Source organism: Paenibacillus sp. DP01, from assembly GCF_044784315.1.
GTDB classification, from domain to species: Bacteria; Bacillota; Bacilli; order Paenibacillales; family Paenibacillaceae; genus Paenibacillus; species Paenibacillus polymyxa.
In genome coordinates this window covers 945,001-1,002,671 of record NZ_CP173059.1, presented here as the reverse complement: position 1 = coordinate 1,002,671, position 57,671 = coordinate 945,001, and the positions used below count along the sequence as shown (strand labels likewise).

Annotated in this window: 55 protein-coding genes, 2 rRNA genes, 1 pseudogene and 1 riboswitch (1 of these 59 running past the window's edge); of the genes and pseudogenes, 14 read left to right on the top strand and 44 right to left on the bottom strand. The window is 47.4% G+C overall.

Going from position 1 to position 57,671, the window contains the following annotated elements:
• Positions 1-140: 140 nt before the first annotated feature.
• From ACH59B_RS04535 to ACH59B_RS04525, 3 genes are all read right to left on the bottom strand, one after another.
• Entirely contained in the window at positions 141-1,130 is a 990-nt protein-coding gene (locus ACH59B_RS04535) for an inorganic phosphate transporter (RefSeq protein WP_016819805.1), read from the bottom strand.
• 14 nt (positions 1,131-1,144) lie between these two features.
• Positions 1,145-1,759, bottom strand: a complete 615-nt coding sequence (locus ACH59B_RS04530; RefSeq protein WP_007428879.1) for a DUF47 domain-containing protein — start codon at positions 1,757-1,759, stop codon at positions 1,145-1,147.
• Between the two features lie 188 nt (positions 1,760-1,947).
• The gene (locus ACH59B_RS04525; RefSeq protein ID WP_045244203.1) at positions 1,948-3,042 is read right to left on the bottom strand and encodes a DUF3048 domain-containing protein; all 1,095 of its coding nucleotides are present in this window, start codon (positions 3,040-3,042) and stop codon (positions 1,948-1,950) included.
• Positions 3,043-3,293: 251 nt separating this feature from the next.
• Between ACH59B_RS04525 and ACH59B_RS04520 the strand changes: the two genes are divergently transcribed.
• The gene (locus ACH59B_RS04520; RefSeq protein ID WP_013369513.1) at positions 3,294-3,812 is read left to right on the top strand and encodes a DoxX family membrane protein; all 519 of its coding nucleotides are present in this window, start codon (positions 3,294-3,296) and stop codon (positions 3,810-3,812) included.
• A 353-nt stretch (positions 3,813-4,165) separates the two neighbouring features.
• Complete coding sequence (locus tag ACH59B_RS04515; RefSeq protein ID WP_404303398.1) at positions 4,166-5,089, top strand: hypothetical protein; 924 nt, start codon at positions 4,166-4,168, stop codon at positions 5,087-5,089.
• Positions 5,090-5,161: 72 nt separating this feature from the next.
• On the opposite strand, the gene ACH59B_RS04510 is transcribed toward ACH59B_RS04515, so the two are convergent.
• From ACH59B_RS04510 to ACH59B_RS04500, 3 genes are all read right to left on the bottom strand, one after another.
• The gene (locus ACH59B_RS04510; protein ID WP_045244204.1) at positions 5,162-5,953 is read right to left on the bottom strand and encodes a dioxygenase; all 792 of its coding nucleotides are present in this window, start codon (positions 5,951-5,953) and stop codon (positions 5,162-5,164) included.
• Between the two features lie 92 nt (positions 5,954-6,045).
• Positions 6,046-6,870 (bottom strand): alpha/beta hydrolase, encoded by an 825-nt coding sequence (locus ACH59B_RS04505; protein WP_016819801.1) that lies wholly within the window; start codon positions 6,868-6,870, stop codon positions 6,046-6,048.
• A gap of 274 nt (positions 6,871-7,144) precedes the next feature.
• Complete coding sequence (locus ACH59B_RS04500) at positions 7,145-7,444, bottom strand: hypothetical protein (RefSeq protein ID WP_025364061.1); 300 nt, start codon at positions 7,442-7,444, stop codon at positions 7,145-7,147.
• Positions 7,445-7,639: 195 nt separating this feature from the next.
• Here ACH59B_RS04500 and ACH59B_RS04495 point away from each other — a divergent pair, with 195 nt between their 5' ends.
• Positions 7,640-8,071, top strand: coding sequence for a hypothetical protein (locus ACH59B_RS04495; protein WP_017426198.1), 432 nt, complete (start codon positions 7,640-7,642; stop codon positions 8,069-8,071).
• A gap of 162 nt (positions 8,072-8,233) precedes the next feature.
• On the opposite strand, the gene ACH59B_RS04490 is transcribed toward ACH59B_RS04495, so the two are convergent.
• From ACH59B_RS04490 to ACH59B_RS04470, 5 genes are all read right to left on the bottom strand, one after another.
• Positions 8,234-9,181: an ABC transporter substrate-binding protein gene (locus ACH59B_RS04490; RefSeq protein WP_016819799.1), complete on the bottom strand. Its 948-nt coding sequence runs from the start codon at positions 9,179-9,181 to the stop codon at positions 8,234-8,236.
• Between the two features lie 128 nt (positions 9,182-9,309).
• Positions 9,310-10,335: an iron ABC transporter permease gene (locus ACH59B_RS04485; RefSeq protein ID WP_016819798.1), complete on the bottom strand. Its 1,026-nt coding sequence runs from the start codon at positions 10,333-10,335 to the stop codon at positions 9,310-9,312.
• Complete coding sequence (locus tag ACH59B_RS04480) at positions 10,335-11,402, bottom strand: iron chelate uptake ABC transporter family permease subunit (protein WP_390911743.1); 1,068 nt, start codon at positions 11,400-11,402, stop codon at positions 10,335-10,337. The genes ACH59B_RS04485 and ACH59B_RS04480 overlap by 1 nt, the downstream gene beginning before the upstream one ends.
• 217 nt (positions 11,403-11,619) lie before the next feature.
• On the bottom strand, positions 11,620-12,594 hold the full coding sequence (locus ACH59B_RS04475) for a glycoside hydrolase family 43 protein (RefSeq protein WP_017426194.1): 975 nt from the start codon (positions 12,592-12,594) through the stop codon (positions 11,620-11,622).
• A 233-nt stretch (positions 12,595-12,827) separates the two neighbouring features.
• Positions 12,828-13,994, bottom strand: a complete 1,167-nt coding sequence (locus ACH59B_RS04470; protein WP_103042192.1) for a serine hydrolase — start codon at positions 13,992-13,994, stop codon at positions 12,828-12,830.
• A 170-nt stretch (positions 13,995-14,164) separates the two neighbouring features.
• Between ACH59B_RS04470 and ACH59B_RS04465 the strand changes: the two genes are divergently transcribed.
• On the top strand, positions 14,165-14,608 hold the full coding sequence (locus tag ACH59B_RS04465; RefSeq protein ID WP_017426192.1) for an Lrp/AsnC family transcriptional regulator: 444 nt from the start codon (positions 14,165-14,167) through the stop codon (positions 14,606-14,608).
• An 86-nt stretch (positions 14,609-14,694) separates the two neighbouring features.
• On the opposite strand, the gene ACH59B_RS04460 is transcribed toward ACH59B_RS04465, so the two are convergent.
• The 7 genes from ACH59B_RS04460 to ACH59B_RS04430 all read right to left on the bottom strand — a co-directional run bounded on the left by ACH59B_RS04460 (position 14,695) and on the right by ACH59B_RS04430 (position 22,143).
• Positions 14,695-15,894: an MFS transporter gene (locus ACH59B_RS04460; protein ID WP_031462903.1), complete on the bottom strand. Its 1,200-nt coding sequence runs from the start codon at positions 15,892-15,894 to the stop codon at positions 14,695-14,697.
• 357 nt (positions 15,895-16,251) lie between these two features.
• Positions 16,252-17,538: a threonine ammonia-lyase IlvA gene (gene ilvA, locus ACH59B_RS04455; RefSeq protein WP_103042191.1), complete on the bottom strand. Its 1,287-nt coding sequence runs from the start codon at positions 17,536-17,538 to the stop codon at positions 16,252-16,254.
• Positions 17,539-17,870: 332 nt separating this feature from the next.
• Positions 17,871-18,710 (bottom strand): carbohydrate ABC transporter permease, encoded by an 840-nt coding sequence (locus ACH59B_RS04450; RefSeq protein ID WP_013369500.1) that lies wholly within the window; start codon positions 18,708-18,710, stop codon positions 17,871-17,873.
• Between the two features lie 3 nt (positions 18,711-18,713).
• Positions 18,714-19,676 (bottom strand): carbohydrate ABC transporter permease, encoded by a 963-nt coding sequence (locus ACH59B_RS04445; protein ID WP_016819793.1) that lies wholly within the window; start codon positions 19,674-19,676, stop codon positions 18,714-18,716.
• Between the two features lie 27 nt (positions 19,677-19,703).
• Positions 19,704-20,996, bottom strand: coding sequence for an ABC transporter substrate-binding protein (locus ACH59B_RS04440; RefSeq protein WP_102998759.1), 1,293 nt, complete (start codon positions 20,994-20,996; stop codon positions 19,704-19,706).
• A 237-nt stretch (positions 20,997-21,233) separates the two neighbouring features.
• On the bottom strand, positions 21,234-21,458 hold the full coding sequence (gene tlp, locus ACH59B_RS04435; protein ID WP_016819791.1) for a small acid-soluble spore protein Tlp: 225 nt from the start codon (positions 21,456-21,458) through the stop codon (positions 21,234-21,236).
• 73 nt (positions 21,459-21,531) lie between these two features.
• Positions 21,532-22,143 (bottom strand): alpha/beta hydrolase, encoded by a 612-nt coding sequence (locus ACH59B_RS04430; protein ID WP_016819790.1) that lies wholly within the window; start codon positions 22,141-22,143, stop codon positions 21,532-21,534.
• Positions 22,144-22,355: 212 nt separating this feature from the next.
• Between ACH59B_RS04430 and ACH59B_RS04425 the strand changes: the two genes are divergently transcribed.
• Entirely contained in the window at positions 22,356-22,667 is a 312-nt protein-coding gene (locus tag ACH59B_RS04425; RefSeq protein WP_016819789.1) for an autorepressor SdpR family transcription factor, read from the top strand.
• Positions 22,664-23,320, top strand: coding sequence for an SdpI family protein (locus ACH59B_RS04420; RefSeq protein ID WP_031462900.1), 657 nt, complete (start codon positions 22,664-22,666; stop codon positions 23,318-23,320). The genes ACH59B_RS04425 and ACH59B_RS04420 overlap by 4 nt, the downstream gene beginning before the upstream one ends.
• Positions 23,321-23,391: 71 nt before the next feature.
• On the opposite strand, the gene ACH59B_RS04415 is transcribed toward ACH59B_RS04420, so the two are convergent.
• A complete protein-coding gene (locus ACH59B_RS04415) occupies positions 23,392-24,216 on the bottom strand; it encodes an aldo/keto reductase (RefSeq protein ID WP_016819787.1) in 825 nt (274 codons plus the stop codon).
• Between the two features lie 45 nt (positions 24,217-24,261).
• On the bottom strand, positions 24,262-24,555 hold the full coding sequence (locus ACH59B_RS04410; RefSeq protein ID WP_017426184.1) for a putative quinol monooxygenase: 294 nt from the start codon (positions 24,553-24,555) through the stop codon (positions 24,262-24,264).
• Between the two features lie 161 nt (positions 24,556-24,716).
• Between ACH59B_RS04410 and ACH59B_RS04405 the strand changes: the two are divergent.
• From ACH59B_RS04405 to ACH59B_RS04385, 5 genes and pseudogenes are all read left to right on the top strand, one after another.
• Positions 24,717-26,390, top strand: a pseudogene (locus ACH59B_RS04405) (ATP-binding protein).
• Positions 26,383-27,111 carry a response regulator gene (locus ACH59B_RS04400; RefSeq protein WP_016819784.1) on the top strand — a complete coding sequence of 243 codons (729 nt, stop codon included), beginning with the start codon at positions 26,383-26,385 and terminating at the stop codon, positions 27,109-27,111. The pseudogene ACH59B_RS04405 and the gene ACH59B_RS04400 overlap by 8 nt, the downstream one beginning before the upstream one ends.
• A 204-nt stretch (positions 27,112-27,315) precedes the next feature.
• Positions 27,316-28,296: a helical backbone metal receptor gene (locus ACH59B_RS04395; RefSeq protein ID WP_404303392.1), complete on the top strand. Its 981-nt coding sequence runs from the start codon at positions 27,316-27,318 to the stop codon at positions 28,294-28,296.
• A complete protein-coding gene (locus ACH59B_RS04390) occupies positions 28,293-29,297 on the top strand; it encodes a FecCD family ABC transporter permease (RefSeq protein ID WP_404303391.1) in 1,005 nt (334 codons plus the stop codon). Before ACH59B_RS04395 ends, ACH59B_RS04390 begins: the two co-directional genes overlap by 4 nt.
• Positions 29,294-30,271, top strand: coding sequence for an iron ABC transporter permease (locus ACH59B_RS04385; RefSeq protein ID WP_045244212.1), 978 nt, complete (start codon positions 29,294-29,296; stop codon positions 30,269-30,271). Before ACH59B_RS04390 ends, ACH59B_RS04385 begins: the two co-directional genes overlap by 4 nt.
• Before the next feature lie 174 nt (positions 30,272-30,445).
• Here the strand turns inward: ACH59B_RS04385 and ACH59B_RS04380 are convergent, their stop codons facing one another.
• From ACH59B_RS04380 to ACH59B_RS04315, 14 genes are all read right to left on the bottom strand, one after another.
• Positions 30,446-30,871 (bottom strand): OsmC family protein, encoded by a 426-nt coding sequence (locus tag ACH59B_RS04380; RefSeq protein ID WP_013369486.1) that lies wholly within the window; start codon positions 30,869-30,871, stop codon positions 30,446-30,448.
• 49 nt (positions 30,872-30,920) lie between these two features.
• Complete coding sequence (locus ACH59B_RS04375) at positions 30,921-31,670, bottom strand: amino acid ABC transporter ATP-binding protein (protein WP_090888528.1); 750 nt, start codon at positions 31,668-31,670, stop codon at positions 30,921-30,923.
• Between the two features lie 14 nt (positions 31,671-31,684).
• On the bottom strand, positions 31,685-32,332 hold the full coding sequence (locus ACH59B_RS04370; RefSeq protein WP_016819779.1) for an amino acid ABC transporter permease: 648 nt from the start codon (positions 32,330-32,332) through the stop codon (positions 31,685-31,687).
• A gap of 85 nt (positions 32,333-32,417) precedes the next feature.
• Positions 32,418-33,275: a transporter substrate-binding domain-containing protein gene (locus tag ACH59B_RS04365; protein ID WP_017426177.1), complete on the bottom strand. Its 858-nt coding sequence runs from the start codon at positions 33,273-33,275 to the stop codon at positions 32,418-32,420.
• Between the two features lie 99 nt (positions 33,276-33,374).
• Positions 33,375-34,052, bottom strand: coding sequence for a TetR/AcrR family transcriptional regulator (locus ACH59B_RS04360; RefSeq protein ID WP_102998766.1), 678 nt, complete (start codon positions 34,050-34,052; stop codon positions 33,375-33,377).
• A gap of 124 nt (positions 34,053-34,176) precedes the next feature.
• Positions 34,177-35,442: a phosphoribosylamine--glycine ligase gene (gene purD, locus ACH59B_RS04355; RefSeq protein ID WP_404303389.1), complete on the bottom strand. Its 1,266-nt coding sequence runs from the start codon at positions 35,440-35,442 to the stop codon at positions 34,177-34,179.
• 63 nt (positions 35,443-35,505) lie between these two features.
• Entirely contained in the window at positions 35,506-37,050 is a 1,545-nt protein-coding gene (purH, locus tag ACH59B_RS04350; RefSeq protein WP_016819773.1) for a bifunctional phosphoribosylaminoimidazolecarboxamide formyltransferase/IMP cyclohydrolase, read from the bottom strand.
• Positions 37,051-37,180: 130 nt separating this feature from the next.
• Positions 37,181-37,795 (bottom strand): phosphoribosylglycinamide formyltransferase, encoded by a 615-nt coding sequence (gene purN / locus ACH59B_RS04345; protein WP_017426174.1) that lies wholly within the window; start codon positions 37,793-37,795, stop codon positions 37,181-37,183.
• The gene (purM, locus tag ACH59B_RS04340) at positions 37,795-38,835 is read right to left on the bottom strand and encodes a phosphoribosylformylglycinamidine cyclo-ligase (protein WP_404303387.1); all 1,041 of its coding nucleotides are present in this window, start codon (positions 38,833-38,835) and stop codon (positions 37,795-37,797) included. The genes purN and purM overlap by 1 nt, the downstream gene beginning before the upstream one ends.
• 716 nt (positions 38,836-39,551) lie before the next feature.
• Positions 39,552-41,033: an amidophosphoribosyltransferase gene (gene purF / locus ACH59B_RS04335; protein WP_017426172.1), complete on the bottom strand. Its 1,482-nt coding sequence runs from the start codon at positions 41,031-41,033 to the stop codon at positions 39,552-39,554.
• Positions 41,018-43,261 carry a phosphoribosylformylglycinamidine synthase subunit PurL gene (gene purL / locus ACH59B_RS04330; RefSeq protein WP_404303385.1) on the bottom strand — a complete coding sequence of 748 codons (2,244 nt, stop codon included), beginning with the start codon at positions 43,259-43,261 and terminating at the stop codon, positions 41,018-41,020. Before purL ends, purF begins: the two co-directional genes overlap by 16 nt.
• Entirely contained in the window at positions 43,239-43,928 is a 690-nt protein-coding gene (gene purQ / locus ACH59B_RS04325) for a phosphoribosylformylglycinamidine synthase subunit PurQ (RefSeq protein ID WP_016819768.1), read from the bottom strand. The genes purL and purQ overlap by 23 nt, the downstream gene beginning before the upstream one ends.
• A gap of 4 nt (positions 43,929-43,932) precedes the next feature.
• A complete protein-coding gene (gene purS, locus ACH59B_RS04320; protein ID WP_007428837.1) occupies positions 43,933-44,178 on the bottom strand; it encodes a phosphoribosylformylglycinamidine synthase subunit PurS in 246 nt (81 codons plus the stop codon).
• 58 nt (positions 44,179-44,236) lie between these two features.
• A complete protein-coding gene (locus ACH59B_RS04315; protein WP_017426169.1) occupies positions 44,237-45,118 on the bottom strand; it encodes a phosphoribosylaminoimidazolesuccinocarboxamide synthase in 882 nt (293 codons plus the stop codon).
• Positions 45,119-45,307: 189 nt separating this feature from the next.
• On the opposite strand from ACH59B_RS04315, the gene ACH59B_RS04310 reads away from it, so the two are divergent.
• Complete coding sequence (locus ACH59B_RS04310; RefSeq protein WP_257126682.1) at positions 45,308-45,457, top strand: hypothetical protein; 150 nt, start codon at positions 45,308-45,310, stop codon at positions 45,455-45,457.
• Positions 45,458-45,735: 278 nt separating this feature from the next.
• On the opposite strand, the gene purB is transcribed toward ACH59B_RS04310, so the two are convergent.
• The 5 genes from purB to ACH59B_RS04285 form a co-directional block, all read right to left on the bottom strand.
• Positions 45,736-47,034: an adenylosuccinate lyase gene (purB, locus tag ACH59B_RS04305; protein WP_031462891.1), complete on the bottom strand. Its 1,299-nt coding sequence runs from the start codon at positions 47,032-47,034 to the stop codon at positions 45,736-45,738.
• A 2-nt stretch (positions 47,035-47,036) separates the two neighbouring features.
• Positions 47,037-48,212, bottom strand: a complete 1,176-nt coding sequence (gene purK / locus ACH59B_RS04300) for a 5-(carboxyamino)imidazole ribonucleotide synthase (RefSeq protein WP_090888537.1) — start codon at positions 48,210-48,212, stop codon at positions 47,037-47,039.
• Positions 48,209-48,694: a 5-(carboxyamino)imidazole ribonucleotide mutase gene (gene purE / locus ACH59B_RS04295; protein WP_404303382.1), complete on the bottom strand. Its 486-nt coding sequence runs from the start codon at positions 48,692-48,694 to the stop codon at positions 48,209-48,211. The genes purK and purE overlap by 4 nt, the downstream gene beginning before the upstream one ends.
• Positions 48,695-48,843: 149 nt before the next feature.
• Positions 48,844-48,945, bottom strand: a riboswitch (purine riboswitch).
• Positions 48,946-49,294: 349 nt separating this feature from the next.
• Entirely contained in the window at positions 49,295-49,729 is a 435-nt protein-coding gene (locus tag ACH59B_RS04290) for a universal stress protein (protein ID WP_013369465.1), read from the bottom strand.
• A gap of 148 nt (positions 49,730-49,877) precedes the next feature.
• Complete coding sequence (locus ACH59B_RS04285; protein ID WP_013369464.1) at positions 49,878-50,141, bottom strand: DUF1294 domain-containing protein; 264 nt, start codon at positions 50,139-50,141, stop codon at positions 49,878-49,880.
• A 194-nt stretch (positions 50,142-50,335) separates the two neighbouring features.
• Between ACH59B_RS04285 and ACH59B_RS04280 the strand changes: the two genes are divergently transcribed.
• A complete protein-coding gene (locus tag ACH59B_RS04280; protein ID WP_013369463.1) occupies positions 50,336-50,464 on the top strand; it encodes a DUF4023 family protein in 129 nt (42 codons plus the stop codon).
• A 309-nt stretch (positions 50,465-50,773) separates the two neighbouring features.
• Positions 50,774-51,934 carry a type II asparaginase gene (locus ACH59B_RS04275; protein ID WP_404303379.1) on the top strand — a complete coding sequence of 387 codons (1,161 nt, stop codon included), beginning with the start codon at positions 50,774-50,776 and terminating at the stop codon, positions 51,932-51,934.
• Between the two features lie 182 nt (positions 51,935-52,116).
• Here the strand turns inward: ACH59B_RS04275 and ACH59B_RS04270 are convergent, their stop codons facing one another.
• The 5 genes from ACH59B_RS04270 to ACH59B_RS04250 all read right to left on the bottom strand — a co-directional run.
• A complete protein-coding gene (locus tag ACH59B_RS04270; RefSeq protein WP_016819760.1) occupies positions 52,117-52,254 on the bottom strand; it encodes a hypothetical protein in 138 nt (45 codons plus the stop codon).
• A gap of 98 nt (positions 52,255-52,352) precedes the next feature.
• Positions 52,353-54,488, bottom strand: coding sequence for a DNA topoisomerase III (locus ACH59B_RS04265; RefSeq protein ID WP_340864252.1), 2,136 nt, complete (start codon positions 54,486-54,488; stop codon positions 52,353-52,355).
• Positions 54,489-54,620: 132 nt separating this feature from the next.
• Positions 54,621-55,613 (bottom strand): ketoacyl-ACP synthase III, encoded by a 993-nt coding sequence (locus ACH59B_RS04260; protein ID WP_017426163.1) that lies wholly within the window; start codon positions 55,611-55,613, stop codon positions 54,621-54,623.
• 215 nt (positions 55,614-55,828) lie between these two features.
• Positions 55,829-55,945 (bottom strand): 5S ribosomal RNA (gene rrf, locus ACH59B_RS04255).
• 149 nt (positions 55,946-56,094) lie between these two features.
• Positions 56,095-57,671 (bottom strand): 23S ribosomal RNA (locus tag ACH59B_RS04250) (it continues 1,349 nt past the right edge of the window).

Genomic DNA, 57,671 nt, shown 5'->3' with positions numbered 1-57,671 from the left:
TCATGGAACTATCTGGATGTGTAAACTTTAGAGATGCATTTTTGCCCGAGAATGCCAATAAGCCCCTGCCGCAAAAAGCGGACGGAAGCTTATTGTGTATCCTATATTGTATGTTCTTTTTCTAGAAACCATGAAGAAAACTAGAAAAGAATTTTGAATATCAAACCTGACAATAGCGCAGAAATTGGAATCGTTATTACCCAGGTTATTACAATACGGCCAGCTAGTGACCAGCGAACCGCACTAAAACGCTTCGCAGACCCTACACCCAGAATCGCCGAAGTAATAGCATGAGTGGTACTTACTGGCAAATGAAGCAAAGTAGCTGTGAATATAACGGAAGCCCCCGAAACGTCGGCTGCAAATCCATTGATTGGGTCAATTTTAAAAATCTTAGTTCCCATCGTCTTGATGATCTTCCAGCCCCCAATAGACGTACCAAGCGCCATGGCTGTTGCAGCTGAAATTTTCACCCACATAGGTACTTCCAAATGGTCTTGATACCCTGCCGAGACGAGTGCGAACGTGATAATCCCCATCGCCTTCTGAGCATCATTCGTACCATGCGTAAACGACTGAATAGCTGCCGTAATCACCTGCATGGTACGGAAACCCTTGTTCACCGTATGCGGACTGCGATAAGCAAAGATGTATTTCAAAATCATCATCACAATGTAACCGACAACAAAAGCAATCAACGGGGAGAAAATAAGACCCTCAACAATCCCGATAAAGCCGCTCCAATTTAATTTATCCTGTCCTGCACCTACATACACCGCTCCGGCCAACGCACCAATCAATGCATGGGAAGAGGATGAAGGAATACCGAACCACCAAGTCAAGAGATTCCAGATAATAGCGGCGATCAACGTCGCAATGACGATATCAATTCCGTTCGTAAGCTTGGTTGGATCAGCGACACTTCCACCAATGGTCTTGGCAACCCCGGTAAACAAGATCGCTCCGAGAAAGTTCATAACCGCAGCCATAATAATCGCACGTCGCGGCGTCAATGCACGGGTCGAGACCGAAGTAGCAATTGCGTTCGCCGTATCATGAAATCCATTAATAAAATCAAATGCCAGAGCAAGAAAAATAACAATACCTAGTACCAGTAAACTTGTATCCATGTAAAAGGACTCCCTTACGAGTTACGCATAATGATGGATTCCAGCATATTTGCAACATCCTCGCATGAATCCGTTGTCGTTTCAAGGCGTTCGTACAATTCTTTGCGTTTAATCAGCTCAATAGGATCAGTTACAGTTGCAAACAGGTTTTTGATGCAAATACGCAGTAATTCATCCCCCTGATTTTCCAAATCATTCAGGCGAATGGTGTATTCACGAATAGCCAGCAATTTTTTCTGTGAAAGCAAATGTACAGCCTTTTGAATTTCGTAAGCTGATTGACGCAAAATATCAGCGAACTGCACAATATACTCGTCCGGCTCTGTAATGTTGTACATATAAAAACGAGAGGCTGTCGCTTCAAGACCGTCCAGCACATCATCCATGGTCGTTGTCAGTTCCATGATGTCGTCGCGTTCGAGCGGCGTAATGAAGGTCTTGTTCAACTCAGTAATAATCGTGTGTGTGTAATCATCACACTTATTTTCATACTTCTTCATCTCATTGGTAAACAAAGTCACATCTTGAAGATTTGAAGTATGTTGGGCAAAATAATCGGCTGCTTGCACGATCGTATCTGCCATATTTTCCAACGTCTCGAAGAATATATCCTTTTTCTTCAATCTCATAACGATTACCCCTTTACGAAAATATCCGCAACCTGTTTCGACTGCAATAGACAACCTTTGCTATCTTATCACACTCATCAATGTTTTTGTAATGTTTGTAAAAGCAAATTTCTAGATATACGTATACAATGCCCGACATGGAAGGTCATTATCCGACAATTTTTCCCTAAAAAGGAGTATTACGTTTTCTAATTTGCTTCTGTTGTTACATGTTCCGCTAGTGAAGTATCTTCAGGTACCACATGTATATAGGATGTACCTGGCGTTAACGGGATTTCAACCCCATTTTTCATAAACCGAATCGCATCGCCAGATATATGCTGCCATTCAGCACGTATTAGCTTTCCTTGTTGAAACACCATGGCTTCTCCGCTACCGTCCAGCTCAACACTTAGTCTACCTACATCATCCAACGTTCGATGCCTCGTGCTCATCACAATCACATTGGCCGCTGAGAGCTGTTGATTATTATTTTGATCTAGATGTGACTTTTCGTTCACAAAACGCTTATATCGTTGATCAGCTGGATCATAGGTATAAGATACACGATAGCTTTTTAACAAAAATCGGATGTGCAAAGAGGCGGCACTCTCGTCCACCATAACTGGAGTTTCGCCAGTTTTAAGATAACGATATACTGGAACCTCCGTCTGCTTGGCATACCCTTTGCTATCGCTTCCTTTACGCAGTCTGCTCACATCTGTGTATAAATTATGTGGAGGACGACGGTCTTTGCTTCGCCAGAAGTAAGCCCCTCCATTTGAAATCTCGTCCAGATGCTCCTTCCGCTGCTGCTGTAAAATCGCATAGGCATCTGTACTTCCCCCTGCATGTATCGGCAACGCACCATAGGTTTCGCCCAGTTCAATCAAATACGGTCGGATGCTTCGGACCGGACCGATCTTCACATCACCACCATGACTTTGGAAAAAAGCTACCAAACGGGTAATTCCGCCTTCTGCAAGAACTTCATATACCATGTCTGCCTGGCTAAGCCCCGCCTGTGGACGCGCAGCCGGAGCATTGTTAATCATGACAGCCAGCGGCCGCTCTATAACAGGCTGCTCCACCGGAAGCCCGGTAAGCGGAGCTGTAAATGCCGGAACAGATGGCTCCTTAGGTGGTTCAAGCACCTTTTTCTCTGTTTCTTGCTGGGTTGGTTTGGGAACGGATTCAGATTCACCCGTATTGGACAAAGCAGAACAAGACATCATTGTCATGCATAACAGAGCTGAGGTCATCACACGCAGCCAATGATTTCGTTGAGACATGGGCCCGGACAAGTTCATCCCTCCACATAGTTATTTTTCTCATTATAAGCTTTATTTCCTGTTTTTGTCTTGATTGAGGCATTACCTCTCTATAGAATACTTATCTGAAGACATTAAAATTTAAAAAAATATTTAGACTTTGTGATTTTTATCACAAATAACTGTAACTGAACCTAATACAATAAAGGTGTAGCAAAGATGATCATCCCAAACAAAATGAAATACAACCCATCATTATAGATTAAGAAAGAGGAGTGGTTTAAATGTTTAACAACTGGTTACGTGAGAACAAAGTAGCAATGTGGCTGCTGACTGTAGTACGGGTTTATCTAGGTTATGAATGGATGACCCACGGACTTGAGAAGCTGACTGGCGGATTCGATGCAGGTGGATTTATCTCGGGGGCCATTGCTAAAACAGGTGGAGATCATCCCGCTGTACAAGGCTGGTGGGGATCGTTCCTTGAAGCCTTTGCCCTGCCGAATGTCGGTTTATTCAACGTCCTGATCCCATTGGGTGAGTTCTTGGTCGGGGTTGGCCTACTGCTTGGTACATTGACTACGCTGGCTACTTTGATGGCTATGGTTATGAACTTCTCGTTCCTGTTCTCGGGTACAGTAAGCACCAATGCAATCTACCTGTTGGTTGAAATCTTCCTTATCGTTGCTGGTGCAAATGCCGGAAGAATCGGCTTTGACCGTTGGGTACTGCCCTTCCTGCGTGGACTGTTTGGTAAAAATAAAGATACTTATCAAACGGACCCCAATCGAAAAATAGCTTAACTACCCAAAAAACAACCGTTATCCTCTGGCTAATGGTTGTTTTTTTGTGCAGCTATGCTGCTTCTCTTTGGTGTTTTTTGCAGCTATGCTCCTTCTCTTCGGTGTTTTTTGCCAGCTATGCTCCTTCTCTTCGGTGTTTTTGTGCAGCTATGCTGCTTGTATGTGTGACCATGCTGCCCCTCCTCTATTTAAATGAACAAAGGAGTCCTCAAGTCCACTCTGACTTGGAGACTCCTTTTTCGGATTCATCTTCCCCCACAAACGTTTACAAGTTGGATACAACATGGAATGTTCACGATACATTTACCCTGTACACTACAGTTACATCAAAGAACGCAATGGAGGGTTATATCATGAAAAAAATCACCAAAGCCTACCTCATGCTCGCAGCAGTAACTTTCACAGTACAGACGATCGGATTGGGATCTACGACATCAGCCATAGCAGCGACATCTTCTACAATATCTCAAGCAGAAGGTGTGCAACATATTTCGAAAACCTTCGAGCAGCTACTACGCCAACCAGGCAAGCTACCTCAGGCATTCACTTATTTACAAAAGCATATCCAATCCATTCCGGCCTCTCAAGCTACCATCCTAGTACTACACTTGGAAAATGCACAGAAACAGCAATTGGATTCATATGCACAGGCCTTATATCCGACCTCTATTCAAACTAAGATTAATCAAGTCTATAAACCTGGTGATTCGTTCACTAATGTAATGAGCCGGACAAGTGATACAAAGCTGAAAAAGCTACTCACTCAATCAAGAGATGCCGGCTACAAACTTGAAACCGCAGAAGGCATGTTTTACCCAGTCATCAATTATGAGAAATATAAAGTATTCGGAAATAACATTACCGCAGATATCCGCGACTATATTGACATCATGGCGACGGAATCTGGACAGCCGGCTACCAAGGATGCAGCATTACACATCGGTTATCAACAGTTAGCCGGAAGAGTGCTGGCGCAAGAGTCGTTTATAACCCAATATCCACATTCCAATCGTACACAAGCAGTCAAATCATTACATGATCTCTATTTCTTCTATACTTTTTATGGTACGAACAATACACCATTATTCGATGATGACACCAACAAGATTCGCCCCAATGCCAAAAAAGGATATCAGCTCGTCGTTCAGCGCAACAGGGATTCGAAGAGTCCCTACATTCAAAAGCTAAAGGCATTTATGACACTACTAGATCAAAATGAAGATAAGCGAACTACGCAAGTATCCGCCTGGCTAAAAAAGAACGTGCCTGCTAATTAATCAAAGAGGAACAGACCAAAAGAACTTCCAACCCCACACATCATGTGGTTTCGGAAGTTCTTATTCTTACATTTACAGATCACTTTCTTGACCAAAAGCCCAACAATTGAGACTCAATGAGCCAAGGACATACGACTGAAAAAGCTTACGCGCGGAGCGATCATGATCGGCAGCTCCCATCACGTAAAACAAAGGTGAAAAATGCTCTATTCCATACGAAGGAACCGCCTGCTTGGCATACGGAGCCTTCTTGTCATATTGGAACAGATGACGCAAATTCCAGTCTTGAAGCTGCTGTGCGATCCAGTCATCATATTGAACGGCCCAATCGGCTGGCTCACTCGTCTGCTTGAGTGTCCGCAAGTTGTGGACCAAGCCTCCACTACCGAGGATCAAAATCCCTTGATCACGCAGTGGCGCCAGCATCCGTCCAATCTCGTATTGCTCCTGAGGATCGCGCCGTGAATCAATGGATAAGGGTACGACCGGTATGTCCGCATCAGGATATATATGTCGCAAAACCACCCATGCTCCATGATCCAGTCCCCGGTTCCGAACCGGCTGGTGGAACAGGTTATGCTGACTGAACAGATGCCCTATCTCCTCATACAGCTTTGGATCGCCTGGTGCAGGGTAATCAAGAGTGTACATTTCTTCAGGAAAGCCGTAGAAATCGTGCAACGCTGCATGCTGATCATCCGCGCCGATACATTGATCGGGGCTATCCCAATGCGCGGAAAAAATGACAATTCCTTTGGGTCGGGGCAGGCTCGCGCCCAGCTTTGCAAGAAAACTGGTATATGCGTTATTTTCTACAGCCAGTGTCGGTGAACCATGCGCAACAAAAATTGAGGGTAATGTCATCGCTGCCAACCTCCACACGCCAGTATAGTGTTACTCTTTCATTTTACTCCGGCGGAGGCACAATTTCCAATACAAACCGTTACACCCTGAAATCAGATCATCCAGTGCTGCCAATCCCGTTGAATATTTTCTTGTTCATCCAGCCATTCCAGTGTGCGGTCAATCAGCTGTTGCCGCTCTTTACCTGATGAGAAAGTGTGATCTCCCTGAAAAATAATTTCCTTATCACAGCGTCCTTCTGGTCGCATCCAGAATACCTTTTGAAACAGAAACGCATAATCCACAGGAATGATATCATCCGAGGTGCCATGAATAACGAGCACATCACCGTTAAATTTAACGGCCTCCTGGAACGGTTGGAATTGAGCTAATGACTCAAAATAAGCTGGTGTGAACTTATAGCCCAGGTAGTCTGCATGACCGGTTTTAACAGATTCGTCGTATACGCTTCGCTCCGTAATTTTGACAATGTCGTTGAACGGATAGCCGACAGCTGACCAAAGGACCAGGTTCTGTACTCTCTTGTCCCGAACAGCTGTGAGAAGGGCAACTGCGCCCCCCAAACTGTGACCGATCAGCGTCACCTTAGTCGGGTCAATGTCCGCGCAATTCACGGCGTAATCCAACACGGTGCGTGTCTGATTGATCATGGATTCGAGCCCCTGCTTGCCGTATTCACCAGTGCTTTCTCCACAACCGGCAAAATCAAAGCGCAGTACAAAATACCCCCCTTCAGCCAGTTCACGCGCAGTCTTGACAAATAATCGATCGACTCCGATTCGATTGCCCACAAAACCGTGGCAAATAACAACGAGTGGAACACGTCTTTGACGCTCTCCCTCATTTGTACGGTTTGGATAATGAATTGTAGCGGCCAGTTCCTCATTTTCAAAACGAATTCCAATTTGCCGTTCCATCCTGATTCCCCCTGTTTCAAGCTTCATTACAGCATTTCATCATTCAAGCTCATATAGTAACGTGGAATATCCATCCAGAATATTCATTCACTTTAATTCCGATAAGTTTAATAAGTTTTATAGTAAAGTCAGTCTATCATCGCCCTGCTTCCTTGTCAACCTGTCAGTTCATACCGATATGGAAGTAAAGAAATGGCGCTCCCCAATGCTTGTCGGAGAACGCCATACTACTCGCTTATTAGAGTGCAATCTCTACATTAAAGTAGACGACTTGCTATTCGTAGCTGTGCCTGAACATTTGGTGGGTTTCGACTCGTCCCTCCCACTCCAGTTTACAAGAGGCGCCGTTATTTTGATCCTCATGCCACAGGCTGCGGTAGCTCTGTTCACCCAGTTCACCTGCAAATTCTGTGTCCTCAGCCAATTCAGTATCGTCCAATATACGGTACGTTGGAGATGTCCCTTGAACGCTCCGGTGACTCACGTTTGCAAGCAAGGCTCCCCCACTGTTCCCGTTCGGAGCACCTGTCAGTCGTTTTTGGACCGAATAATCTGCCTGGTTCTCCAGTTCCATGATGCCACATCCTCTCAACGTTTTATATTCAGGTTGCTCCATGCGCTCACCCTGTATCCAGTTTGAGGAGAATGCGGCGGTAATATACATAATGGATAAGCCTTTTGCCATCCGGCGTTTCCTCACGTATACTGTCTTTGTTACAAAATGGCGATTCCATCAGTTTGGAATACGATCATAAAGCAGGAGGAAGCAATGAATAAAGCAAAAAATTATACGCTTATTGCATGGGTTGCCTTGTCCATGTTTTTCTTGACACAGGCGATTATCGGTTGGTTTATCACATTTACAGGCGGGGATATCAAACCTTTTGAAAAAATTAGCCTTTCCACCCTCATCATCATCGCCGCAGGTGCCATTCTGCTGGTTGAAGCATTGATGAATTTCATGGATCGTCCTGAAGAAGGCGAGGAGACACAACAACCAGACCATGCTCCCGTGAAGCCCCAAATGAATTTTAAATCCATCTTGATGTATGTAGTACTGGTTGTTGTCATTCTTGTCGCCGGACTTGCGCTGCGTAGTGTGCTGCCGGTATTCAAAATCTCACCATGGATGAATTTAGTGTTTGCGGCTATTGGCTTTATTGGACTCAAACCGATTTTTTTGCGTAAAAAACATTCATAAACTCGCAATTCTCACAGTGCTGGAGCTGCCTCATAACGGAATCGTAGCAGCTCCTTTTTATTTGCAATCAGCTATCTCACTTGAAGCTTGGGATCGTCAGAAAAACCGTATCCCCACCTGCAAGAAGATGCATGGGAAATACGGCTTGCTGTACTTTAGCATTTATTTGTAAAATAGTTGTTCTGCATTATCCAATGCAATTTTGTGCCCCATCGCGGAATAGTCCAGCCAAGGCTGTCCGTCCAGCATGTAGACATGACCTTGCTTCAAAGCCTTAAGTCCTTGCCATACTGTATTCCCCTCCAGCTGCTTGTATACCTTTTGCGCATCCGTACCTTTACTAATAATAACCAGGATGGCATCGGCATTATAATCCGGCAAAACCTCTTGGGATACAACCTGGTAGGCCTTGTTGATCTTTTCCACACCTTTGGCTGGCTTCAAGCCTAAGTCCTGATACAATAACGGTCCTACTGGACGCTTCATCCCCATGACACGAACTTCTTTCGCTGTGACACGTACAGCCATGACAGTCCCGTCTCCGATTTTGGAATGAATGAGCTTTTTGACCCGTTCCCTCTGTGTATCATAATCTTTTAGAAAAGTGTCTGCCTGTGCTTCATGTTTAACCATAGCAGCTATTTTTTTCAATTGATCTTTCCATGTACCTTCATCCAAATCAAAAACCTCGGTTGGTGCAATTTTTTCAAACTTGGCCACATCAGTTCCCGAATATTTTTTGTCGAGGAAGATATGATCAGGTTGAAGCTCCAGTACCGCTTCCATATCAGGGTCTGTGACAACTCCCAGCTTACGAGTATTTTGAAGACGATCTTTTACATGGGGCAGAAAATCCTTCACATCTCCACCAATAACTGAACCTGCTGGAGTAATGCCCAATGCCAGAAGATTATTTGTCAAATGAATAGACATTGAGGCAATACGCGAATCCGCACTAATGGTGGTTTGGGCACTATCGTCCGCTTTCGTATCGCTAGCCTGTTTGTCTGCTGCTTGTCCACAAGCGGACAGCATGATCATGCATGCCACAAGAGACAGGGCTACCCATGAACGTTTAAGCCCTGAACCCTCAAATCTATTTTTTCTCATGAATATTCTCTCCTATACTATAGAAGCTCTATTTTATAATGTTAAATCGTCAAAACTTCTACTTCGTTGTTGTTCCGCACGCTGCATCATGTGCAGCTTTAGATTTCATATGTAACCTAATCCTATTGTCATTTGGTTCGGGACAACAAGAATAAAAAATACGGAGCTCCTACCACAGCAACCACTACACCTGCTGGAATCGCATTCGGCTGAAATACCGAACGACCAATCGTATCTGCTGTGACCAGAATAACGACCCCGACCAAAGCGGCTACTGGCAGCAAATGCTGATACATCGGTCCAACCAGACGGCGAGCCAGATGAGGCGCAATCAGCCCAATAAAACCGATGCCTCCGGCCATGGATACGCTGGCGCTCGATAGAGCCACTGCTGCGCCAAGCAATATCAAGCGCTGGCGCTTCACACTTGTACCAATTCCAGCTGCGGTCTCATCACCCAGCGACAGATTATTTAGGCTACGTGTCTGAGATAGAACGTAGGGCAGCATAATGACAATCCACGGCAGTAAAGCCACTGCATGTATCCAATCCCGTCCCCATAAGCTGCCAGCCAACCAACGTGCGGTAAATGCGTACGTATCCTCATCCAGCCGCAACGACCAATACAGCGTTATGGCGCTGAGCCCTGAGGCTACACCGATACCGGACAGAATCAATCGCACAGGCACGATTCCTCTGCTGCCACTATAGGACAACATAACAATCAGTACCGCCGCAACGACACCTCCTGCAAAGGTAAACAAGGGAATGAACAAGGCTACTGATCCTTCCAGATCGCGAAAAAAGCTAACATACATCACCAGGCCCAACGCAGCCCCCGCATGAAGGCCCAGCACTCCCGGATCTGCTAGTGCGTTTCGCGATAAGCCCTGCATGACTGCCCCGGCTGCACCCAGTCCCGCTCCAGCTAGCACTGTTACAACAATCCGCGGCAGACGGTATTCAAACAGGACCATGTGATCACGTCCGCTCCCGCCGCCAAACAGTGTATCTAGCACGCGTAGCGGTGGAATACGAATCGTTCCGGTATTCAAACCCAGCACAAGAACAGCAAAGCTGATTCCAGCCAATACGAAGCAAACGAGCCAAGCCTTGATCGTTCTTGTATCCCCTGTCCCTAGAGAGCGACTCACTATAATTCCCTCCTTTCCTTACGAGCGAGAAAGAGGAAAAAAGGTACTCCGATAAAAGACACCATAATTCCAATAGCTAGCTCCTCCGGTGGATTCGCCATTCTCGCTCCCAAATCAGCCAGCACTAGCAGCACGGCTCCCAATATTGCAGACAATGGTACGATCTGGCGATAATCCACACCGATCAGCTTGCGAGCAATATGTGGAACGACCAAGCCTACAAAGCCGATGGCCCCGGCAGCCGATACAGATAGCCCAGCCAGGACCACCACAGTCAGCAGCCCCAACAGCCGGATACGCCTGAGATTTAGTCCCAGGTTCAATGCTACCTCATCGCCCATTGAAATCAATGACATGGAGCGTGCGAGCCCCATAGACCAAGCGATCACAATAAGCAAAATCGGCGCAAGAATCTTAAGCTGCGACCATTTGATTCCGGCAACACCACCCGCATACCAGAAGGCTAGATCCTGACTTAGATCAAAATAAATCGCAATTCCCGAAGTCATGGAACCTAACAAGGCTGCTGTCACAGCTCCAGACACCGTTAGTCTCATGGGTGTCAGTCCTCCCGGCGCGGATGCTCCCAGCCCGAATACCAGTAAGGTACTCATCAGTGCCCCCAGGAACGACAATATAATTAACGTCCCATAAGGTAGATCGGGGAAAAAAGCAAAACTCACTGCAACTACAAACATCGCTCCTGCGTTAATGCCCAACACACCTGTATCCCCCAACGGATTGCGTGTAATGCCTTGTATCAGAGAGCCTGCAACCGCCAGCGCAGCCCCAATGATAGCTGCACCGAGCACACGCGGCAATCGCAGCTCATGAATGATCCTGTGTGTCATCAGCGAACGATCATAGTGAAATACTGCCGACCATACCGTGCTTACGGTCAGGTCTTTGGCTCCAAAAGAAATGGCAGCGAATATGGCCAAGGCCAACAATACAGCAGAAGCTGTAAACAACAACGCCTGCCGAATCCTACCCGCTCGGAGCACCGGACGGGCTACAGAGGCTACTTCAGGAGCGGTCCTCTCTGTCGAAGCTGTATGTTTGTCCATGCTGTCTTTAGACTGCATTCGGTGAGGTCACTCCCTCCATACCTGAAAGCCATCATGGCTCTCATTACGATAACGTCAATGATAATGATTATCAACTTGATACATAATAGCATGTTTCTATGACATTGCAAGCCAAAAACTGTTCCCCCATTAGGAGGAACAGTTTTTAGATATACCTATGTGAGATCGCTGTGAATGATTTCAAGTAATCCGCTATTTAATACGTAGGCCAGCCTGCGGAATCCCATTTCAAATCACTAATCAGCAGCTTTGGATTTCCGCCATCGGTGGCATCATAGGCATGACGCGCAATCACACTGTTGTTATAGACAGATTGTCCGCCCGGCCCCTTCCAGCGATCATTCCCCGCATCCAATATCGTTCCACCGCCGTCCATCATGCTTTTTCCGCTCTTGTCCACATACGGCCCGGTAATACTGGTGGAGCGACCATAAACGATTTTGTAATTACTATTTACGCCTTTGCAGCAGTTATCAATGGAAGCAAACAGATAATAATAGCCGTTGCGGTATGTAACATGCGGTGCTTCCAAACCTCCAGCCGTACGTCTAGCAATAGAATAAATCTGGCCCGTAGGCTTCATCGTATTTTTATCCAGTCGAGTCACTTTCAAGCCCGTATTCCATGAACCGAAGGAAAGCCACGGGTTTCCGGAAGCGTCAATGACCAGATTCGGGTCAATCGCATTATAATCGTCAGAATCCGTCGTGCGCAGCACTAGTCCATCATCTCTCCAGCTTCCTGCACCAATGCTTGTTGCTGAAGTCAAGCCAATGGCCGAAGTGCGCGACCCGAAAGTAGAAATGGAATAGTACACCCACACACGTCCATTGTACTTTTGAGCATCCGGTGCCCACACATCATTTGGGGTTTGTTTAGGTACATACGATTTCCACCATGATGGCGGCGACAAGAAGATTTGCGGCAATCTGTAAAAATTGCGTCCGTCATCCGATCTTTGAACCTGTATCCCCTGCCCTGTCGAGAAAATATACCATGCATTGCCTTCCTTCGTGATGGACGGATCATGTACTGCCACATCGCCTGTTAACGCCCAATGCTCGGCCGATGTGGACGGCACCACGGACAGCAACAAAGCAGCCGAAGTTACGGCAGCAAACGCTGTTCGGGCGAATTTACCCTGTACTGATTTTTTCCATGCTTTCAACATTCTTTCGCACCTCCGAATAAGTATCTTATAATGAGAAATCTGGTGATACGTCTATTACGTTAGCGTTTTCGCTTATGAAGTTACACATATATTAACCTATTAACTTCAGTTTTGTAAACGCTTTATTTCGAATAAAAAGAAATTCATAAACTACGCATAACTGTATGAAGAAAATATAGTTCTAGCTGGAATTGTTGATTCCGAATATTTGTTCAAGATAACGTTTTTACTCTTTACTTAACTCCTCGAATACCCTTGTAGACAGATTCGCACAGCTCCGTTGTAAACCTGCCTGACATTCCTTCAAGTGCTGTATTGGTGAACGCTACAACACTAAGCTCCTCACTCGGATCAACAAACCAGGAGTGACCATAGGTACCGCCCATCCGCCATGTTCCCGGCGATTCCGGTGTATTGGCATCCGCTGGGTCTTTAAGCAGCGTGAAACCAAGTCCAAAGCCTCTCCCCGGCCAATAGGGCATCACAAGGTTACCAATTTGATTGGTTGTCATTTCTGCGACAAGAGCCTGAGGCAGAATCGGATTTCCTCCCTGCCGCAAAGCTTCCAGCAGTTTAAGAAAGTCTCCTGCGCTGCCAATCATGCCGGCTCCTCCGGAAGGATAAGCTGTCTTATCGGTAAATCTGTTAGGCGAAAGGAGGAATCCTGCCGTCCCCTCCACGAAAGGAACGGTATCAAAATCCTGCAAGCGCCGGGGCTCTCCAGCGCTGTCTGCGTAAGCCGTGGTCAATCTGTCCGTATCCACGGCCTTGAAATCCGTGTCCATCATGGAAAGCGGATGAGTTACAAGCAACCGTACAGCTTCACTTAGCGGCATTCCTGTAACCTTTTCGATGACCGCTCCGAGCACGTCTGTTGCTATGGAATACCTCCACATTTTCCCCGGCTCATATAGAAGTGGGACAGAAGCGAGTCTTTGCAGATTCTCTTCAAGTGTAATTCCCGCCAGATCCATGCCGTCCGATACCCCGGCAAGCTCATAAGTTCCCTTTTCTTCCTGGAAGAAACGGTAGGTTAAGCCGGCGGTATGGGTCATCAGATGGTGAACGGTCATGGAGGCATATTTTCCGTTTGGCAGTTTGGGACGAAAGGCGGGCAACCATTTTTCCACCAGATCGTTTAACTGCAATCTCCCTTGCGAAATTAATACTAAGGCTGCCGTTGACACGATCGGCTTGGTTACCGAAGCATATCTAAACAAAGCATTCTCCTGCATCGGTCGTTTCTGCTCACGGTTGGCCCAACCAGCAGGTCTGTTGTAAACAAGGTTTCCGCCTAATGCAATTTGGACAACGGTACCCACAATCCTTTTTTCCTCAAGTGTGTGGTCAATTACCTCATTGACGCTTTTATGCAGCAATTCCAGATCTATTTTTCTCATGCTTCTCATCCTCTCCTGCTGTAATTTACTTGATTATTTATAGCAAGTGTGTTTATTATATAAATAATTTCTTCCGTCTTGCATAAAACAAACAAGTTAAATAAAGAAATTTTCGATGATTCTAAAGGTATTTGAAAGAAATAACTTTTAAAACAAAGGAGTCGATTTTTTTGGACGAAATCGATAAAAATATCCTGCTCCATTTGCAGAACCAAGCGAGATTATCAATGACAGATTTAGGAAAGCTGGTGGGACTGTCTCAGCCAGCCGTAACGGAACGTGTAAAACGCATGGAAGAAAAGGGGGTTATCGAGGAATACCGAACCGTCATTTCTTCGCAAAAAGTGGGTAAGCAATGCACAGCCTATATGCTTGTTCGGACCCGGAATTGCTATCCTTTCCTTGATTTTTGTCGTTCATCACCGGAGGTAACGGAATGTTACCGGATAAGCGGAGAGCATAATTATTTATTGAAGGTCCTTACGGAAACAACCCAGGAGCTGGAAGAGTTTGAAAACCGGTGCGATCAATACGGAACCTATACGACTCTGATCGTAATGTCTTCACCGATCGCTTATAAAAATTTCATTGGAGAAACGAATTTGCTTGCATAAGATGTAATTCTCTAATCCCAAAAAAATGAATCCGCCATGCAGCGGATTCATTTTTTTGCTTATGTTACACATACTCATGGATTTCTTTAGGAAGGAAAGCCATGCTTTTTAGCTAGCCAAACTGCAAGCAAAGAGGGAAGCAGCAGGATGATTAATGAGCCCGGAAGAAATCCGGCTCCAAGCAGTTCGAGAAGAAGCCCGCCGATAATGCCTCCTCCGCCGATTGCCACATTCCATGCAGTAACCAGCATCGATTGGGCTATATCTGCGCTTTTTCCCCCAGCTTGTGCTATTGCTGTTTGTAGTAAAGTGGCTGCCCCGCCAAACGTAAGCCCCCACGCTGTAACACCAAGAATGATGATTTCAGGTTGATTTATTCCTATTCCTAAGGCTGCAGAAGCCACAGCAAATCCTGTGATGCTGATTAAAACCAGCATTCTTAGAAAACGGTCAATCAGCATGCCTATCACCCAAATGCCGACTACCGAGGTAATTCCGAAAATAAGAAGAACCAAATCCACTCGCTGAGCAAACGCGGTTTCCGCAAGATACGGTGCAATATAAGTGTACAAAATATTATGAGCTAGTACCCATGCCAAAACGACAAACAGAATCGTCCGTACACCGGGAATCAGGAAAACCTTGTGAAAAGGGAGTTGATCACCGGCAGGCTCACCTGCATAATCCGGCACCTTCCAGAGCACCCAGCCAATAAGGGCTGCAGTCAGTAATGATACAGCTCCGAAAATGAGACGCCACCCAGTATATGTTCCGAAAAAAGTACCAAGTGGAACGCCCAGCGCCAATGCCAGCGGGGTGCCGACCATGGCTACGGCCATCGCTCTTCCTTTCAGCGAATCAGGCACCATGCGCCGCGCATAACCGGCCGTCATCCCCCACAGAACACCTGCTGAGATACCTGCGAAGAAACGCGCGACAAGCGTCAGCACATAAACGGAAGATAACGCGGTGATGGTGTTAAATACAAGAAAGCCGATGATGCACAGCAGCAGAAGCGGTCGGCGCCTCCACCCACGGGTAGCCGTTGTCAAAGGAATGGCGGCTAGAAGAGATCCAACCGCATAGAGAGTAACCAATTGTCCGGCAAGAGCTTCTGTGACCCCTAGATCCTGTGCAATTTGCGGCAGTAATCCAGCAGGCAAGCTTTCCGTAAGAATGCAGATGAATCCCGCCATGGCTAAAGCCAGCAACCCGACCCATGGGAGACGTTTGGAAGACGACACATTTGCACCGCCTTTTCTTATAAGAGCAGTGTTTAAGTTCACGAAAAAAATCTCCTTTATTTATTTTTTGCCGCTTAAAAAAGCTTTCGCTTCCGTATAAGCTTATATAAATAAAACACTTTTTTACATGGATGATTAAAGGGGGATGAAGTGAATTAAGAGGAAAATACTTTTATTTTCACGAAAATTCCATGATTTTAAAAGCAAAAATGTAATACAGTAGTTTTCCTTACCCTAGATTAAAAATAGGCGTACCTTATTGCGCCTAACAGTAGTCATTATTATTTTTCGCGAACCAGCTATCCTGCCCGGTAGCTTAATGCCGTTCCCAGTCTAATGGTTTATTTTCTTTTTACAATAACATTGCACATACAAAAAAAAGAGCCCATAGGCTCCTTTTTAGATTAGCATATTAAACAGATTCTCATTTTTGTTCAATTCCGTATATTGAATCCCCTTGCGATTCATTCGTTCAATTAAAGGAAGATAGTCCTCCTTGTGGAACAACTCAATGCCGACCAGCGCCGGGCCGTTTTCCTTATCATTCTTTTTCGTATACTCAAACCTTGTGATGTCATCGTCCGGTCCAAGCACATCCTGAAGAAACTCACGCAGTGCCCCTGCTCTTTGCGGGAAATTAACCATGAAATAATGTTTTAGTCCTTCATAAATCAGGGAGCGTTCCTTAATCTCCTGCATACGATCAATGTCGTTATTGCCACCACTAACGATACAGACTACTGTTTTGCCTTGAATCTGCTCACGATACAGATCAAGTGCTGCTACAGGCAGCGAACCCGCGGGCTCCACAACAATCGCATTTTCATTATACAGCGCCAGAATCGCTGTACATGCCTTGCCTTCCGGTACCTTCACAATATCATCCAAGGTATGTTTACAAATGTCATATGTTAACTGACCTACTCGCTTCACCGCAGCCCCGTCAACAAACTTGTCTATGTGCTCCAGTGTAACGACCTTGTTCAAACGCATCGCTTCCGTCATCGATGCTGCGCCCAGGGGTTCTACACCGATTACTTTGGTGGTCGGATTCACAGTTTTAACATATGTGCCTACGCCTGCCGCCAAACCGCCGCCGCCAATCGTCACGAACATATAGTCCGCAGGTGTATCCAGGCTCTCCATCACTTCCATCGCAATCGTGCCATTGCCCGCAATAATTTTCGGTTGATCGAACGGATGGATAAAGGTCATTTCCTGTTCGTTGCATACCTTCATGGCCTCGTCATAAGCATCGTCAAACGTATCTCCGGTCAAAATGACCTCTACACTGTCTCCGCCAAAGCGACGTACCTGCTTCACCTTCTGATTGGGCGTTGTGCTCGGCATAAATATTTTACCGTGGATGCCAAGCGCATTACATGAAAAAGCCACACCTTGCGCATGATTACCCGCACTCGCGCACACGATCCCTTTTTCCATTTGCTCAGGAGTTAGGCTGCGGATCATGTTGTAAGCTCCACGGATTTTAAAGGACCGCACAACTTGGAGATCCTCTCGTTTCAGATACACATTACAGTTATATTTGGCCGATAGGACGGCATCCCTCTGTAAAGGTGTACGAACAATCACCTCACGCAGCATATGATGCGCCCGTACAATATCCTCCATGCCAACGGTTGACGCTGTGGCCGGCTCAGTTTTCTGGGTTTCTGTTGGTTCCATAGGTTCTCCACGCTCCGCCTGAATATTTCTGTATTGAGCATTTTGCATAAATCCCAAGAGCGATTTCAAATCAGTAATATATAGATCGAATCGGTTTAGTTCGTCTATATATTAAACTTTTGAGCGTTAGGAATCGAATTATGCAAAGTGCTGTATTTGAAATCTTTCAAACATCATACCACGTTTACCTATAGCTTGTGCAGTTGATAGTCATGAAAATGAGAATGAAAATCATTGAGTTCATAAAAAAACAGGCCGAGACAATGCCCGACCCGCCTTTCCTGACTCTATATATTTCTTGTCTTCAGTCGACTCATTCAGCACCGCAATGATTATCCTTTCACCCCGCCTGCAGTCATCCCTTCAATAAAGTAACGCTGGAAGAACAGAAACACGACGAGAATCGGCAAAATAGCCAGGACTGAACCGGCAATCAACACATCATAATTGTTGCCATATGGCGTCAGCAGGCTGGACAGACCGATTGGCAGTGTCAGCATGTCGTTAGTACGCAATACGATCATCGGCCACAGGAAGTTATTCCAACTGTTCATAGCTTGTAAAATAGCCATTGCCGCAAAGGCAGGTGCCATCAGAGGCATCATAATCCGCACAAAAATACCATACTCTGAACAGCCGTCAACCCGTGCAGCATCCATAAAGTCCTTGGGTACTCCGCTTAAATATTGACGGAAGAAAAAGATCGGAATCGGTGCGACGACAAATGGCAAAATCACACCCCATACCGTATTGATCAGCTTCATACCGATCATGAGTTTGTAAAGTGGCAGCATAATAATTTCTACCGGGATCATCATCACGACCAGCACCAGTGTAAAAATCACATTTTTCAGTCTAAAACGATACATCTCCAGGCCATACCCGACCATCGCGGACAATATTAGACATAACACCGTAAACAAGACGGTAATGACAAGGCTATTCCAGTACCATTGAAAATAATCCGTCGTCCCCTGAAAGATGAACGCATAGTTTTTTAAGGACATGATGGCCCACTCCAGCTTGAGATTCAAGCCGTAGCGCAGCAACTCCGTTGATGGCTTGAATGAGGCAAGCGTCACGGCAAATAGCGGAAACAGGGCGAACCCGGCAAACAGAATGAACAGGACAACGAGAAATGCGGATAACGGGCCTTTTTGTTTCTGAGCCATCGCTTAATCCTCCTTCCGAAACATGCCAAAAAATTTGAGCTGGATCAGGTTCAGTACTAATGTGAATACGAGCAATACAATACCCACCGCTGCTCCAAAGCCCATGCTGTTCTGTTCCAGACCTTGGCGATAGAGATAGCCAACAATCGTTAGCCCAATATCATTCGGAGAGTTGTTTCCGTTCCACAGCATATAGCTCTCGGTGAACATGGATAACCCGGCATAAATACTGATCGTAAATACGTAGATTGTCACGGGTTTTAGCATGGGAATCGTAATCCGCCAAAATGAATCAAAGCGGCTGGCCCCATCGATCTGAGCAGCTTCATACAACTCGGGAGGAATGTTCTGTAACCCCGACATGTAGTACAGCATGTTTACCCCCAGCCATCTCCATAAGGCCAGCACGATCAACGCTAAAAAGCCGGTGTTCGCATTCATTAGCCATTTGTAAGGCTCAAGACCGAATATCCCCAACAGGGAGTTCATCAGCGAGCCGTCCAATTCCCCGAACATGAGTCGGAAGATTGTTCCTGCTACCACCACTGAGGTAAGTGCGGGTATGAACATTACGGAACGAAACAGCCCTCTACCCGGCATTTTAGGCGAATTTAGCAATACCGCCAGTACCAGTGGCAGAGGAATCAACACGACCAGTGTAAGCAGCGTGTACAGGACACTGTTCAATATTGCTTTTCCAAATGTAGGATTCATTAAATCCTTATAATTTTCCAGGCCAACATAAGTTGTTATCCCTGGCAAGACTTCCTGAAAGCTCATAATGACCGTCGAGATGACCGGATACGCAAAAAACAGCGCAAAGGACAGTAAAAATGGAAGGACAAATACATACGGTGCCGTACGACTGGAATGAATAAAGCGGCTCCATTGGCTTCTGGTCGGACGCTGAGTTTTTGGCGGCTGACCTGTCGGTACATTAGCGTTCGTATGAACGGGCGTTGCCATGAATCTCACTCCCTTTCCTGTTGGGGTCTATCTCAGTTCATCTGCTAGCTCATGCAGCACCGTGGCTGGATCTTCGCCACTCTGTAGTGTCCGATAAAGTATTTTATTACGTACAGCACTGGCGATGTCAGGCGTTTTCGGTCCAATATGCACCGCATTGATTTCATCTTTTACTTCGATCAGCGTATCAAAAATATTCGTTCCGAAATAATCCGTAAATTTATTTTTGGCTTTGGCTTCCGGCATAGTCCACACTTCACTGCGGATGGGATCAAACCCTAGTTGCTTCCAAATCTCCACATTCCCTTGCTTGGACAGCTTGGCAAAGGCTAGAAAACGCATCGCCAAATCCTGGTGCTTCGATTGGTTCGTGACTACCGTTCCGGTCCCGCCCATACCTGCTGAGCGATAGCCGCCTTTTTCCCACGCCGGCATCGGTCTAATGATGATTTTTCCTTTCAAGTCAGGCATGTAATCCGTAAAACGTCCCATATACCACATCGGCATCCACACTGAAGCGGCTCCGCCTTTGTTCATAAACCCGTAGTATTCCTCCATATGATGCCCGCCGCCCGGTGCGGGAATAGCGATCTTGTCTTTTATCATCTGTTGGAGAAACTCAAGTGTTTTAATATTGGTTTCGTTATCCAGTGTCAATTCGCCCTTGTCATTCAAAAAATCTGAATTTTGCTGGGAGATCATCGGCCAGTAGCTCCACAGGTCATTGGTCTCCAAGGTCGCCATCGGCTTGCCCGTTTTGGCCAGCACTTGCTTGCCAGCAGCAGCGTAGTCTGCCCAAGTAACGATGGAATCCGGGTCTACCCCCGCCTGATCCATAATCTCTTTATTGTAATACATCACTTCGGCTCCAACGTGAAAGTCAATGCCGTAATACTTACCGTCTTTGCCATAAATCTGTACTCTGGAAGGCACAATGTTATTGATCTCAGGGTCAATCACCGGATTGAGCGGGACCAATTGCGGTATTCCTTTGAGGAAATTACCAATTTTGTTGACCTCAATATCCGCGATATCCGGCGCTCCCACCCCTGATTGCAACGCAATCGAGAGCTTGCTGTGGTGGTTGTCATAAGGAAATGTATTCGCTTTCAAATTAATCAATTCATCAGGGTGCTGTTGGTTCCATTGGTCAGCCATTTGCAGAAAAAACTTCTCATGCAGTTCATTGAATGTCCATAATACAAGTTCTGTTCCCGGCCCATCCTTTTCATCAGTCTTGAAAGAACAACCTTGCAGCAGTCCAGCCATCAAAACCACCGCCATAAGCATCAAAGCCATGCTTTTTCTTCGCAGCAGCATATCCTTCCCCCTTCGCATGATGAAATCCTAATTCGTAAATGATTGCGCTTTCTTTTATTATTTAACATCAATACAAATTAGTTTACAACAACATTATTCAAAAAAAATTCGTTTTTGTGTAAAACAGATCTCATTGCATTATAGGGGGAAAATGAATTGGATGGGAATATGATGATTTCTGCATAAAAAAACGACCCAACTCCAATTGAAACTCGGAGTTGGGTCGCGCTATGTTAACTACTCTTGCGAATGTGCTGCTTCGTCTTTCACTTCTTCTCGAAATGATCTAATACTTTGTTTACGACGATTATTTTTTTCTTCGATTTGCTGACGCTCCTCATTGCTGATTTCAGAGGAAAATTCGTTTAGATATCCTTCAGCCTCGTGAAGATTCTGCAATGTATTCTGAATATTTTGTTGCAAATGCTCCACATTATCTGCTCGATTATCCGGTTTTGCCATCGGTTTGACGCCTCCTAATCATAGAATCGCTCACTAGAGCGCTAAACCGTAGCTTGATCGTTATCGAGTTATTTTATACATTAAAATGCTTTCCAAACCATCGGCCTGCGGCTTCGGCTTCAGTGCGAGTCAATTGATGACCATTGCGTTCCAAGTAGGCTTCTACCTGTGCTCCGGCCCCTTCCAGCAGGGCTTGCAGCTCCTGAGATTCCACCGCTGGAACAATCGGGTCATTTTCACCGGAAGACAGAAATACAGGGACACCGTTCAAGTCCGGCAGTTCCAGCCCTCGCAATGGCACCATAGCATGATGGAGAATGGCCCCACGTAGCGCTTTTGCATCATGGAAGAGCATACTGGCTGCTATGTTGGCTCCATTGGAATAGCCCAGAGCCACCACGTTGTTACGGTCAAAATCATATTGCTCTGCAGCTGAATCAACAAATTCGCTTAGTTCTTTGGTACGGAATACGAGATCCTCAATGTCGAACACACCCTCTGCCAAACGGCGAAAGAAGCGCGGCATTCCATTTTCCAGCACATTACCTCTCACGCCTAACACAGATGCGCCTGGTGCAACCAAATCAGCCAATGGTAGCAAGTCTTGTTCATTCCCACCGGTACCGTGCAACAGCAAAATAACCGGAGCTTGCGGATCATTTCCTTTACGAAAGACGTGTTTCATATCTATTCCCTCCTCTAATTAACTTTAAATTAAGAATCTTATTTTTGTATAATTTGATTATAGCCCATTTCACTGCTTTATACAAACATAATTGACCTCGTTAATTTTTTCTAAAATGATGTCTTGTTCCATTGACATGTAGTATAGCTTTATTTTACTATGTGATTAGATATTTAGAAAATTATCTAAATATCTAAAGGAGTGAGCAAACTTTGAATGATGCCTTCAAAGCCTTGGCTGATCCGACCCGGCGCAAAATATTGCAGCTTTTGAAAGAGAAAAGCATGAGCGCGGGCGACGTCGCTGAGCATTTTCAAATCAGCAAGCCCAGCATATCGCACCATCTGAATTTGCTGAAGCAGGCGGGGCTTGTGCTGGATGAGCGACAGGGGCAAAGCATTATTTACACCTTGCATACAACAGTTGTGGCGGATGTCATCGGCTGGATGTTCAGTATCGCCCAATCGGATGCCCCTGTAAAACCAACTTCGAATGATATTAAGGATACGGAGGGGTCTGAATGAAGTTCCGAACACGTTGGAGCTTGACGGATGTTTTGACGACTTTGCTTGCCTTATCACCTGCTATAGGCGCTTTACTAATGTATAACCGGCTTCCCGATGTGCTGGCCTCTCATTTTAGCATGGACAATACCGCAGACGGGTATATGAGTAAAAACAGTTCTATTCTCATGCTGGTGCTGTTGGGGCTGGTGCCTTTGCTCCTTCGGCTATCCCGCTACATGGACCCCAACAGAGCAAATTTCAAGAAATTTACTAAAGCCTATGAGGTTACGCGTGTAGGCACTTCGCTCATTCTCGCTATAGCCGGTTGGGGAATGCTGCTGTATAACCTGAATTATCGGCTACAGATGCTTACGATCCTTTATGGAGTGCTGGGTCTGATGCTGCTGGTGCTGGGTAATTATATGACTCAGGTACAGCCAAACTATACCTTCGGTATCCGCACGCCATGGACTCTGTCCAATCCGGAGGTATGGCGTAAAACGCACCGTTTGGGCGGACCTATGATGATGCTCGGTGGTGCTTCGGGCTTGGTAGCGGCATGGGTCGATGGAGTGGCGGGCACCGTCATTTTTCTCACCGGGCTGTTTATATCCGTCGTCATTCCTGTACTCTACTCCTTCCTACTGCATCGCAAAATAAATCATCAGTAGGGATAAACAAGGAACCTCCCAAACCACGATAAACGCAGAATGGGAGGTTCTTTGTACATCTACAAATTCCATTAGAACAACAGCTTATCGGGATGAGTACCCACACGCTCATCCAGATGAAGACCATTAATTCGGTCAATATCCTCAGTCGTCAGTTCAAAATCGAACAAATCGGCATTTTCGCGGATACGATGCGCGGTAACCGATTTGGGAATCGTTACAATTCCCCGATCCAGATGCCAACGCAAAATAACCTGAGAAGTCGTTTTGCCGTATTTGGCAGCAATCTCAACGATATCTGGCTGCTCCGTCAGTTTCCCCTTCATCAGAGGACTCCACGATTCAAGCTGGATCTGGTGTTCCCGGCAGTATTGATGCAGCTCCTGCTGAGTCAGACGCGGGTGAAGCTCAACCTGATTGATGACAGGTACAATATTACTGTCTTTCAGGAGGTCTTCGAGATGGTGAATTTGGAAGTTGCTTACTCCAATCGCGCGTACGCTTCCTTCTTCATACAGCCGTTCGAACGCCTTCCAAGTTTCCTTGTACTTGTCCTTGCCAGGCCAATGGATAAGGTACAGATCAATGATATCCAGGCCCAACCGCTTGCGGCTTTCCTCGAAAGCACGCAGTGTTGAATCGTAGCCCTGATCTTGATTCCATAGCTTAGTGGTCACAAACAGATTGTCTCTGTCCGCTCCACTGTCACGAATGGCTTGTCCAACCAGTTCCTCATTGCCGTAGATCGCCGCGGTATCAATGTGACGGTAACCGACCTTAATAGCTGTTTTGACTGCTTCGTAAACCTCATTGCCTTCCGCCTTGTACGTACCAAAACCAAGCCAAGGCATCTGAACTCCGTTATTTAGTAAAGCTGTATCCGCAATATTCCCCATGTCTATCTCCTCCTATTCCTAGTTATAAATTATCCAACGGGATAATTACAGTTTAGTCGCATCCTGAAAAGCATTCACTTCAAGCGGAGCAGCCAACAATTCTTTAGCTGCAGCAACAAATGCCTGGAAATGGGCAGACTTGTTATGGAAATCTACAGCAGCAGCATCCTTCCACTCTTCAACCATCGTAAATGCGTTGGGATCATTCAAATCCTGCATTAACGTATAGCGTACATTGCCTTCTTCAGCTTGTGATGCGCTGATCAACCCTTGGGTTTGTTGCAAAAAGGTCTCTCTCTTTTCTGGTAAAACTTTCATATCTGCATGAATAATAATCATAATATTTCCCTCCTCGTATTATGTAACTATTTCTATTATAGACCATTCTTTCGATAGATTAAAAGTGCGGCCGTTTCTGGAATACAGTAAAATGATTCATATTGGGGTGTTTATCCGCTGATCAACTGCTCCTATATTTTGTTTAATGGCGGTGAAGGCATGTGCGTTTTCAGACAAAATTAATGGTATTCATATCCCTTTTAGTGCTAGTCGTTACCGGGCTGTTGGGATTATCCTTGCGTTATATGATTACCTCCGCCTTGTACGAAGAGATTGGGAAAAGGGCACTGACTGTGGCCAATACGCTTGCGGTAGATGCACAGGTCAGGGATGCTCTAGAACAGACCGACACGACGCAATTACGTGTTCGGATCAACGAAGCAGTGAAACCTGTCCAAGCCAGCACCGGCGCTGATTTTATTACGATTGCAGATCGTCATCTCATTCGGCAATGGCATGTTAACCCGGAACGCATCGGGCAGCCTATGATGGACCCGCTGAATAATAAGGTGCTGCAAGGACAGTCCTTTATTACGGAATCCACCGGCTCTCTCGGACCGTCACTGCGAGCCAAAACCGCAGTCTATGATGAACAAGGCCGAGCTATCGGACTCGTTTCTGTAGGTTTCCTGATGACAGATGTGGCGCAAAATATTCGTACATACACATATACATGGCTGTGGTTCATGGTAGGCGCGCTAATGATCGGCATATTAGGAAGTCTGGCTATAGCACGACGGGTAAGGTACGAACTGCATGGGCTGGAGCCAGTGGAGATTGGACGTTTGTATCAGGAAAAGCAAGCCATTCTCGAATCCATAGGTGAAGGGATTATCGCGGTTAATAGCAGTGGACAAGTCACACTTGCCAATCCACAAGCCGTTCGTTTGCTTGGTCTTCCTCCGGAAACTAGCCTCTATGGATGCGAGCTTCGTCACTTGGCGGGCGCCGCATATCAGCTGGCAGATGTACTTGCTACAGATTTTATCGAAAAGAATCCTAGCATGAAGCCGGATCAGGAACAAAACGTATTCAATGAGGAAATTGAGATCCAACAACGAGCCGTAGTCGTCAGCCGTGTACCGATCAAGGATCGATTCGGACGAATGCTAGGCACCGTTGCCAGCCTGCGTGACAAAACAGAGCTGCTTCGCATGACGCGGCAGTTGACAGAGGTCAAGGATTATGCGGACGTGTTACGATCACAAACACATGAATATACCAATCGGCTATATCTCATATCCGGCCTGATTCAGTTGGAGTGTTATGACGAAGCAGTGGACTTTATTACTCAGGAATCGGAAGAGTATCGTGTACATAGTTCCGTTTCGTCTTCTCTTTCACCCGATTCAATCATCGCCAGCCTGCTGATCAGCAAGAAAAAACAGGCGTTGGAAAAAGGGATTGTACTCCATTCATATATAAAAGGAGCATTTTCAACCCCGTCTCCTGCGTTGGAGTGGTCGCTTCTTGCTACCATTGCCGGAAACCTGCTGGACAATGCTATGTAAGCAGTTGCAATAGGCTCTATACCTGACGGACAGGTCTGGTTCCGGCTTGAAGAAATGACTGAAGCCATCGTCGTCGAAGTTATGGATAATGGATCGGGTATTTCGGAGGATATCCAGGAAAAACTGTTCGTTAAGGGAGCATCAACTAAAGCAGAGGCAGGACACGGATATGGCCTTGCTCTCGTGCAGGAGTACACCGAACGAATGAGTGGCTCCATAAAAGTACATGAACGGCCTGGTGGAGGTAGCATTTTTGAAGTATACATTCCTTTAATTAGAACAGACACGAATCATGATGTAAAAGGAGGTTACGGCCATGAATGAGCGGGTTTTATCGGACATTGAGGTTCTTATTATTGAAGATGATCCGCGAATTGCGGAGATTAACCGACGATTTATTGAAAAGGTGGATGGATTCACCGTATGTGCAATAGCAACGAACGAATTTGAGGCAAAGCTTCAACTAGATGTTCTGCGTCCGTCTTTAGCCGTGCTGGATGTTTATTTTCCCGATACGAATGGTCTAACCCTGCTATCGTTCATCAAACAGCACTATCCAAGTACAGATGTCATTATGCTGACTGCCGCCAAAGAAGCTGAAACTGTGGTACAAGCGGTTCGAGCAGGAGTATTTGATTTTATCGTAAAGCCGCTCGTATTCGAGAGATTGCGGGCGACCTTAGAGGAATATGCTCGTTTTCGCCGCCAAGTCACAACATGGCAAGAAGAACAATCTACGGTGGAGCAATCGGAAATTGACCGTCTGCTTCAAAGCGCGGGCACGGGTCGGATGACGGGTAACGGAGTAGGAGAGCTATGGGCCAAAGGCATTGATAAAGTCACTTGCGAAAAGGTGCTTGATCTCCTGAACCGACGAGGTGAGGTAACTACGGGTACAGTGGGAATTGAGCTAGGTATGAGCCGATCTACCGCCAGAAGGTATCTGGAATATTTAGTGGAAAGTGGCGATGCTCACCACGATCAGGTATACGGAACTGTCGGCAGACCGGAGCGTATCTATCGCAGACGGCAGGAAAATGCATAAACCACCAATTCATACGTCTGGTCTCTTCCATCCTCTCATCTCGCTCATGATTTTAATGAACTTAATTCTCATAATAGGCTAAAACGGTTTAAATGATCACATTATTTACGTCCCCTTTCCCGGTTGCTAGAATGGTCAACAGTTAGTTAATTGATAATGATTATCAGTTTCTCTGGTAAGCATATTTGGAACGGGGGACAACATATGGCAACACCGAAACAGCCACTACGCACAGGCGTGCTGCTTGCAGCGATTCTGGTACTACTGACAGCCGTTATGGCGGGATGTGGAGGCCAGTCACAAAATAATAACGCAGCAGCACCTCAAACCACAGGCGACACTCGAACGATCAAACATGAGATGGGAAAAACCAAAGTTACAGGCAAACCCAAAAGAATTGTGACGTTGGAATTCTCTTTTGTCGATGCTGCTACCCAACTGGGCGTGATGCCTGTCGGCATAGCTCAGGAAAATGATGATGATATCGATGGGCTGCGTGGCAAAAGAATCGACTTTACACCTGTCGGCACACGCAAACAGCCGAACCTGGAAACGATCAGCTCTTTGAAGCCCGATTTGATTATTGCTGATCTGAACCGTCATAAGAGCATTTACAAAGAACTAAGTGAGATTGCTCCTACCATTGTTCTAAAGAGCCGCAATTCCTCTTATGAGCAAAACCTGGCATCCTTCGGCGTTATCGCTGACGCGTTGGGTGAGAAGGAAAAGGGTGAGCAAATTCTCGCAGCACATAAAGCTACAATGGCAAAGCTGAAAGAAGGCATCCAAGCTGGTGAGTCACGTAGCGTATTGCTTGGGGTATTTCGTTCTGATTCACTATCGGCTCACGGCGCTTCATCTTTTGATGGACAACTGCTGGAGCAAGCAGGCATCCACAATGCCCTTCAAAATACAAGCGAGCCTACAGTCAAGCTGACACTGGAGCAGATTGCACAAGCTGATCCGGACGTGATCTTCTTAGTGGAAGCCGATGAGAAGCTGCTTGCAGAATGGAAGCAAAATCCGTTATGGCAAAACATTACGGCCGTGAAAAAAGGGGAAGTTTACGAAGTAAACCGGGCACTGTGGACCCGGTACCGTGGACTCGGCTCTGCCGAGAAAATACTGGAGCAAGCGATTTCGCTTCTGTATCCCGCGCAAACTAAAGGAGACGGCTCCCGTTGATCGGACAAGCCTTACGCGACCGGCTAAATAAGCCGGTCTTCTTTGCACTTCTATTCGCGCTACTGGCTGGACTATTGCTGAGCGTGGCGATTGGCCCAGTCAGGATGGACATCCCCACCATGCTGACTGCGCTATTCACCGAGCATCCGTCCAAGGATCAGCTCATTATCTTGACGATACGCCTGCCACGTGCCGTCATTGGTCTGATCGTCGGCGCCGGGCTTGCCGTGGCCGGAGCGCTGATGCAGGCCATCACACGCAACCCGCTGGCTTCGCCACAGGTATTTGGGGTCAGCTCTGGCGCTTCGCTGGCTGTCGTCCTGTCGGTCGTGCTGCTGCCTAATATCGGGTCGTCCGGCAGCATTTATTTTGCTTTTGCCGGAGCGATCGCAGGTGGCTCCTTCGTATATGCGCTGGCCGGAACGGCGGGCATGACGCCAGTCAAGCTGGCTCTTGCCGGGATGGCTGTGCATCTGCTGCTGGCCTCTGTCACTCAGGGACTGCTCGTGTTCAACGAGCAAATATCCGATGTACTGTATTGGCTCGCCGGAGCCATCGACGGGTCTACTTGGGCCGACACGCGTCTGGTGCTGCCATGGTTCGCCGTCGGTATGATCCTTGCACTGGCGCTGGCCCCCTCGCTATCTGTGCTTAGCCTCGGTACAGAGGTCGCACAAGGACTGGGGCAAAACGTACGGCTTGTCCGCTTGCTAGCCTCGGTTTCAGTTATTATGCTGGCAGGCTCTGCTGTAGCGGTAGCCGGGGCCATCGGCTTTGTGGGTCTGATGGTGCCGAATATCATTAAGGTATTTACAGGCAACAATTACAAACGGGTCATCCCCCTGTCTGCAATCTGCGGAGCTCTGCTGCTGACATATGCGGACGTGCTTGGACGATTTATTGCCTTTCCTTATGAATCGCCCGTTGGTATCGTAACTGCGCTGGTGGGCGCGCCCTTCTTTTTATACCTGGCGCACAAGAACGGGAGGGCTTCACGATGAAAAAACTGTGGATTTTACTCGTGATAATGATGGGTGTTTCCTTTATAGCTATCGGCGTGGGCGGCACCTACATTACGCCCGCTGAGCTGATCACGGCGCTGACTAACCGAAATGCCTCTTCCTGGTTCATCGTTCACCATTATCGACTGCCTCGTGACCTGCTGGCCATCATGGCCGGTGCTGGTCTTGCTGTAGCCGGCGTGCTACTGCAAGGCATGATTCGCAACCCACTGGCTTCGCCGGATGTGGTGGGTGTATCCAAGGGAGCCGGCTTTTCTGCGGTTCTCGTCATCGTGCTGCTCCCCTCATCCCCGGTGGCGCTGCTGCCTGTCGCTGCCTTTGTCGGTGCCGGGTTAGCTGCACTACTGCTCGTACAGCTTTCGATGAGGGGAGGCATGCGTCCTAATATGCTAGCCTTAACCGGGCTGGCGGTAGGTGCTATCTTCCAGGCTGCGACCGATTATATTCTGGTCAAATATCCACTCGAAGCCAGCGATACGCTGACTTGGCTAGCTGGAAGCTTGTGGGGCAAAGGCTGGGATGAAGTATATGGGCTTTTGCCATGGTTAATTGTATTGCTGCCTCTCGCCTATACACTACAGCACAAGCTGGATATTATGAGTCTGGATGAGGAAAGCTCCGCTGGTTTGGGACTTAGCGTGAAGCGTATGCGCACAGGACTGCTGGCCGTATCTGTGGCCTTAGCTGCTGCCTGTGTCGCTGCCATCGGTTCCATCGGCTTTATAGGGCTGCTGGCACCACATCTGGCACGGCGATTGTTTGGTAATCGCCACCGCTATCTATTGCCCGGCGCAGCCATGATCGGTGCCCTGATCCTCGTCCTTGCCGATGCGCTCGGACGGGGGCTGAAGCCGCCGCTCGAAATCCCCGCCGGCATCGTGACAGCCGTAATTGGCGCGCCCTATTTCCTGTATCTCTTGCTGCGGGAACGCAAACAAAAAAGCAGCGGATAAGGAAACCTGTACACCGATCCGCTGATTGGTTTCTTTTCTAAACGATTCATCGTACAGTAACTTCGATATGCATTCCACACACAAGATTTCATTATGCGTCATATTGTCAGACAACATAAAAAAAGAGAGTCAGCCTGTATATGACACAAGCTGGCTCTCTTCACCCCTCAACACTTACGCTGGATAGGGTACTTCTGTTCCATTCAAAATGAGGTGCATCCGAATTTCCGCTTTTAGGGAATCAGATACTGCACAATATTTTTCCTTACCCATCTGAATCGCTTTCCATACGCGGTAATCTGGAATATCTCCATCTACGTGGAATGTCAGATCAATCGCTGTAAATCCTGTTGGCATTTGCTCCTTGCGTGTACCTTCTGCATCAATATCAATTCGCTGAATGTCTGACAAAAAACGATCCAAAATCATCGTAATATCAATACCGATACATCCCGCCAGACCTGCAAGCAGCAGTTCCATCGGTGTCATCCCTTTACCATCGCCGCCATAAGCCGCCGTAGCATCCATCCCTACGGAATAACCGGATGGTCCTTCCGATGTAAATGCGCGTTTGCCGTGCCAAGTAGTAGATACTTTCATAATCAATTGCCTTCTTTCCATCTTAATAATCTATGATTCATCCTCTAACTTAAAACTCGCTAAGTTGACGCAAAAACTTTTGTGTCCTCTCATGCTGGGGAGCATCAAAAAAAGCCTGTGGTGCAGCTTCTTCCACAATGATACCGTCCGCCATAAATACAACCTTGTCTGCCACCTCGCGGGCAAATTTCATCTCATGCGTCACGACGACCATCGTCATTCCATCTTGAGCCAACTCCCGCATAACCCCCAGCACCTCACCCACGAGTTCGGGATCAAGCGCCGATGTCGGTTCATCGAACAGCATAATCGCCGGGTCCATCGCCAGTGCACGTGCAATAGCTACCCGTTGCTGCTGTCCACCGGACAGACGAGATGGATGTACATCCTGCTTATCCAGTAACCCCACCCGCTTCAGCAGCTGTTGTCCGATAGACATAGCCTTGTCGCGCGGCATTTTCTTAACTGTCAGCAGTCCTTCAATGACATTGCCGATAGCTGTTTTGTGCGGATACAGATTGAATTGCTGGAACACCATCCCCGTCTGCTTGCGAATATCACGAATGGCTGCTTGGCGGGCACGAACAGGAGCCATAGCATTAACCTCAATCCCGTTCACCTCAAACTTGCCAGAAGACAACTCTTCCAGTCCGTTCAGGCAACGCAGCAGGGTACTTTTACCTGAACCGCTGGGACCGAGCAATACGACGATTTCACGAGCGGCAACCTGAAAATCTATGCTTTTCAGAACCTCTACCTGTCCGAATCGTTTACCTAATCCGTTTGTCGTTATCATCATCTATCATCTCCACCTTAATAAGCTCGAGCCAGACGCTTTTCCACCCGCTCCAGTATAGCGGAGAATCCAATGCTCATAATCCAGTACATCAGGGCAATTTCGAGCAGAAACGGCATGTAGCGCAAATACTGCGCCTGTAAAAGCTGTGCCTGTCGCATCAATTCACTAACCCCGATAACCGACACAAGCGACGTTTCTTTAAGCATACCCACGAACGTATTCCCCATCGGTGCAATTGCAATGCGCAACGCCTGTGGAAGAATGATACGCCACATCGTTTGACCAGGCGACATTCCCGTCGCATAAGCAGCCTCGGTCTGTCCCTGTGGTACGGCTAAAATAGCTCCACGGAACGTCTCCGATAAGTACGCCCCTGTATTAATACTAAGCGCGAGACAAGCAGCCGTTAACGATCCGAAAGATATTCCGTAATCATCCAGACCATAATAAATGACCGCAATCTGCACCAAAACCGGCGTTCCCCGGATGATTGATACATACATACGAGCCAGCCACCGAACAGGTCGATTCCCCTTCAAGCGCGCTACAGCAACAATCAAACCAATAATTAAACCAAACAGCATAGAAACAATCGTTATATACAGCGTATAATAAGCGCCCTTCAATAAAAAAGGGACGTTCTCCCACATTAATTCTAGCATCAATTATATTCCCTTCTTTCAGACGAGTGGCCCCATGTCAGCATAAAAGCCAAGACTGGAGCCAGACGCCTGTAACAGGCTTACGTTATTCTTTTGGCTCCTCGCCAAACCATTTTTTGAAAATTGTTTTGTAAGTGCCGTCTTCCTTCATTTCCTTCAGAGCCTTGTTCAAGGCTTCCTTGAGCTCAGGAGTTTTCTGGTTAATGGCTACAGCTGCTAGGTCTGATTTAATCGGCTCGCCTACGGCTTTAATTTGGAACCCGTTTTTGTCGATAATGGGTTTGAGAGCATATAGATTGTTAATGGTTGCATCAATACGACCAGAGTTTAGATCTTTCAATGAAGTAATGACATCATCATATGTTTTGATCTCAAAATCGCCTACCTTTGGCAGCACTTCGTTGCGCAGATAAGATTCATCATTTGTCCCCAAGCCGACACCAATGGTTTTGCCTTTAAAGTCTTCCAACTTCGTAATGTCATTTGTTTTGCTATTCACGATAATATTCACATTATTGGTGATATAGGGATCTGTGAAGTCAATGGCCTTCTTGCGATCCTCTGTAATCGCCACCTGGCTAACCACTGCATCGAATTTTTTCTTTTGCAGACTTGGAATCAATCCCGAAAATTCTTGGGCCGTGAATTCCGCTTTTACTCCAATCCGTTTCGCCAACTCTTTGGCAATATCCACATCAAACCCGTCCAACTCCTTGTTGTCGTTCAAGAAATTGTACGGTGGGTAAGTGCCCATCATGCCTACCTTCATTACACCGGCCTTCTTGATGGCTTCGAGCTGATTGGCGGCTGCTTCATTATTGCTGCCCGTTCCAGTTCCGGTATTGGAAGCTTCCTGTTTGGTACCGCAAGCGCTCAGCACAAGGCTGAACAATGCCAGAGCCATGAGTGTGGTCACCAAGAATCCTTTTTTACGTGTTTTCATGTATTGTTCTCTCCTGTCTAGATGTAAATGTTTAAGTTTGTATGTGTAATTTGGCTATATTATTTGTTGCCCACTACTCATTCATGCGATGTTGACCGTCTAGCATTGACCTAATAGTCCGTAAAATTCAAAATTAGCAGCCTCTTCTGCCAATCTTGTAGCGGATACCTGCTTGATGTGGTCATGTGTTCCCTCTGAACCGAATAACCAGCGTATAATGATCCCTTCGATCATGCTCATGAGTAGTGCTGCCCTTAATTCGACATCTAATTCGGCAGGCAACATGTTCAGCTCGATCGCTCTCTCCATATTGCGCCTGAATGCAAGCTCCATTGCAGTCCTGGTCTCACGGATACTCTGCCGCACGGGTTCATCGACACCACTGCCGATCAGCAGCAAACCCATCAGATAACGGTTCTCCAATGCAAAATGAAATAGCCGAACAAACAGCGCTTCCGATGCCTTGACCATATCAGCCAGCGTTCCTGCATCACGGCGATACCCCTGCCCGATCGCTGACAAAAGCTGTTCACGGCCTGTAGCGATAATCTCCAGCGCCAGAGCCTCTTTACTTTTAAAATGCCAATAAAATGTGCCTTGAGCTACTCCTGCCTCCACCACAATATCTGAAATCTTCGTTTGGTGGTAACCCTGCTCAGCAAACCGCTTTAACGCAATGTGAAGAAGCTGAGTCCTGCGGTCTGTTTCTTCTCCCCCGTGATCAACAGGTGAGTCATTCGAAAGGGTTTTGGATTGCTTCGCCTTGCGTGGCTGCATGGGTTTCCTCCTCCCGATTGATCAGTCAGTCAGTTTTGTATTTTTAATCCTATAGGATAAGTATACTTTTGTCAAACGAAAAAAGAGAACCTCCGCAGAGGTTCTCTTATCCTATATATTGCTGTTATTGCAATGCTTTTGCTGCAATATCTGTACGGTTTTGCTTACCTTCAAAGGTAATACGAGCCGCCTGCTCGTAAGCTTTGTCCCGTGCCTCGGCAATGTCACGTCCCAAACCAACCACGCCTAATACGCGTCCGCCGTTCGTTACCCACTCACCCTGTTCGTTGATATCTGTGCCGGCATGGAACACGATGGCTTCGTCAGCCTGATCCAGTCCATGGATAGGTACCCCTTTGGCGTAAGCTGCGGGATAACCTCCGGATGCCAGAACGACACAGACCGCAGCTTCATCCTTCCACTCGATCTCCACCTGATCCAGTGTGCCGTTCACAGCAGCGAGAAAAATATCGAGCAAGTCGGATTCTAGGCGAGGCAATACGACTTGTGTTTCTGGATCACCAAAACGTGCATTAAACTCAATGGTCTTCGGCTTGCCGTCCGGCGAAATCATCAGTCCAGCAAATAAAACACCACGGAACGGGCGTCCTTCAGCAACCATAGCCTTGGCCGTCGGCTTAATAATCGTCTCAATGGCTTCCTCAATAATGGAATTGGCTATGTGAGGCAACGGGGAATACGTTCCCATGCCACCTGTGTTCGGTCCTTTGTCACCGTCAAAAACCGGCTTGTGATCTTGGGCCGCTGCCATTGGACGAACCGTTTCACCATCCACAAAGGAGAGAATCGACATTTCCTGTCCAGCAAGGAACTCCTCAATCACGACCTGTGCACCCGCTTCTCCAAAAACCTTCGCTACCATAATATCGGACAGCGCCTTTTCCGCTTCCTCCATCGAGTAAGCAACTGTCACGCCTTTGCCTGCTGCCAATCCGTCGGCCTTAATGACCACCGGAATAGGCTGTTCCTTCAAGTAGGCATGTGCCTCCTCATAGGTATAAAACTTGCGGTAAGTTGCTGTCGGAATTTGATATTTGTGCAGCAAATCCTTCATGAAGATTTTACTGCCTTCAATTTCCGCTGCATTTTTACGCGGTCCGAATACTGGAATGCCCTTCGCTTCAAAGGCATCCACAATGCCGTCTGCCAGTGGATCATCGGGGCCCACTACGACAAGTCCGACTTTTTTGGATTCCGCCAGTTCTGTCAGCGCGTCAAACTCACTCACCGGAATCGGCACACACTCCGCTAATTGTCCGATGCCAGCATTACCTGGCGCACAATAGATTTGTCCGGCCTTGGGGCTTTTCTTCAGCGCCCACACAATTGCATGTTCGCGGCCGCCCCCTCCGATAACCAAAATATCCATTCAGGTGATTCCTCCCGCCCCATTATGATCGTTCAGGTGTGCTGCCTCCACCACTCACACAACTTAGTGCTTGAAATGACGTACGCCTGTAAAGACCATAGCAATGCCATATTCGTTAGCAACCTTGATAGATTCTTCATCTTTAATGGAACCGCCCGGCTGAATGACTGCTGTAATGCCTGCTTTAGCTGCCAACTCCAGCGTATCGCCCATCGGGAAAAATGCATCCGATGCCAATACGGCACCTTTTGCTTTGTCACCGGCCTGCTCGATCGCAATCTTGGCTGCTCCGACACGGTTCATTTGTCCTGCGCCTACGCCAATAGTCATATTATCTGCCGCCAGTACGATAGCGTTGGATTTCACATGTTTAACCACTTTCCAGCTAAACAAAAGTTGTTTCAGTTCCTCCTCGGATGGCGTACGCTCTGTTACAACTGTAAGTGCATCCGGGTCCACAGCATGAACGTCATTTTGCTGAACAACCATGCCGCCTTCAATGGAAGTCACGACGAAACGGCTCTTCGCCTCAGATGGGGAAAGCTCACCCAGATCAAGCAAACGGATATTTTTCTTTTTCGTTAAAATCTCCAATGCTTCTTTCGTGAAGCCCGGTGCCAATACAATTTCCAAAAAGATTTCACTCAGCTTATTTGCTGTATCGCCGTCAATAATCCGGTTAGCCGCGACAATGCCGCCAAAAATCGATGTTGGATCTGCTGCGTAAGCTTTGCTGTACGCTTCATAAATACTGCCGCCAATTCCCACACCGCAAGGATTCATATGCTTAACTGCAACTACTGTCGGCTCGCTGAATTCTTTGACGATTTGCAGGGCTGCATTCGCATCATTGATATTATTGTAAGACAACTCTTTACCGTGAAGTTGCTTTGCTGTTGTTAGTGTACCCTTGGCCGCCAAAGGCTCACGATAAAATGCCGCCTGTTGATGGGGATTTTCGCCATAACGCAAATCCTGAATTTTTTCATAGGTTACAGTGTAACGCTCAGGCAGAGGATCACCTGTCACATTCGACAAGTAATCGGAAATCAAAGCGTCGTATGACGCCGTATGACGGAACACTTTTGCAGCCAAACGCTTACGAGTATTTAGCTCCGTGTCGCCATCCTTACGTATTTCCTCCAGTACAGTGCTATAGTCATCCGCATCGACCACTACACTGACAAAAGCATGGTTTTTTGCCGCAGAACGAAGCATTGTTGGTCCGCCGATGTCAATATTTTCAATCGCGTCTTCATAGGTTACACCGGGTTTGGCGATCGTTTCCGCAAAAGGATACAGGTTCACAACGACCAGATCGATATAATCCAATCCAAGCTCCTTCATCTGGCGCTGATGCTCTTCATTATCCCGAACAGCCAGCAAACCGCTGTGTACTGCAGGGTGGAGTGTTTTAACACGTCCATCCATAATTTCTGGAAATCCCGTTACCTCTGAAATACCGATGACAGGAATGCCCTCCTTCGACAGCAAGCTGCTCGTTCCCCCTGTCGAAACGATCTCCACACCCAATTTGGACAACTCGCGACAAAACTCCACGATTCCCCGTTTATCTGATACGCTGACGAGCGCTCTTTTAATACTCACCCTGTCTCCTCCTTTAGCTCTTTCAGAATTTTGCAAATTTCTCTTCTATCAATTTATTTCCCGAGAAATATCGGAAAATGCCTGTACAGTATCCTTGTTATGACAATGATATGACAAATTACAGTTATCTTTAGAGAAGTGAGCTCACCTTGCGGCCATTCAATTGGATTTTGCCTTGAGCCAGTCTACCAACTACCTCTGGATATAGCTGACGTTCCACGGATTGAATGGCTGCGGATAAGGATTCCGCTGTATCATGATCGTGAACTTCTACGACACGTTGGGCAATAATCGCACCAGTGTCCATCCCGCCGTCCACAAAATGGACGGTGACTCCACTTACCTTGACTCCATAGGCCAATGCCTGTCCAACAGCATCCTTTCCTGGAAATGCCGGAAGCAGCGACGGATGAATATTGATGATTTTCCCAGCGTAGGCATCAACCATGACACTGGATAGCAAACGCATATAGCCTGCTAACACGATGAGGTCAATCGATTTCTGCTCCAGCAAAGCCACCAATTCACGCTCATAGTCTTCTCGGGCAGGATATTCCTTAGGGCGAAAAGTATGACAGGCAATTCCAGCTTTCTGTGCTCTAGCTACAGCCGGAGCCGCAGGCTTGTCACAGATAAGTAGTTCTACCGAGGCGCCGCCCAGTTCACCCCGTGCGGCCGCATCCACCAAAGCCTGAAAGTTCGTCCCTTCGCCTGATGCAAAAACAGCAATCCGGTAATTGCCCATTATACCTCGGCTCCCGTAAAGGTCACGATCGAGCTGCCTTCCGTTACTTTTCCGATCACATACGCAGCTTCACCCTGTTCCTTCAGAACTTCCAATGCAGTCTGTGCGTGCTCTGCCTCAACAACGATCACCATTCCAATCCCCATATTGAAGGTAGTGAACATGTCTTTGTTAGAGATTTCGCCCTTTTCCTGCATGAGCTGGAAGATCGGCAGAATTGGCCATGTGCCATACTGTATATCTACATTGACGTGATCCGGTAATACTCTAGGGATATTTTCAATAAAACCGCCACCCGTGATATGCGCCATGCCTTTTACTTTTACCTTGTCTAGCAACGCCAGCACAGATTTCACATAAATTTTCGTTGGCTCCAGCAGTACATCGCCCAGTTTGCCGTTCAAGCCTTCGATTTCATCATGCAAATCATAGCCTTGCTGTTCCAATAACAGCTTGCGAACCAGTGAGAAGCCGTTACTATGGACACCACTGGAAGCCAGTCCGATTACGGTATCTCCAGGAACAATGGAACTGCCGTTAATGATTTTGCTCTTATCTACAATCCCTACGGTGAATCCAGCAATATCATATTCGCCCTCACTGTACATCCCCGGCATTTCTGCGGTTTCGCCGCCGACCAACGCACACCCTGACTGATGGCAGCCCTCTGCGATTCCAGCGACTATAGCTTCAATCTTCTCGGGCACAACCTTGTCACAAGCAAGGTAATCTAGAAAAAAGAGAGGTTCTGCACCTCCGACGACAATATCGTTTACGCACATCGCAACTGCATCAATGCCAATGGTGTCATGACGATCCATTGCAAAGGCAAGCTTCAGCTTCGTGCCGACACCATCGGTACCGGAAACGAGTACAGGCTCTTCATACTTATCTTTATTCAAGCCGAACAACGCACCGAATCCGCCCAAGTCCGTGAGCACTTCCGGACGGAAGGTACGTTTAACGTGCTTTTTCATCCGTTCTACTGCTTCATTACCAGCATCGATATCTACCCCTGCGTTTTTGTATGCTTCGGACATTCATGAACACTCCTTCAAATGATTGACCCTCCTAAGTCCTCCCTAGCAGGGAGGATTCCATGGGGCTGCTCCCCCTGGACCCCTCAAGAGTCGGTCAGATGCGTAGGATTGGGTGCTGCTTGGTGGTGGTTCGTAATGAGCGTCGCGTGTTTTCCATTGTGAATTGCGGGTCTTCCCGCAATTCACAAGGACACGCTTTGATGCGTGGCCGCCTTTGGTAATGACAGCGGCGGGGGCACGTCCCGGACTGTTTGCTTCGCAAAGGCGGGGACGCGCCCGGCCAAAGAAGTGAGCAGCGCCAACGGGCGGCTTACTTCTTTGGCCCTTGAGGCAGGCAGCTTCCGCCCTGCCTGCTGCCTGAGCCTGGCTTCGCTGGCTCACAGGCGGCTTTACAAGCCGCCTGTTAAAAACTCATGGCATGAAATAGTTATGCCATGAGTTTTTAACAGCCTTACCTCTTCTCTTCCCCGTGGGAACAGAAGAGGTACAGGCACTACTGCAAAATGCTGCACACCTGAGGAACGCAGCGAGTGGAAGGATTCTGGAGAAGCGAAAGCGTTCCCCTTTGCTGCTGGATTCTAACCCTGTAAGGGGTTATTCCACTCCAAGAATCCAGCGGCAACAGCGATCGTAAGAACCTTACACACGCTGAGTGGTCCCCTCAGAACCGCCATCCCATGCCTCCATGCACCTCTGTACCTCTTTTGTTCCCTATATTAACAACTACACCCGAACTTTTCTTCGCCTTTAAAATCTACCTGTGTCGGATAATCATTATCGAAACAAGCCAGGCACAAACCGCCCTTGTAATCCTGTTCGTTATGTCCGCCTACCGCGGCAATCAATCCCTCTGCGCTCATAAAATAGAGCGAATCGGCGTTAATCTCTTGCCGAATTTCCTCCACGGTTTTGGACGAAGCGATCAGTTCCCGACGGTCCGGTGTGTCGATACCGTAGAAGCACGGGTTTTTGAAAGGCGGTGAGGTAATTCGTACATGTACTTCCAAAGCGCCCGCATCCCGCAGCATATTTACGATTCGACGAGATGTGGTGCCCCGAACGATAGAGTCGTCGATCATAATGACCCGTTTACCTTCAACAACACGGCGTACGGCGCTCAGCTTCATTTTCACACCCTGCTCGCGCAGCTCCTGACTCGGTTGAATAAAGGTACGTCCAGTGTATTTATTTTTAATCATGCCCAGCTCATAGGGAATACCTGTTTGTTCTGCATAACCAATTGCAGCCGATATGCTGGAATCCGGTACACCGGTAACCAAATCTGCATCGACAAAAGCCTCTAGCGCCATCTGGCTGCCCATTCGTTTGCGTGCTGCATGAAGATTAGAACCATTCAAGTCACTGTCAGGACGAGCAAAATAAATATACTCCATCGCACACAGCGCTTTACGCTGCTTATCTTCCGTATAACGGTCTTCGTGCAGTCCGTTTTTATCCAGAACTAGCAGTTCACCTGGCTCGATATCGCGCAACAGTTCTGCACCAATGGTTTCCAAGGCACAAGACTCGGATGCAAACAAATAAGCATCGCCCAATCTGCCCATCGTCAATGGACGCAAGCCGTTGGGATCAGAGGCCACAAGCAGCTTGTCATTGGTCATAATAAGGAAAGCAAACCCACCGACAATACGCTTTAATGCATCCTTGGCAGCCTCCACTAAATCCTTGGACGACCGAGCGATCAAATGTGCTACTACTTCGGTATCGCTGGTTGTTTGAAAAATAGACCCACCCTGCTCCAGTTCATGCCGAATTTGCAAAGCATTTACGATATTTCCGTTCGTCGCTACCGCCAAATCACCATCACGATACTTGAACACCAAAGGCTGTGCATTCGTCAGCTTACTGTCTCCACTTGTCGAATAGCGCACATGTCCTATGGCAATATCGCCTGTCAACGAAGCCATTAAGTCTTTATTAAATACTTCTTTGACAAGTCCCATTCCACGATGATAATGGAATTCGTCGCCACTGCTCACACAGATCCCTGCACTTTCTTCACCACGATGCTGAAGCGCGTGCAAGCCGTAATAGGCTAGGGAAGCGGCATCGGAGTGTCTGTACACCCCGAATACGCCGCATTCCTCTTTTAATTTATCAAACAGCCCCTCTTTACCTGAGCCTTCATTATAATAATCTCCAGTCCACAACGTCCGTGCTGTTATTTCATCAGACATGGAATGACATCCTCCCAGATTTGCTTCAAACTGGCGACTGCCTCGTTCAAAGCGGGTTGTCCGTTCACCTCAACTGTCAATTGTGATCCTTCAACTTTTCCCAATACGGTAACTGGTACTTCCAGTCCACGCAGATGTGCTTCCAGAGCAGACGCTTTATCCGGTGATGCAGATAACAAAATGCGGGATTGACTTTCGCTGAATAAAGCATGGTCAGGGCGCAAAGACGTTTCTACGTTAACCTGCGCTCCCAATCCGCCGCTAATTCCAGATTCGGCAAGTGCTACAGCCAAACCGCCCTCTGCCAGATCATGTGCGGATTGTACCAATCCGGCCTGAATCGCTCCTAGTACCGCAGTCAGCAGTTTTTTCTCTACATTCAAATCGAGCTCAGGCGGACGTCCTTCGGATACACCATGCACGATAGCCTGGAACTCACTGCCTCCTAGCTCAGCTTTCGTCTCTCCCACTAGGAAAATGACATCGCCTTCGGCTTTGAAACCTTGTGTTGTAATATGATCTGTGTCATGTACCAGACCGACCATACCGACTACAGGCGTCGGATAGATCGAACCTTTGGCATTTTCGTTGTACAAGCTAACGTTGCCCCCGATAACAGGTGTATCCAGTACACGGCAAGCTTCTGCCATACCGTCTACGGCTTTTTCCATTTGCCAGAAAATATCCGGTTTTTCAGGGTTACCAAAGTTCAGATTGTCCGTAATCGCCAAAGGCTCTCCACCAGAGCATACAATGTTTCGAGCTGCTTCGCTGACTGCAATCCGTCCCCCTACCTCAGGGTCCAGATATACATAACGTCCGTTACAATCTGTAGTCATTGCAAGTCCCTTGCGGGTGCCACGTACGGTCACTACAGCTGCATCCGAACCCGGACGAACGGCCGTACTGGTGCGAACCATGTAATCATATTGCTCGTATACCCATTTCTTGCTAGCTACACTTGGTGAAGATAGCACCTTTTTCAGCGCGCCGTTCAAGTCCGTTACTTCTGCATACCGAAGTGTGTCAATCGCAGCATTTTGCTCATAATAAGCAGGGACTTCGGAAGGCTTGTCATAGATCGGACACTCGTCAACCAGCGCCGTCACTGGCATATCACCCACCACTTCACCGTGATGGAACAAACGCAAACGACCGTCATCCGTCACTTTACCGACCTTGGCACAAATGACGCCCCAACGCTCGAAAATTTCAAGCGCCTGTGCTTCATCCTTAGGCTCAACAACGAACAACATACGCTCCTGTGATTCAGACAGCATCATTTCATAAGGTGTCATGCCCTCTTCACGCTGCGGTACCTGATCCAGGTACAGCTCAAGACCGTTGCCCGCCTTGCTTGCCATTTCAGCACTGGAGCAGGTAAGTCCCGCTGCGCCCATATCCTGAATACCCAGTACAATACCGCTGTCGATCAGTTCCAGACATGATTCCATAACCAGCTTTTCCATGAATGGATCGCCCACTTGAACCGCAGTCCGATTTGCTTCGGATTCCTCTGTCAGCTCAACGGATGCGAAAGTTGCTCCATGAATCCCGTCACGTCCTGTTGGTGGGCCTACGTAGAACACCGGGTTACCAACCCCTTTTGCCACACCACGTTGGATTTTATCATGGTCAATCAGTCCAACACACATTGCATTAACGAGCGGATTGCCTTCGTAGCTTTCGTCAAATACAACCTCTCCACCCACGGTCGGAATACCGATACAGTTCCCGTAGCCCGCAATACCCGATACCACATGCTCGAACAAATATTTCACACGGTCGCTCTCCAGCTTGCCAAAACGCAGCGAGTTCAACACCGCCACAGGTCTCGCACCCATGGAGAAAATATCACGGATAATGCCGCCTACCCCAGTTGCTGCCCCTTGGAAAGGCTCTACAGCGGATGGATGGTTATGACTTTCGATTTTAAATACAACCGCTTGGTTGTCTCCAATATCAACAATCCCTGCTCCTTCACCAGGTCCCATCAGAACTCGCGGTCCGCTCGTCGGGAAACGTCTCAGCAACGGCTTGGAGTTTTTGTAAGCACAATGCTCTGACCACATAACACTGAACACGCCAATCTCCGTATAATTCGGCTTACGCCCCATGAATTCGCAGATCAGCGCATATTCACTGTCCGACACACCCATCTGCTGATACAGTTTATGTTCGGCAACCTGCTCTGCCGTCGGTTCCTTAGCGGACACTTGCTGCGCCATGACGATCCCTCCAAGCATTCAAAATAGATGTAAACATACGTTTGCCGTCATCCGTTCCAAGCAATGCGTCCACTGCGCGTTCCGGGTGGGGCATCATGCCCAGCACGTTACCTTGTTCATTACAAATCCCTGCAATATCCGTCATGGAACCATTGGGATTATCTTTATACGTAAATACGATCTGATTGTTCGCCTGCAAACGAGCCAGCGTCTCATCATCACAGTAATAGTTGCCTTCACCATGTGCGATCGGAATAATGATCTCTTCACCAGCAGCATAATCTCTTGTAAAAGGCGTTTGGTTATTCGCAACCTGCAACACCGTATCACGGCAAAGGAATTTCATCGACAGATTACGGCGCAAAGCTCCTGGCAACAGCCCGGCTTCGGTCAAAATTTGAAAACCGTTGCAAATCCCCAAAATATATTTGCCCTCGGCAGCCGCTTTGGCTACTTCCTTCATCACCGGAGCAAACCTGGAAATCGCACCACACCGCAGATAATCCCCGTAGGAGAAGCCTCCCGGAACAAGAATACAATCGTAAGGTGACAGATCCGTTGCCGTATGCCAAACATAATCGACAGGTTCACCGACCGTGTCCTCTATCGCCTTATAGCAGTCAATATCACAGTTGGAGCCCGGAAAAACCAGAACTGCAAATTTCATGGAATCAGCCCTCCAGTTCGTAGCGGTAGTCTTCAATGACCGTGTTGGCCAACAGCTTTTCACACATCTCGATGACGCGTTTCTCTGCACTCTCGCGGTCTGTTGTATCCAGATTCAGTTCCATATACTTACCAATTCTGACGCTGTCCACTTCTCCGAAACCCATAGAATGCAGTGCGCCTTGCACCGCGACCCCCTGCGGGTCCAAAACGCTTTGCTTTATCGTGACATAGACTGTTGCTTTCATCATGTTCCTTCAGTTCCTCCTCCGAATGAGTGAATCCTATTGGTTGAATTATGATTACTATTTACTGTGCCGTCAGACGCCGCCAAATATCCGTATATCTTGCAGTTGTTTCTTCTACGACCTCAGCAGGCAATGGATCGGGCTTGCTGTTCTTGTCCCAACCGGAGGCTGCCAAATAGCTTCGCACCGGCTCCTTGTCCATGCTATCAATCTCAACATCCAGCTCATACTTCTCCTGTGCCCAGAAACGAGATGAATCCGGAGTGAAAATTTCATCAATCAAAATCACCTTGCCATCAACAAGTCCAAACTCAAACTTGCAATCCGCTAAAATGATTCCTCGCTTTTCGCAGAAAGCACGCGCAAATTCGTACAATGCCAAGCTTTTTTCCTCAAGTTCACCTGTTAGCTCAACCCCGACCAGTTCCTTCATTTGATGAAGGGAAATGTCCTCGTCGTGACCGACGTCGTTTTTGGCAGCCGGTGTAAATAAAGGCTTGGGAAAGCGTTCATTCTTACGTAGCCCCTTAGGCAATGGAATACCGTTTACCTCACCGGTCTGTTCATATTGACGCCAGCCGCCTCCGGTAATATATCCGCGCACCACACACTCGATGTCGATGCGTTCAGCCTTCAGCGTGACCATGATCCGATCCTTTAGCAGCTCTTTATTCTGTTCGTCGATGACATGTCCGAGCTTGTTTACATCGGTATGCACGACATGGTTTTCCAGCAGGTCTTTCGTCTGCTCGAACCAGAAAGTACTGAGCTTGTTCAGAACATTCCCCTTTTCCGGTACAGGCGGCTCCAACACATAATCAAAAGCTGAAATCCGATCCGTCACGACAATCAGAAAATGTTCTCCGAGATCATACAACTCACGCACTTTGCCTTTGTACAAAAGCGGCGCATGAATCAGACCTTCGGCGGTAGACAATGACATTTCATTACACCTCTTTCAAAAGAGTATGGCCCCTCCTAAATCGAGCCTTTGCCCCTCCTAAATCCTCCCCTCAGGGAGGACCCCCAGGGCTGCTGCCCTCGGGACTCCCGCAAGGGTTGGCTAATGGGCAAGGTGAGGGCGTGTATTTTGTAGCTATGGTGAAGTGAGCGCGTTTCGCTGGATGAAGGCTTGTTCGCACAAGCCCTCATCCAGCAACGCTTTTACGTTGGTGCGAACGGCTGGCTCAAGGCTTCGCTTCTTGAGCCTGTGCGTGCTCGTGAGGACTGCGGGCTGTTTGCTGCGCAAATTCGGCAACCCCCACGAGCACGTGGTCTGTGATAGAAAAGCAGTGGAACACGCTTTTCTATCGCTCTTGGGAAGGTGCGGCATCTTATGTGCCGCACCTCCCCTAGTTCTGCTCCCACACGAAGGTTGGTGCTGGAAGCAGCGGAGCGGACGGAATCGTTCTGGAGAAGCGTTAGCGCTTGCCTTTGCCCCTGAATTCCAACCTTTGCAGATTTTCCAGGAAACCAGGGGCAACAGCAATCGGAAGAATGATCCGTTCGCGCAGCGGCCTCATCACGCTCCTGAGCCTCTCCCAAGCACCAAACCGTCCTCTACTCCCCTAATCCCAACTTTTTAAAGATCGTATCCACGTTCTTCAAATGCCAAGCCGGGTTGAACGCATCCTCGATTTCATCCGGACTGAGCACGGCAGTAATTTCCGGAGTCGCCTCGACAATTTCGCGGAACTGGCGTTGCTCTTCCCATGCCTGCATCGCACGCGGTTGTACGGTATCGTAAGCTTTTTCACGACTAAAGCCCTTGTCGATCAGCTTCGTCATAATGCGGCCGGAGAATGGTACACCATACGTACGCGCCATATTGCGCTTCATATTTTCAGGGAAGACCGTCAGATTTTTCACGATATTGCCAAAACGGTTCAGCATATAGTTCAACAGCATCGTTGCATCTGGCAGAATGATACGTTCTACAGAAGAATGCGAAATGTCGCGTTCATGCCACAACGTTACGTTCTCATACGCCGATACCATATGCCCACGAATCACACGTGCCAGACCGGAGATGTTTTCACTTCCGATCGGATTGCGTTTATGTGGCATCGCGGAAGATCCTTTTTGACCTTTGGCAAAAGCTTCTTCCACCTCACGGAATTCACTCTTTTGCAATGCACGGACTTCTGTAGCAAACTTGTCCAACGATGTGGCGATCAACGCCAACGTGGCCATGTATTCAGCATGACGGTCGCGCTGGAGCGTTTGTGTAGAAATCGGGGCAGGCTTGGTGCCGAGCTTGCGGCATACGAATTCTTCCACAGCCGGGTCGATGTTGGCGTATGTTCCGACCGCACCGGACATTTTACCGTATTGTACTTGGTCAGCAGCATAGCGGAAACGTTCCAGATTGCGCTTCATTTCCTCGTACCACAGGCCCATTTTCAGTCCAAATGTGGTCGGCTCAGCATGCACTCCATGTGTACGTCCCATCATCGGTGTGTGCTTGTAAGCCAATGCTTTTTCCTTCAAAATTTCAATAAAATTCAGAATATCTCGTTCCAGAATTTCATTCGCCTGCTTTAACAGATAGCCCAGAGCCGTATCAACCACGTCTGTAGAGGTTAGGCCATAATGTACCCATTTGCGCTCGTCGCCAAGACTTTCGGATACCGTACGGGTAAAAGCAATGACATCATGTCTTGTCTCCTGCTCAATTTCATAGATCCGTTCAATATCAAAGCTTGCATTTTTACGCAGAGCCACGGTATCTTCTTTTGGGATAACACCTAACTCAGCCCATGCTTCACAGGCACACAGTTCTACTTCCAGCCAAGCTTTAAATTTATTTTCTTCCGTCCAAATCGCTCTCATTTCCGGTCTGCTATAGCGTTCGATCATGACTATTTATTCCCCCAAATATTGGTTTGATCAATCCATTCCAGCGCTTGTTCCGTGTCCTGGCACAACAGATTAATATGTCCCATCTTTCGGCCTGGCTTGGCTTCACTTTTTCCATACAAATGTAGTTTTGGTACAACACTCAATCTTTCAGCTTCAGCATCTGATTGTCCGAACCGTCGAATTACGTCCTCCAAATGCTCACCTAGTACATTGACCATCACCACCGGAGTCAGCAGCTTCGTGTTGCCCAGTGGCAAACCACAAATCGCACGTATATGTTGCTCAAATTGCGAGGTGGCGCAACCCTCCATCGTGTAATGGCCGGAGTTATGGGGTCGTGGTGCCAACTCATTAACGTATAATTGTCCGTCTTCGGTGACAAACATCTCCACAGCGAGCAGCCCCACCGCATCCAATGACTCCGCCACAGCCAGCGCCAATTTGCGTGCTTCCTCCTGGACAGCTTCAGGTACGCGTGCGGGTACAATCGACGTGTGCAAAATGTTGTTCACGTGGATGTTTTCCGCAGGTGGAAAGGCTTTGGCTTCACCGTTCGTGCTGCGAGCTACAATCACCGAGATTTCGCAGCGAAAACGGATGAACTGTTCCAACACCAGTTCCGCACCGCTTCCAGCCAGTTGCTCGTAGGCATTCGCGGCTTCCTCCGATTGGCGAATGACCACTTGGCCCTTGCCATCATAACCGCCGACTGCTGTTTTGAGCACACACGGCACACCCAGTTCGGCTACCGCTTGAACCATATCGGCAGGACTGCTAATTTCACGATATGGAGCGACAGGAACACCAGCTGCTTCAATAGCACGTTTTTCACGCAGACGATGCTGTGTCGTGTACAAAAGACTGCTGCCCTGCGGTACACTGGATTCCTGTTCCAAAAGCGCGGCTACACCCGCATCCACATTTTCAAACTCATACGTGATCACGTCACACCGTTCAGCCAGTTCTCTGGCCGCGTGCTCATCATCATAGGCAGCACGGATTTGTTCTGACACCTGTCCACACGGACTATCCGGTGCAGGGTCCAGTGTCACGAAGCGATAGCCTAGGTTAGTTCCTGCCAGTACAAGCATTCTGCCTAATTGTCCGCCTCCCAAAATTCCAATCACTGTGCCAGGAGGGCGAATACGGCCAGCGGATTCACATGCTTCATTCATAGCGAGTCACTGCCTTCCAGTACCTCGTCACGGATACGGTCGCGTCTTGCCACAACCCGCTGACTTATCTTTTCGTCAAAAGCACCTAATATTTGTGCAGCCAGCAACCCTGCGTTGGTAGAGCCTGGCTTACCGATTGCCACAGTGGCAACTGGAATACCACCCGGCATCTGCACAATGGAGAGCAGGGAGTCCAGACCATTCAGAGCCTTCGACTGAACAGGCACACCAATCACTGGCAAGGAGGTCTTCGCAGCCACCATTCCCGGCAGATGTGCAGCCCCACCCGCACCAGCAATAATGACCTTTATTCCGCGCCCGGCGGCCTCTTCTGCAAAACGAAACATTAAATCCGGTGTACGATGGGCTGATACTACTTTTTTCTCATATCCGATTTCAAGCTCGTCCAGCACAGCACATGCATGTTGCATGGTGTCCCAGTCTGATGTGCTGCCCATAATGACAGCGACCTGCACTGACATGTCCTTCACTCCCTGTTTATCAATAAGCGCCAAAAATCCGGCACTCGAAAATAACGTTATTTTCAAGACACCGGACTACGAAAAAACAAACGACAGAGCCTCTTAAAGGCATGCCAAAAGCAAGCCTGTTCCACCGCATCCAAATGCGGCTTCAGCCGTATGTCTCCCGTAGTCCGGAAATTTAAGGTTTCCAGGTAGAAACTTCCGGGCCATATCCCCGGCATTATACGAGTCAAGATTGTGCTTACTCCATACCCAACGATATACTTTCTCAGCATAATCGTGATGGATTTCGGCTCCAACATGTGTACCTAATTAAATTGTACCTAAAGTTCATTTTTTATCGACAATACACTTCATAGTTTAACAATTCCCTACACCCTGTGTCAACTTGAAAACGAACATTGTCATAATGATACAAATTAATGTTCGTGTTTAACAAAAACCAAGCCCTTTATATGCACACCTCAGGACTATTGTATTACATTTAGCTATCACTCTACCTACACTGGTAACGGCCAGCAATACATCTTTCCAACAAAAATAAAAAGCCGGCACTTCCTGTACAGGTAGTGATCCGACTTTTAATTTTTTATTTCGTTATTTTACGACCAGCACGGGGATACGTGCATGCTGCACCACATTGTGACTTACGCTACCTAATACAAATTCACGAATACCACCCAATCCGCGACTGCCAATCACAATCACATCGAAGCCATTCTCATTGGCATAATCCAAAATCACTTCGGCCGGCGAACCTTGAATCAGCTCTACCTTGGCGTCTACACCTTGCTCAGCAAGCCGCTTTTTAACTTCATCCGTAGTTTGCTCAGCCAAATCATAATACTCTTTATTCACCGAAGCTGGAATTGGAGCCAAACCTTCGCCCATAAAAATCCGCGGGAAATCGAATGCTGTCACTACCTCAAGCTTCGAGGAGGGTGATGCCTTCACCAATTCAGCTGCCTTCAATAAAGCTTTGTTGGAAGCATCCGAACCGTCATAAGCAAGCAATACTTTTGAAAATAGCATAATACGCACCTCTTCCGAATTCAGTTTGTTAAATCAAAGCCTGAAATTATGTATTCCTGTGGTTGTTCACTTCATACATCATGTAATGGCTGAGAATAGCCTTCTCAATCATCATTAAACTTCCCTATGAGAAGCTAAACTCCCAGCCTTAGCGTAAAAAATACCCATAGAGCAATGCGTTAATGAATAGCAACGCAGGAATACCTAATCTGAAGGTCATATGCCGTGTTTTATGGCGTTTGCGGTACATCGCAATGAGTACACCCAATGCGCCCCCGATCAGGGCCAGCAAAAACAACGTCCGTTCAGGTACACGATCACGGTGTTTACGTGCTCTCTTTTTATCTTCCGACATTACCAGATAGCCTACTGCATTAATGAACAGCAGCCATACCAACAAGCCTGTCTGCAATGTCTCTCCTCCTTTTGCACACCGTACCAGTTTCAGGTATTAGGACTTATATAGGGCTCTCTTCTTCATTATAACCTCACCCCTTTTATAGAAACAACGCCTTCTCTGACTGGGAAAACGTTTTTGCGGAAATAGTAACGGTGTATGAGGGCAATTCCCGAGTGCATTTATTTTGTCTTAAAGGAGGAACTACGATGGAAAGCACCCATGAATACGTTGAAAAGCTACGAGAAAATGCAAAAAAGGCAGAACGTAACCGTAAACAAGGAAAAGGAACTCCCAGCGCCAGCTTGCCAACAAAACAGCATAGCAAAAACCCCTGATCATGGGATCTGACTCTCATTAAATAAAATTAAAGGTACACTCAGTTGTTCACCTTTTATCAAAAGCAACAAGCAGACTCTTTATGAGATTTCTGCTTGTTGTTTTCTTTTATAAATATTTTCCATTTAGCTGCATTCAAAGCGATTACATATATAAAAACGAGTTTTAAAGTTATATTTTCTAACATATATATTGACTAAAAGCGATTTTTCACTCTATAATGCGTGATATTAACGTAATTCGACAAAATATTTGTCAGTTAATCTATCATCAATACTTTGAGTTTTTAGATTGGAGAGGAGCTTTATATGACTAACATGAAAAAAATGACAATGATTCCCCTGTTGGCCAGCTTTATTCTCGGAAGTACCTTATGGAGTGGTGGATTTACTGCTAACGCTGCGGCAGCAGCTACAACCAGCACAACGGTATCTACTTCTAACACTACAACTTCAGACAAATCTGAAAATCCACAAACTAATCATTTACCCAATATTAAAATACTAGCCACAGGAGGGACCATTGCAGGGTCATCCTCCGTCAACACGGATACAACCGGCTACAAAGCAGGCGCATTAGGTGTTGAAACCTTAATCAATGCCGTTCCTGAGATGAAAAGTATTGCAAATGTCAGTGGTGAGCAAGTGGTTAACGTGGGTAGCCCCGATGTTAATAATGAAATCCTCTTAAAACTTGCCAAACGCACCAACGAACTGCTTGCCAGAGACGATGTAGACGGTATTGTCATTACCCATGGTACAGATACATTGGAAGAAACGGCATACTTCCTTAACCTTGTCGTTAAGAGCGATAAGCCTGTAGTTGTTGTTGGCTCTATGCGCCCAGCTACTGCCATCAGTGCCGATGGTCCATTCAACCTTTATAATGCTGTAAAAGTTGCCGGAGCTTCGGCCTCCAAAGGCCAAGGTGTACTCGTATTGCTGAACGATCGCATCGGTGCAGCAAGATACATCACAAAAACGAACACAACTGCAGTCGATACGTTCAAGTCTGTGGAGCAGGGCTACCTTGGAGCTGTAGTGGGCGATCAAGTATACTACTACTACAAATCCACTCATAAGCATACGACTTCTTCTGTATTCGACGTCTCTAATCTCACCCAACTGCCGCAAGTAGATATTCTATACGAGTATCAAAACAATGGTCGCTACCTGTATGATGCTGCCGTAGCAGCTGGCGCCAAGGGCATAGTGGTCGCTGGTTCCGGTAATGGTTCCTTATCCAAGACCTCCTCAGAAGGCGCAGAGGCCGCAGGCAAAAAAGGAGTTATTATTGCCCGCTCCAGCCGCGTAGGAAGTGGAGTTGTGTCCCCATCGACAAAAGACGCAGCATCGAACTTTGTGTCCACCGATTCGCTCAATCCGCAAAAAGCACGGATTTTACTCATGCTCGCTTTGACCCAGACGCATGATGTTAATCAAATCCAATCTTTCTTTAATGAATACTAAGGGCAGTTATTCCAAACCAAATAAATATAACTTCATTATTATAAAAAAGAAGCAGCAGTTACGGTTGACCACCGTACTGCTGCTTCTTTTATGCAAGACAATGTCTGGCACCCATAACGATTACATCTGGTATCCAAACGTCTTGGTCTTATACAGCCATTCGTTTTCCCTTACAGGTAGCATTAAGACTGCTGTTTGGGAATCCCATTCAAGCTTGGAGGATATTTAGCTTGCTTCTCTGGATGAGCAGCGATTTCTTCCTCCAGTATACTTGATTTATTTTGCTGATTATTGATTTTAAGCGGCTTATGTTTGGGCATAAATACTCACCTCCTCGGATTACCATGCCAAGGAGTAAGCTTTTTTATACCGACATACGCCTGCTAATTGTGTAGCTTGAAGCACGCTCTGGCAATCTTTATTCGCCCTGCTTTTGCTCCATTGCTGCTTTTAGCAAATCACCCAAGCTGGAGCCAAAAGATTCCTTCTTTTCAAACTGTTTTACCAGCTTTTGCTGTTCCCGCTTGTTTACCCGTTGCTTGTCCTTATCCAGCGTCTCCGTAATGCCACAGGATAAGCATCTTACATACAAACCTGCCTTGCCCTCTTTCATTTCCATTTTCTTATGACACTGCGGACAACGTCGATTGGACAAGCGTTTTTCGCCTGAACGACGGTAACCGCAATCCGCACTTGGACATACAAGAAACTTGCCTTTCTTCCCTTTCTTCTCCAACAACTTTGTACCACAATCCGGACAATGGCTATTCGTTACGTTATGGGGCTTGTACTCAGCGCTGCTATTTTTCACAGTAGAAACCAATTCTTTCGCCATAGCACGGATAGAATTCAAAAATGGCTCAGGTTGTCCTTGACCACGGGCGATCCGTTCTAACTCCGCTTCCCATTGTGCCGTCAATTCGGGCGTTCGCAGCTGTGGAGCCGCCAGTTCGATCAGTTGCTTGCCTTTGCCAGTTGGATGCATCACGTTCCCCTGGCGCTCTATCGTATCCGAGCTGACGAGTTTCTCGATCAGATCCGCACGGGTGGCTGGAGTACCCAGGCCATGCTTTTCCATCTGAGCCAGCAGGGCTGCTTCTGTATACCGCTTCGGCGGCATTGTTCGTCCAGCTCGTACAATACAACGCTGCAATTGGACGGAGTCTCCTTTTTTCAGCTCAGGCAAAATAACGCCCCGTCCATTACTTTCACGGTCATCTGTCTCTTCCTCGTCCAATTCATAATGACTTTCGTCATACACAGCACGCCAACCGCTATCTTTTATGGTTGTACCTTTTACCTGAAATGTTTCCTGCCCCACCATGACCGATACAGCTACAGCATCATAACGTGCAGGTGGGTAGAACAGACTGATAAAACGGCGTGCAATCAGATCATACAGCTTACGCTCCTCTGGGCTTAACTGATTAAGCAATAACGTCTGCTCAGTAGGAATAATCGCATGGTGATCTGTGACTTTACTGTCATCTACAACTCGTTTTGTGATTGGCAATTTGTTACGCAATAGCGGACGTGCTAAAGAAGCATACGGACCCACGGCTACGCTACTGAGCCTTTCCTTAAGGGAATCCACCATATCGGAGGTAAGATAACGACTGTCTGTACGTGGATAAGTCACCAGCTTATGCTGCTCATATAGACGCTGAAGAACATTAGACGTCTGCTTGGCCGAGAAGCCGTAGCGCTGGTTAGCATCTCTTTGCAGCTCAGTTAGGTCATACGCAAGCGGGTGAGGCTCGCTTTTTTCACTTTTTTTAACACTCACAACTGTACCTTTGGCCCCCTCAAGCCTGCGGCGCAAAGTCTCTGCCTGAGTACGGTCAAACATACGTGAATCCCCATTTTCTGCACGCCATGTTGCCTGAAAATGACCAAAATCCGCCGTCAACGTATCATATTCTTGAGAACGAAACTGGGTGATCTCTTTCTCACGTTCCATAATCATCCCCAGTGTCGGTGTCTGCACTCTTCCAGCCGAAAGCTGGGCGTTATAACGAACCGTTAACGCGCGGGTTACATTGAGACCAATCATCCAGTCTGCTTCAGCCCTACAGCGAGCCGATTCATATAAACGATCAAACTGCTGGCCAGGCAATAATTTCGCGAAACCTGCCTTAATTGCCTTATCCGTCTGCGAGGAAATCCATAAACGCCGGAAAGGCTTCCTCCAGTTTGCCATTTGTATAATCCAACGCGCCAACAATTCTCCTTCACGAGCAGCATCTGTTGCCACGATAAGTTCTCCAATGTCCTGTCGTTTCATCAGCTGCTGTACAGCTTTGAACTGATGATTGCTCTCCCGCAATACCTTTAACTTGGAGTTCTTCGGAAGAATGGGCAAGTCCTCTAAGTTCCAATTCGCATACTTAGAATCGTAATCCTCAGGCTCTGCTAATCCGACCAAATGACCCAAAGCCCATGTCACTACATACTTAGGTCCTTCTATATAACTTTTATGCTTCTCACGGCTGCCCATCACACGTGCAATCTCTCTGGCCACGGATGGTTTTTCTGCCAATACCAATACCTTCATGTTACGCTCCTTTCTCTCATAATGTTAATTATACCATCCTGCCATCTTACGATAAATCTAATGCCAACCAACGTCTCTTTATTAACACGATCTTTACACACTATTACTATTGCTCATGCATTAGTTAGCAGCTTACAAATCAGGCACACTCCATTTTAATAACAGACCCGCATACGTCAGGCCTCCCCCGAACCCATATAACACCACATGTTGTCCATATCTTAAACGCCCATCATCCAATCCACACTTTAAAGCCAACGGAATGGACGCCGCCGAAGTGTTGCCATAAAACTCTACACTCGTCAGCGTCTTTTCTAAAGGTACTGCACTCTTTTCACATATGGACTCAATCATTCTCAGATTAGCGCTATGAGGTACAAACCAGTCAAGATCCTCTTTCCCCATATTTGCCTTATCCATTAATCGCTCGATTCCTGCTGGGACAGAACGTACAGCCCATTTATAAACCTCACGTCCATTTTGAGCGATAAAACCATTATCTTGCAGCTTCTCTCCATCCAAATAGTTAGATAATCCTGCGCGATAAAGATGTGCTCCTCCTTGCCCAAAGGTTCCTATATCTGAAGTCAAAAACGACCCTTCATCCTCGTCATATTCAACAAGTGCAACCCCTGCTCCATCTCCAAAAAGAACACATGTCGTCCGGTCCGTATAATCTGTAATTTTGGATAATGTTTCGGCTCCAATCACTAGAACCTTGCGATGTAGACCACCCGTAATCAGACCATTTGCCAAATGAAGTCCATAGGCAAAGCCTGCGCATGCAGCACTAACATCCATTGACCCTGTATTGGGAATATTAAAATAAGCCTGAATACGGGAAGCCGTACTTGGAAAATAGTAATCAGGTGTACTCGTCGCTACAATGATCATGTCAACATCGTCCACATTTACGTTATAAAGGTTAACCATACGTTTAATAGCTTGTATACATAAATCAGATACATACTGATCTTCGGCCGCGATTCGTCGTTCCCGCATACCCGTTCGTTGTACAATCCACTCGTCACTAGTCTCCACAAGCTTCTCCAAGTCGGCGTTCGTCAAAATCCGTTCAGGTACATAAGTGCCAAGGGCCGTTAACTTTGCTTTTGAATTCAACAATCTGATCACTCTCCTTTATAATCCATATTCATATTATACCACCAGATACTAATACCTGGTACTAATTTTCTTTAAAAAATGTCTATCTATTTACTAGCTAATATCCACAGATTCAGTCGAACTTATAACTAACTTAAACTAATTAAAAATTCTACTCATATTTAACACAAAAAAGGACCATGATCTCAAAAAGATCATGGTCCTTTTTTCTTGTTGCTTGGCGGCGTCCTACTCTCCCAGGACCCTGCGGTCCAAGTACCATCGGCGCTGGAGGGCTTAACGGTCGTGTTCGGGATGGGTACGTGTGGAACCCCTCCGCTATCGCCACCAAACATGAATTTGCTTCGCAAATTCTTCCGTAAGCTTATTCGGTTCATCACAGATCGTGTGAATGAATCGCCATACGCTTGTCGTATGTACTTCTACATACCTTCAAGGTTACACCCTGAAAACTGGATCCGAAACTCATTGCGCCTTATCTTAGGATAAGCCCTCGACCGATTAGTATTGGTCAGCTCCATGCATTACTGCACTTCCACCCCCAACCTATCTACCTCGTCGTCTTCAAGGGGTCTTACATACTGGGAAATCTCATCTTGAGGGGGGCTTCACGCTTAGATGCTTTCAGCGCTTATCCCTTCCGTACATAGCTACCCAGCGGTGCTCCTGGCGGAACAACTGGTACACCAGCGGTACGTCCATCCCGGTCCTCTCGTACTAAGGACAGCTCCTCTCAAATTTCCTACGCCCACGACAGATAGGGACCGAACTGTCTCACGACGTTCTGAACCCAGCTCGCGTACCGCTTTAATGGGCGAACAGCCCAACCCTTGGGACCTACTTCAGCCCCAGGATGCGATGAGCCGACATCGAGGTGCCAAACCTCCCCGTCGATGTGGACTCTTGGGGGAGATAAGCCTGTTATCCCCAGGGTAGCTTTTATCCGTTGAGCGATGGCCCTTCCATGCGGTACCACCGGATCACTAAGCCCGACTTTCGTCCCTGCTCGACTTGTAGGTCTCGCAGTCAAGCTCCCTTCTGCCTTTGCACTCTTCGAATGATTTCCAACCATTCTGAGGGAACCTTGGGGCGCCTCCGTTACTCTTTAGGAGGCGACCGCCCCAGTCAAACTGCCCACCTGACACTGTCCTCGTACCGGATCACGGTACCAAGTTAGAACCTAGATACGATCAGGGTGGTATCCCAAGGATGCCTCCCTTCAAGCTGGCGCTCAAAGTTCTACGGCTCCCACCTATCCTGTACAGATCGTACCCAAATTCAATATCAAGCTGCAGTAAAGCTCCATGGGGTCTTTCCGTCTTGTCGCGGGTAACCTGCATCTTCACAGGTATTAAAATTTCACCGGATCTCTCGTTGAGACAGCGCCCAAGTCGTTACGCCATTCGTGCGGGTCAGAATTTACCTGACAAGGAATTTCGCTACCTTAGGACCGTTATAGTTACGGCCGCCGTTTACTGGGGCTTCGGTTCATAGCTTCGCCCGAAGGCTTACCACTCCCCTTAACCTTCCAGCACCGGGCAGGCGTCAGCCCGTATACTTCGCCTTGCGGCTTCGCACAGACCTGTGTTTTTGCTAAACAGTCGCTTGGGCCTTTTCACTGCGGCCCCCTCGGGCTATTCACCCTACCGAGGCACCCCTTCTCCCGAAGTTACGGGGTCATTTTGCCGAGTTCCTTAACGAGAGTTCTTCCGCGCGCCTTAGAATTCTCTTCTCGCCTACCTGTGTCGGTTTGCGGTACGGGCACCTTCTCCTGGCTAGAGGCTTTTCTTGGCAGTCTGAGATCATGACCTTCGCTACTGTAATTTTCGCTCCCCATCACAGCCCAGCCTTACGATGTGCGGATTTGCCTACACATCAGCCTCACTGCTTAGACGGACATCCATCAGTCCGCGTCACTACCCTACTGCGTCACCCCATCGCTCATAGCGGATTACGGTGGTACAGGAATTTCGACCTGTTGTCCTTCGACTACGCCTATCGGCCTCGCCTTAGGTCCCGACTTACCCTGAGCGGACGAACCTTCCTCAGGAACCCTTA

Coding starts and splice junctions, on each gene's coding strand:
- ACH59B_RS04535 (WP_016819805.1), bottom strand. CDS start 1,130: ATGGATACAAGTTTACTGGTACTAGGTATTGTTATTTTTCTTGCTCTG.
- ACH59B_RS04520 (WP_013369513.1), top strand. CDS start 3,294: ATGTTTAACAACTGGTTACGTGAGAACAAAGTAGCAATGTGGCTGCTG.
- purB (WP_031462891.1), bottom strand. CDS start 47,034: ATGATCGAACGCTATAGCAGACCGGAAATGAGAGCGATTTGGACGGAA.
- ACH59B_RS04360 (WP_102998766.1), bottom strand. CDS start 34,052: ATGCAGCCACGCAAGGCGAAGCAATCCAAAACCCTTTCGAATGACTCA.
- ACH59B_RS04370 (WP_016819779.1), bottom strand. CDS start 32,332: ATGCTAGAATTAATGTGGGAGAACGTCCCTTTTTTATTGAAGGGCGCT.
- purE (WP_404303382.1), bottom strand. CDS start 48,694: ATGTCAGTGCAGGTCGCTGTCATTATGGGCAGCACATCAGACTGGGAC.
- purQ (WP_016819768.1), bottom strand. CDS start 43,928: ATGAAATTTGCAGTTCTGGTTTTTCCGGGCTCCAACTGTGATATTGAC.
- ACH59B_RS04290 (WP_013369465.1), bottom strand. CDS start 49,729: ATGCTATTTTCAAAAGTATTGCTTGCTTATGACGGTTCGGATGCTTCC.
- purS (WP_007428837.1), bottom strand. CDS start 44,178: ATGATGAAAGCAACAGTCTATGTCACGATAAAGCAAAGCGTTTTGGAC.
- ACH59B_RS04380 (WP_013369486.1), bottom strand. CDS start 30,871: ATGAAAGTATCTACTACTTGGCACGGCAAACGCGCATTTACATCGGAA.
- ACH59B_RS04430 (WP_016819790.1), bottom strand. CDS start 22,143: ATGAAACACGTCTTTCGTAAAGGAAATGATCCGCAAGCTCCGGTTATT.
- ACH59B_RS04495 (WP_017426198.1), top strand. CDS start 7,640: ATGAATAAAGCAAAAAATTATACGCTTATTGCATGGGTTGCCTTGTCC.
- ACH59B_RS04400 (WP_016819784.1), top strand. CDS start 26,383: ATGAATGAGCGGGTTTTATCGGACATTGAGGTTCTTATTATTGAAGAT.
- ACH59B_RS04420 (WP_031462900.1), top strand. CDS start 22,664: ATGAAGTTCCGAACACGTTGGAGCTTGACGGATGTTTTGACGACTTTG.
- ACH59B_RS04490 (WP_016819799.1), bottom strand. CDS start 9,181: ATGAGAAAAAATAGATTTGAGGGTTCAGGGCTTAAACGTTCATGGGTA.
- ACH59B_RS04275 (WP_404303379.1), top strand. CDS start 50,774: ATGACTAACATGAAAAAAATGACAATGATTCCCCTGTTGGCCAGCTTT.
- ACH59B_RS04315 (WP_017426169.1), bottom strand. CDS start 45,118: ATGTCATTGTCTACCGCCGAAGGTCTGATTCATGCGCCGCTTTTGTAC.
- ACH59B_RS04265 (WP_340864252.1), bottom strand. CDS start 54,488: ATGAAGGTATTGGTATTGGCAGAAAAACCATCCGTGGCCAGAGAGATT.
- ACH59B_RS04500 (WP_025364061.1), bottom strand. CDS start 7,444: ATGGAACTGGAGAACCAGGCAGATTATTCGGTCCAAAAACGACTGACA.
- ACH59B_RS04510 (WP_045244204.1), bottom strand. CDS start 5,953: ATGACATTACCCTCAATTTTTGTTGCGCATGGTTCACCGACACTGGCT.
- ACH59B_RS04505 (WP_016819801.1), bottom strand. CDS start 6,870: ATGGAACGGCAAATTGGAATTCGTTTTGAAAATGAGGAACTGGCCGCT.
- ACH59B_RS04475 (WP_017426194.1), bottom strand. CDS start 12,594: ATGTTGAAAGCATGGAAAAAATCAGTACAGGGTAAATTCGCCCGAACA.
- ACH59B_RS04480 (WP_390911743.1), bottom strand. CDS start 11,402: ATGGACAAACATACAGCTTCGACAGAGAGGACCGCTCCTGAAGTAGCC.
- ACH59B_RS04385 (WP_045244212.1), top strand. CDS start 29,294: ATGAAAAAACTGTGGATTTTACTCGTGATAATGATGGGTGTTTCCTTT.
- ACH59B_RS04270 (WP_016819760.1), bottom strand. CDS start 52,254: ATGCCCAAACATAAGCCGCTTAAAATCAATAATCAGCAAAATAAATCA.
- tlp (WP_016819791.1), bottom strand. CDS start 21,458: ATGGCAAAACCGGATAATCGAGCAGATAATGTGGAGCATTTGCAACAA.
- purF (WP_017426172.1), bottom strand. CDS start 41,033: ATGTCTGATGAAATAACAGCACGGACGTTGTGGACTGGAGATTATTAT.
- ACH59B_RS04365 (WP_017426177.1), bottom strand. CDS start 33,275: ATGAAAACACGTAAAAAAGGATTCTTGGTGACCACACTCATGGCTCTG.
- ACH59B_RS04450 (WP_013369500.1), bottom strand. CDS start 18,710: ATGGCTCAGAAACAAAAAGGCCCGTTATCCGCATTTCTCGTTGTCCTG.
- ACH59B_RS04410 (WP_017426184.1), bottom strand. CDS start 24,555: ATGATTATTATTCATGCAGATATGAAAGTTTTACCAGAAAAGAGAGAG.
- ACH59B_RS04375 (WP_090888528.1), bottom strand. CDS start 31,670: ATGATGATAACGACAAACGGATTAGGTAAACGATTCGGACAGGTAGAG.
- ilvA (WP_103042191.1), bottom strand. CDS start 17,538: ATGGAACCAACAGAAACCCAGAAAACTGAGCCGGCCACAGCGTCAACC.
- ACH59B_RS04440 (WP_102998759.1), bottom strand. CDS start 20,996: ATGCTGCTGCGAAGAAAAAGCATGGCTTTGATGCTTATGGCGGTGGTT.
- purL (WP_404303385.1), bottom strand. CDS start 43,261: ATGGCGCAGCAAGTGTCCGCTAAGGAACCGACGGCAGAGCAGGTTGCC.
- ACH59B_RS04445 (WP_016819793.1), bottom strand. CDS start 19,676: ATGGCAACGCCCGTTCATACGAACGCTAATGTACCGACAGGTCAGCCG.
- ACH59B_RS04530 (WP_007428879.1), bottom strand. CDS start 1,759: ATGAGATTGAAGAAAAAGGATATATTCTTCGAGACGTTGGAAAATATG.
- ACH59B_RS04470 (WP_103042192.1), bottom strand. CDS start 13,994: ATGAGAAAAATAGATCTGGAATTGCTGCATAAAAGCGTCAATGAGGTA.
- purN (WP_017426174.1), bottom strand. CDS start 37,795: ATGGGCAATTACCGGATTGCTGTTTTTGCATCAGGCGAAGGGACGAAC.
- ACH59B_RS04395 (WP_404303392.1), top strand. CDS start 27,316: ATGGCAACACCGAAACAGCCACTACGCACAGGCGTGCTGCTTGCAGCG.
- ACH59B_RS04515 (WP_404303398.1), top strand. CDS start 4,166: ATGAAAAAAATCACCAAAGCCTACCTCATGCTCGCAGCAGTAACTTTC.
- ACH59B_RS04415 (WP_016819787.1), bottom strand. CDS start 24,216: ATGGGGAATATTGCGGATACAGCTTTACTAAATAACGGAGTTCAGATG.
- purM (WP_404303387.1), bottom strand. CDS start 38,835: ATGTCCGAAGCATACAAAAACGCAGGGGTAGATATCGATGCTGGTAAT.
- purK (WP_090888537.1), bottom strand. CDS start 48,212: ATGAATGAAGCATGTGAATCCGCTGGCCGTATTCGCCCTCCTGGCACA.
- purD (WP_404303389.1), bottom strand. CDS start 35,442: ATGGATATTTTGGTTATCGGAGGGGGCGGCCGCGAACATGCAATTGTG.
- ACH59B_RS04280 (WP_013369463.1), top strand. CDS start 50,336: ATGGAAAGCACCCATGAATACGTTGAAAAGCTACGAGAAAATGCAAAA.